This window comes from Geodermatophilus sp. SYSU D00779, from assembly GCF_054050595.1.
In genome coordinates this window covers 1-55,492 of record NZ_JBJGZQ010000023.1, presented here as the reverse complement: position 1 = coordinate 55,492, position 55,492 = coordinate 1, and the positions used below count along the sequence as shown (strand labels likewise).

General features: G+C 75.8%; 55 protein-coding genes, 1 tRNA gene and 1 pseudogene. 24 read left to right on the top strand and 33 right to left on the bottom strand.

What is annotated here, in order from left to right:
• Window positions 1-49: 49 nt before the first annotated feature.
• Entirely contained in the window at window positions 50-586 is a 537-nt protein-coding gene (locus tag ACI79G_RS18035) for a hypothetical protein (protein ID WP_456882479.1), read from the bottom strand.
• 84 nt (window positions 587-670) lie between these two features.
• Here ACI79G_RS18035 and ACI79G_RS18030 point away from each other — a divergent pair, with 84 nt between their 5' ends.
• The gene (locus ACI79G_RS18030) at window positions 671-1,006 is read left to right on the top strand and encodes a DUF3817 domain-containing protein (RefSeq protein ID WP_456882478.1); all 336 of its coding nucleotides are present in this window, start codon (window positions 671-673) and stop codon (window positions 1,004-1,006) included.
• Between the two features lie 26 nt (window positions 1,007-1,032).
• The gene (locus ACI79G_RS18025) at window positions 1,033-2,358 is read left to right on the top strand and encodes a serine hydrolase domain-containing protein (protein ID WP_456882477.1); all 1,326 of its coding nucleotides are present in this window, start codon (window positions 1,033-1,035) and stop codon (window positions 2,356-2,358) included.
• Between the two features lie 106 nt (window positions 2,359-2,464).
• Here the strand turns inward: ACI79G_RS18025 and ACI79G_RS18020 are convergent, their stop codons facing one another.
• The 3 genes and pseudogenes from ACI79G_RS18020 to ACI79G_RS18010 all read right to left on the bottom strand — a co-directional run bounded on the left by ACI79G_RS18020 (window position 2,465) and on the right by ACI79G_RS18010 (window position 4,333).
• Entirely contained in the window at window positions 2,465-2,983 is a 519-nt protein-coding gene (locus ACI79G_RS18020) for a hypothetical protein (RefSeq protein WP_456882476.1), read from the bottom strand.
• A 121-nt stretch (window positions 2,984-3,104) separates the two neighbouring features.
• A pseudogene (locus ACI79G_RS18015) lies at window positions 3,105-3,758 on the bottom strand (hypothetical protein); the annotation flags it as partial.
• Between the two features lie 32 nt (window positions 3,759-3,790).
• Window positions 3,791-4,333: a hypothetical protein gene (locus ACI79G_RS18010; RefSeq protein ID WP_456882475.1), complete on the bottom strand. Its 543-nt coding sequence runs from the start codon at window positions 4,331-4,333 to the stop codon at window positions 3,791-3,793.
• Between the two features lie 240 nt (window positions 4,334-4,573).
• On the opposite strand from ACI79G_RS18010, the gene ACI79G_RS18005 reads away from it, so the two are divergent.
• Window positions 4,574-4,900, top strand: a complete 327-nt coding sequence (locus tag ACI79G_RS18005; RefSeq protein WP_456882474.1) for a DUF3253 domain-containing protein — start codon at window positions 4,574-4,576, stop codon at window positions 4,898-4,900.
• On the opposite strand, the gene ACI79G_RS18000 is transcribed toward ACI79G_RS18005, so the two are convergent.
• Entirely contained in the window at window positions 4,882-5,364 is a 483-nt protein-coding gene (locus ACI79G_RS18000) for an Lrp/AsnC family transcriptional regulator (RefSeq protein WP_456882473.1), read from the bottom strand. The two genes, ACI79G_RS18005 and ACI79G_RS18000, sit on opposite strands and share 19 nt — an antisense overlap.
• A 218-nt stretch (window positions 5,365-5,582) precedes the next feature.
• Between ACI79G_RS18000 and pdhA the strand changes: the two genes are divergently transcribed.
• From pdhA to ACI79G_RS17970, 6 genes are all read left to right on the top strand, one after another.
• Window positions 5,583-6,719, top strand: coding sequence for a pyruvate dehydrogenase (acetyl-transferring) E1 component subunit alpha (pdhA, locus tag ACI79G_RS17995; RefSeq protein WP_456882472.1), 1,137 nt, complete (start codon window positions 5,583-5,585; stop codon window positions 6,717-6,719).
• Window positions 6,719-7,696 (top strand): alpha-ketoacid dehydrogenase subunit beta, encoded by a 978-nt coding sequence (locus ACI79G_RS17990; protein ID WP_456882471.1) that lies wholly within the window; start codon window positions 6,719-6,721, stop codon window positions 7,694-7,696. The genes pdhA and ACI79G_RS17990 overlap by 1 nt, the downstream gene beginning before the upstream one ends.
• A gap of 19 nt (window positions 7,697-7,715) precedes the next feature.
• Window positions 7,716-9,191 (top strand): dihydrolipoamide acetyltransferase family protein, encoded by a 1,476-nt coding sequence (locus ACI79G_RS17985; RefSeq protein ID WP_456882470.1) that lies wholly within the window; start codon window positions 7,716-7,718, stop codon window positions 9,189-9,191.
• A 170-nt stretch (window positions 9,192-9,361) separates the two neighbouring features.
• Window positions 9,362-10,198: an alpha/beta hydrolase gene (locus tag ACI79G_RS17980; protein WP_456882469.1), complete on the top strand. Its 837-nt coding sequence runs from the start codon at window positions 9,362-9,364 to the stop codon at window positions 10,196-10,198.
• Between the two features lie 40 nt (window positions 10,199-10,238).
• A complete protein-coding gene (locus ACI79G_RS17975) occupies window positions 10,239-11,408 on the top strand; it encodes an AGE family epimerase/isomerase (protein WP_456882468.1) in 1,170 nt (389 codons plus the stop codon).
• Window positions 11,409-11,488: 80 nt separating this feature from the next.
• Window positions 11,489-11,956 carry an SRPBCC family protein gene (locus tag ACI79G_RS17970; protein ID WP_456882467.1) on the top strand — a complete coding sequence of 156 codons (468 nt, stop codon included), beginning with the start codon at window positions 11,489-11,491 and terminating at the stop codon, window positions 11,954-11,956.
• A 238-nt stretch (window positions 11,957-12,194) separates the two neighbouring features.
• Here ACI79G_RS17970 and ACI79G_RS17965 read toward each other — a convergent pair whose 3' ends face one another.
• From ACI79G_RS17965 to ACI79G_RS17950, 4 genes are read right to left on the bottom strand one after another with little or no spacing between them, the layout of a single operon-like run.
• On the bottom strand, window positions 12,195-12,455 hold the full coding sequence (locus ACI79G_RS17965) for an HPr family phosphocarrier protein (RefSeq protein ID WP_091221737.1): 261 nt from the start codon (window positions 12,453-12,455) through the stop codon (window positions 12,195-12,197).
• Window positions 12,456-12,504: 49 nt separating this feature from the next.
• Window positions 12,505-14,640, bottom strand: a complete 2,136-nt coding sequence (locus tag ACI79G_RS17960; protein WP_456882466.1) for a PTS fructose transporter subunit IIABC — start codon at window positions 14,638-14,640, stop codon at window positions 12,505-12,507.
• A gap of 21 nt (window positions 14,641-14,661) precedes the next feature.
• Window positions 14,662-15,705, bottom strand: a complete 1,044-nt coding sequence (locus ACI79G_RS17955; RefSeq protein WP_456882465.1) for a 1-phosphofructokinase family hexose kinase — start codon at window positions 15,703-15,705, stop codon at window positions 14,662-14,664.
• Window positions 15,702-16,469 (bottom strand): DeoR/GlpR family DNA-binding transcription regulator, encoded by a 768-nt coding sequence (locus ACI79G_RS17950; protein WP_456882464.1) that lies wholly within the window; start codon window positions 16,467-16,469, stop codon window positions 15,702-15,704. Before ACI79G_RS17950 ends, ACI79G_RS17955 begins: the two co-directional genes overlap by 4 nt.
• A gap of 159 nt (window positions 16,470-16,628) precedes the next feature.
• Here ACI79G_RS17950 and ACI79G_RS17945 point away from each other — a divergent pair, with 159 nt between their 5' ends.
• From ACI79G_RS17945 to ACI79G_RS17935, 3 genes are all read left to right on the top strand, one after another.
• Window positions 16,629-18,338, top strand: a complete 1,710-nt coding sequence (locus tag ACI79G_RS17945) for a phosphoenolpyruvate--protein phosphotransferase (protein ID WP_456882463.1) — start codon at window positions 16,629-16,631, stop codon at window positions 18,336-18,338.
• Between the two features lie 194 nt (window positions 18,339-18,532).
• On the top strand, window positions 18,533-18,679 hold the full coding sequence (locus tag ACI79G_RS17940; protein WP_175479625.1) for a hypothetical protein: 147 nt from the start codon (window positions 18,533-18,535) through the stop codon (window positions 18,677-18,679).
• A gap of 300 nt (window positions 18,680-18,979) precedes the next feature.
• On the top strand, window positions 18,980-21,070 hold the full coding sequence (locus ACI79G_RS17935; protein WP_456882462.1) for a diguanylate cyclase domain-containing protein: 2,091 nt from the start codon (window positions 18,980-18,982) through the stop codon (window positions 21,068-21,070).
• 9 nt (window positions 21,071-21,079) lie between these two features.
• Here ACI79G_RS17935 and ACI79G_RS17930 read toward each other — a convergent pair whose 3' ends face one another.
• Window positions 21,080-21,925: a tyrosine-protein phosphatase gene (locus ACI79G_RS17930; protein ID WP_456882461.1), complete on the bottom strand. Its 846-nt coding sequence runs from the start codon at window positions 21,923-21,925 to the stop codon at window positions 21,080-21,082.
• A 180-nt stretch (window positions 21,926-22,105) separates the two neighbouring features.
• On the opposite strand from ACI79G_RS17930, the gene ACI79G_RS17925 reads away from it, so the two are divergent.
• Entirely contained in the window at window positions 22,106-23,764 is a 1,659-nt protein-coding gene (locus ACI79G_RS17925; protein WP_456882460.1) for a tannase/feruloyl esterase family alpha/beta hydrolase, read from the top strand.
• A 100-nt stretch (window positions 23,765-23,864) separates the two neighbouring features.
• On the opposite strand, the gene ACI79G_RS17920 is transcribed toward ACI79G_RS17925, so the two are convergent.
• The 3 genes from ACI79G_RS17920 to ACI79G_RS17910 form a co-directional block, all read right to left on the bottom strand.
• Complete coding sequence (locus ACI79G_RS17920; RefSeq protein WP_456882459.1) at window positions 23,865-24,743, bottom strand: 3-methyladenine DNA glycosylase; 879 nt, start codon at window positions 24,741-24,743, stop codon at window positions 23,865-23,867.
• Between the two features lie 109 nt (window positions 24,744-24,852).
• A complete protein-coding gene (locus ACI79G_RS17915) occupies window positions 24,853-26,751 on the bottom strand; it encodes a helix-turn-helix domain-containing protein (protein WP_456882458.1) in 1,899 nt (632 codons plus the stop codon).
• Between the two features lie 47 nt (window positions 26,752-26,798).
• Window positions 26,799-27,554, bottom strand: coding sequence for a 3-hydroxybutyrate dehydrogenase (locus ACI79G_RS17910; RefSeq protein WP_456882457.1), 756 nt, complete (start codon window positions 27,552-27,554; stop codon window positions 26,799-26,801).
• A gap of 566 nt (window positions 27,555-28,120) precedes the next feature.
• On the opposite strand from ACI79G_RS17910, the gene ACI79G_RS17905 reads away from it, so the two are divergent.
• From ACI79G_RS17905 to ACI79G_RS17890, 4 genes are read left to right on the top strand one after another with little or no spacing between them, the layout of a single operon-like run.
• On the top strand, window positions 28,121-29,059 hold the full coding sequence (locus tag ACI79G_RS17905) for an ABC transporter ATP-binding protein (protein WP_456882456.1): 939 nt from the start codon (window positions 28,121-28,123) through the stop codon (window positions 29,057-29,059).
• A gap of 24 nt (window positions 29,060-29,083) precedes the next feature.
• Window positions 29,084-29,884, top strand: a complete 801-nt coding sequence (locus ACI79G_RS17900; protein ID WP_456882455.1) for an ABC transporter permease — start codon at window positions 29,084-29,086, stop codon at window positions 29,882-29,884.
• A gap of 41 nt (window positions 29,885-29,925) precedes the next feature.
• Entirely contained in the window at window positions 29,926-31,119 is a 1,194-nt protein-coding gene (locus tag ACI79G_RS17895) for a sensor histidine kinase (RefSeq protein ID WP_456882454.1), read from the top strand.
• A complete protein-coding gene (locus ACI79G_RS17890) occupies window positions 31,116-31,721 on the top strand; it encodes a response regulator (protein WP_456882453.1) in 606 nt (201 codons plus the stop codon). Before ACI79G_RS17895 ends, ACI79G_RS17890 begins: the two co-directional genes overlap by 4 nt.
• 76 nt (window positions 31,722-31,797) lie before the next feature.
• Here ACI79G_RS17890 and ACI79G_RS17885 read toward each other — a convergent pair whose 3' ends face one another.
• From ACI79G_RS17885 to ACI79G_RS17875, 3 genes are all read right to left on the bottom strand, one after another.
• Window positions 31,798-31,992 (bottom strand): hypothetical protein, encoded by a 195-nt coding sequence (locus ACI79G_RS17885; protein WP_091221768.1) that lies wholly within the window; start codon window positions 31,990-31,992, stop codon window positions 31,798-31,800.
• Window positions 31,992-32,243 carry a hypothetical protein gene (locus ACI79G_RS17880; protein ID WP_456882452.1) on the bottom strand — a complete coding sequence of 84 codons (252 nt, stop codon included), beginning with the start codon at window positions 32,241-32,243 and terminating at the stop codon, window positions 31,992-31,994. The genes ACI79G_RS17885 and ACI79G_RS17880 overlap by 1 nt, the downstream gene beginning before the upstream one ends.
• Window positions 32,244-32,402: 159 nt before the next feature.
• Entirely contained in the window at window positions 32,403-34,247 is a 1,845-nt protein-coding gene (locus ACI79G_RS17875; protein ID WP_456882451.1) for an acyl-CoA dehydrogenase, read from the bottom strand.
• Between the two features lie 193 nt (window positions 34,248-34,440).
• Between ACI79G_RS17875 and ACI79G_RS17870 the strand changes: the two genes are divergently transcribed.
• On the top strand, window positions 34,441-34,875 hold the full coding sequence (locus ACI79G_RS17870; RefSeq protein WP_456882450.1) for an EAL domain-containing protein: 435 nt from the start codon (window positions 34,441-34,443) through the stop codon (window positions 34,873-34,875).
• Here ACI79G_RS17870 and ACI79G_RS17865 read toward each other — a convergent pair.
• The 8 genes from ACI79G_RS17865 to ACI79G_RS17830 all read right to left on the bottom strand — a co-directional run bounded on the left by ACI79G_RS17865 (window position 34,763) and on the right by ACI79G_RS17830 (window position 38,875).
• Window positions 34,763-35,122, bottom strand: coding sequence for a lipopolysaccharide assembly protein LapA domain-containing protein (locus ACI79G_RS17865; protein WP_456882449.1), 360 nt, complete (start codon window positions 35,120-35,122; stop codon window positions 34,763-34,765). The two genes, ACI79G_RS17870 and ACI79G_RS17865, sit on opposite strands and share 113 nt — an antisense overlap.
• A gap of 37 nt (window positions 35,123-35,159) precedes the next feature.
• Entirely contained in the window at window positions 35,160-35,324 is a 165-nt protein-coding gene (locus ACI79G_RS17860; RefSeq protein WP_456882448.1) for a hypothetical protein, read from the bottom strand.
• A gap of 81 nt (window positions 35,325-35,405) precedes the next feature.
• Window positions 35,406-35,831, bottom strand: coding sequence for a hypothetical protein (locus ACI79G_RS17855; protein WP_456882447.1), 426 nt, complete (start codon window positions 35,829-35,831; stop codon window positions 35,406-35,408).
• Between the two features lie 316 nt (window positions 35,832-36,147).
• Window positions 36,148-36,771: a TetR/AcrR family transcriptional regulator gene (locus tag ACI79G_RS17850; protein WP_456882446.1), complete on the bottom strand. Its 624-nt coding sequence runs from the start codon at window positions 36,769-36,771 to the stop codon at window positions 36,148-36,150.
• A 198-nt stretch (window positions 36,772-36,969) separates the two neighbouring features.
• Window positions 36,970-37,110, bottom strand: a complete 141-nt coding sequence (locus ACI79G_RS17845) for a hypothetical protein (RefSeq protein ID WP_175479627.1) — start codon at window positions 37,108-37,110, stop codon at window positions 36,970-36,972.
• Between the two features lie 107 nt (window positions 37,111-37,217).
• Entirely contained in the window at window positions 37,218-37,364 is a 147-nt protein-coding gene (locus ACI79G_RS17840) for a hypothetical protein (protein ID WP_456882445.1), read from the bottom strand.
• Window positions 37,365-37,419: 55 nt separating this feature from the next.
• The gene (locus tag ACI79G_RS17835; RefSeq protein WP_456882444.1) at window positions 37,420-38,355 is read right to left on the bottom strand and encodes a ribokinase; all 936 of its coding nucleotides are present in this window, start codon (window positions 38,353-38,355) and stop codon (window positions 37,420-37,422) included.
• A gap of 22 nt (window positions 38,356-38,377) precedes the next feature.
• Entirely contained in the window at window positions 38,378-38,875 is a 498-nt protein-coding gene (locus tag ACI79G_RS17830; protein ID WP_456882443.1) for a DUF6328 family protein, read from the bottom strand.
• Window positions 38,876-38,933: 58 nt separating this feature from the next.
• Between ACI79G_RS17830 and ACI79G_RS17825 the strand changes: the two genes are divergently transcribed.
• The 4 genes from ACI79G_RS17825 to ACI79G_RS17810 all read left to right on the top strand — a co-directional run bounded on the left by ACI79G_RS17825 (window position 38,934) and on the right by ACI79G_RS17810 (window position 41,820).
• A complete protein-coding gene (locus tag ACI79G_RS17825) occupies window positions 38,934-39,287 on the top strand; it encodes a DUF3140 domain-containing protein (protein ID WP_456882442.1) in 354 nt (117 codons plus the stop codon).
• A 3-nt stretch (window positions 39,288-39,290) separates the two neighbouring features.
• Window positions 39,291-40,046: a methyltransferase domain-containing protein gene (locus ACI79G_RS17820; protein ID WP_456882441.1), complete on the top strand. Its 756-nt coding sequence runs from the start codon at window positions 39,291-39,293 to the stop codon at window positions 40,044-40,046.
• 19 nt (window positions 40,047-40,065) lie between these two features.
• A complete protein-coding gene (locus ACI79G_RS17815; RefSeq protein WP_456882440.1) occupies window positions 40,066-41,088 on the top strand; it encodes a type III polyketide synthase in 1,023 nt (340 codons plus the stop codon).
• A gap of 75 nt (window positions 41,089-41,163) precedes the next feature.
• A complete protein-coding gene (locus ACI79G_RS17810) occupies window positions 41,164-41,820 on the top strand; it encodes a response regulator (protein WP_456882439.1) in 657 nt (218 codons plus the stop codon).
• A gap of 98 nt (window positions 41,821-41,918) precedes the next feature.
• On the opposite strand, the gene ACI79G_RS17805 is transcribed toward ACI79G_RS17810, so the two are convergent.
• The 3 genes from ACI79G_RS17805 to ACI79G_RS17795 all read right to left on the bottom strand — a co-directional run bounded on the left by ACI79G_RS17805 (window position 41,919) and on the right by ACI79G_RS17795 (window position 45,107).
• Window positions 41,919-43,637, bottom strand: a complete 1,719-nt coding sequence (locus ACI79G_RS17805; RefSeq protein WP_456882438.1) for a GAF domain-containing protein — start codon at window positions 43,635-43,637, stop codon at window positions 41,919-41,921.
• Window positions 43,634-44,164 (bottom strand): universal stress protein, encoded by a 531-nt coding sequence (locus tag ACI79G_RS17800; RefSeq protein ID WP_456882437.1) that lies wholly within the window; start codon window positions 44,162-44,164, stop codon window positions 43,634-43,636. The genes ACI79G_RS17805 and ACI79G_RS17800 overlap by 4 nt, the downstream gene beginning before the upstream one ends.
• 103 nt (window positions 44,165-44,267) lie before the next feature.
• Window positions 44,268-45,107 carry a putative protein N(5)-glutamine methyltransferase gene (locus tag ACI79G_RS17795; protein WP_456882436.1) on the bottom strand — a complete coding sequence of 280 codons (840 nt, stop codon included), beginning with the start codon at window positions 45,105-45,107 and terminating at the stop codon, window positions 44,268-44,270.
• A 128-nt stretch (window positions 45,108-45,235) separates the two neighbouring features.
• Here ACI79G_RS17795 and ACI79G_RS17790 point away from each other — a divergent pair, with 128 nt between their 5' ends.
• Window positions 45,236-45,472, top strand: coding sequence for a hypothetical protein (locus ACI79G_RS17790; protein ID WP_456882435.1), 237 nt, complete (start codon window positions 45,236-45,238; stop codon window positions 45,470-45,472).
• Between the two features lie 67 nt (window positions 45,473-45,539).
• Here the strand turns inward: ACI79G_RS17790 and ACI79G_RS17785 are convergent, their stop codons facing one another.
• From ACI79G_RS17785 to ACI79G_RS17770, 4 genes are all read right to left on the bottom strand, one after another.
• Window positions 45,540-46,181, bottom strand: a complete 642-nt coding sequence (locus ACI79G_RS17785) for a hypothetical protein (protein ID WP_456882434.1) — start codon at window positions 46,179-46,181, stop codon at window positions 45,540-45,542.
• 302 nt (window positions 46,182-46,483) lie between these two features.
• Window positions 46,484-46,554 (bottom strand) — tRNA-Gly (locus ACI79G_RS17780).
• A gap of 16 nt (window positions 46,555-46,570) precedes the next feature.
• Window positions 46,571-49,324 carry an ATP-binding protein gene (locus ACI79G_RS17775; RefSeq protein WP_456882433.1) on the bottom strand — a complete coding sequence of 918 codons (2,754 nt, stop codon included), beginning with the start codon at window positions 49,322-49,324 and terminating at the stop codon, window positions 46,571-46,573.
• Between the two features lie 556 nt (window positions 49,325-49,880).
• Window positions 49,881-52,559, bottom strand: a complete 2,679-nt coding sequence (locus ACI79G_RS17770) for a S8 family serine peptidase (protein WP_456882432.1) — start codon at window positions 52,557-52,559, stop codon at window positions 49,881-49,883.
• A gap of 194 nt (window positions 52,560-52,753) precedes the next feature.
• Between ACI79G_RS17770 and dcd the strand changes: the two genes are divergently transcribed.
• Window positions 52,754-53,344 carry a dCTP deaminase gene (dcd, locus tag ACI79G_RS17765; RefSeq protein ID WP_456882431.1) on the top strand — a complete coding sequence of 197 codons (591 nt, stop codon included), beginning with the start codon at window positions 52,754-52,756 and terminating at the stop codon, window positions 53,342-53,344.
• Here dcd and ACI79G_RS17760 read toward each other — a convergent pair.
• Window positions 53,310-54,566 (bottom strand): MFS transporter, encoded by a 1,257-nt coding sequence (locus tag ACI79G_RS17760; protein ID WP_456882430.1) that lies wholly within the window; start codon window positions 54,564-54,566, stop codon window positions 53,310-53,312. The genes dcd and ACI79G_RS17760 overlap by 35 nt on opposite strands.
• Before the next feature lie 66 nt (window positions 54,567-54,632).
• Window positions 54,633-55,067, bottom strand: coding sequence for a DUF389 domain-containing protein (locus ACI79G_RS17755; protein WP_456882429.1), 435 nt, complete (start codon window positions 55,065-55,067; stop codon window positions 54,633-54,635).
• Window positions 55,068-55,492 lie beyond the last annotated feature (425 nt).

The window sequence follows — 55,492 nt, the reverse complement described above, 5'->3', positions numbered from 1 at the left end:
CGCCACTCGCGAGCTCGCGGCGGGCCCCTGCAGGGGGCCGGCCGGGGCGTCACGGCCGCTCGACCTGTTGCAGGAGGCCCCAGACGAAGCGGGCGCGGACGCCGCCGGGCAGGTGCACCTCCCAGCGGGTGACCACGCCGGGGTCGACGCTCGTCGCCTCGCGCAGGCCGACCACGTCGTCCAGCGTGTGCTCCCACACCCGCAGGCGGGCCGGCGTGGCCCGCGGCACGGGTGAGCCCGGCGCACGCACCAGGTGCTCCTGCAGCACGCTGCCGCCCGGGCCGGTGAGCACCTCCCAGTACAGGTGCGGCCACAGCGGCAGCGGCCAGCGGCGCACCTCCAGGTCGAGGTCGCCGAAGCGGCGGTCCTCGGTCTCCTCGGGCGGGCCGAGGACGGCCGTGCGCAGCGCCAGCCCGCGCGGCGCCCGCGGCGAGTGCTGCAGCGCCTGCCAGCGGGTGTGCGCCGCGTGCGCCTCCGCCCGGGTGGCGCCCAGCCGGGGGAGTGCCTCGGCGACCAGGTCCGGCCGCAGGTCGGCCATCCGGCGCAGCAGCACCAGGCAGAACTCGCGCCGCGCCAGACCCCGCACGGGCCCCGACCCTGCCACGGGGGGACGACGGGTGGCGCGGGTCACCCCGACCGACGCGGCCGGCCCGTCTCGGCGTCGGGGACCATGGGGCGCGTGACCCCGCGCGCCGTCGCCCTCGCCTTCCGTGCCGTCGCCCTCGCCGAGGCGTGCTCCTGGGTGGGCCTGCTGTTCGGGATGTTCGTCAAGTACGTGCTGGCGACCTCCGAGCGCGGCGTGCAGATCTTCGGCCCGATCCACGGCGGCATCTTCATCGCCTACGTCGTCGTCGCGGTCGTGGCCGCCCGGGTGCTGCGCTGGAACGCCGGCACCACGCTGCTCGCCCTCGCCGCGTCGGTGCCCCCGTTGGTCACCCTCTGGTTCGACCGCTGGGCCACCCGCACCGGCCGGCTGCCCGTGCCCGAGGCCGCGCCGACCTCCTGACCCCGCCGCTCGCTAGCGTCCGGTCCGTGCCCGACGCCGTCCTGCCGTCCACCGCTCGCCTGCTGCTCGCCCGCACCGCCCGTGGGCAGCGCGACGGACGGGCGCCGAGCCTCGTCGCGGGCGTCGTCCGGGACGGCGGGCTGGCCTGGTCCACCGGGCGCGGGGCCGTCCCCGAGCCGCACACCGACGTCCAGTACCGGCTGGGGTCGATCAGCAAGACCGTCACCGCGGTCGCCGTCCTGCGGCTGCGCGACGAGGGCCGGGTGCACCTCGACGACCCGCTCGACCGGCACGTGCCCGGTACCCCGCTCGGCGACCGCACCGTCGGCCAGCTGCTCGCCCACGTCGCCGGCGCGGCCGCGGAGAGCCCGGGCGCGTGGTGGGAGCGGACCCCCGGCGGCTCGCTGGCGGACCTGCGGCTGGCCCCCGAGCACGTCGTCCTCGGGGCCGCGCGCCGCTTCCACTACTCCAACCTCGGCTTCGGACTGCTCGGTGAGCTGGTGGCGCGGCTGCGCGGCCGGTCCTGGGCGGACGTCGTCGGCGCCGAGGTGCTCGGCCCCCTCGGCATGACCCGGACGACGCCCCGGCCGGTCGCGCCCGCGGCGGAGGGTCGCGCGGTGCACCCGTGGGCCGACGTCGTCCTGCCCGAGCCGGAGCACGACGCGGGCGTGATGGCCGCCGCCGGGCAGCTCTGGGCGACGCTGGCCGACCTCGGGCGCTTCGCCGCCTTCCTGCTCGGCGACACCGGCGACGTGCTCGACCCCGCGACGCTGGAGGAGATGACCGTGCCCGCGGGCGTGGACCCCTCCGCGCCGGGCTGGGCGGCGTACGGGCTGGGCCTGCAGGTGCTGCGGGTCGACGGGTGCACGCTGGTCGGCCACGGCGGCTCGATGCCGGGCTTCCTCGCCGGCGTCTTCGTCGACCGCGACGAGCAGACCGGCGCCGTCTCGCTGGCCAACACCACCGCCGGCCTGGACCCGCTCGTCCCCGGCCTGCTCGCCGACCTGCGCGCCGCCGAGCCGCGGGTCGTCGACGCGTGGGTGCCCTCGCCGCCGCCGGTCCCCCTGGAGTCCCTCGGCATCTGGTACTGGGGGCCCGGGCCGCACGCGCTGCGGGCGCTGCCCGGCGGCCTGCTGCACCTCGGTCCGCTGCCGGGCCGCGCCGGGCGGGCCAGCCGCTTCGCCCGCCGGGACGACGGCACGTGGGTGGGCCTGGACGGCTACTACGCCGGAGAGCCGCTGCGCCTCGCCGAGGACCACCTGGACGTGGGCACCTTCGTCTTCACCCGGCAGCCCTACGACCCCGACGCCCCGGTGCCCGGAGGGGTGGACGAGGGCGGCTGGCGGGCCTGACGCGGGTCCGGCCGGCGAGAACGGCGGGCGGCTGCCCGGCGGCGAGTGCGACGCACTCGCGGTGATCGACCGCTGATCACCACGAGTGCGTCGCACTCGCGGGAGTTCAGAGCCGGTCGAAGGCGTCCATCGTCGTCTTCACGACCGCGCCGTAGGCCAGGTGCGGGACGATGTCGCTGGCCCAGTCGGTCGCCGACCAGGTGCGCGGGTCGGTGATGCCGAGGACGGTCATCGGGCCGTTGGCGGCGACCAGCACCCCGAGCGTGGTCAGCAACGTGCCGACCAGCGGCTGCGACCGGTAGCCGGCCGCCCGCACCAGCCCGACGACGACGCCGACCCCCACGCCGGCCACCAGCCCGGTGATCGGGCCCAGCCCCTGGATGCGGTTCTGCCGCGTGTCGCCCTCGCCCGGGATCGGCACGTGCGCCTTCTCGGCCAGCTTCTCCACGGTCCGCTCGGGGGTCGAGCTCGTCGGGCGGCCGCGCACGGTCATGTCGAGGTACGTGACGGCGTTGAGCGCGGTGCTGCCCGCTGCCCCGGCCGCCGCGCCGCGCAGGGCCCAGCCCGCCACGCTGATGCCGCGCCGTCCTTTGCCGATCGTCCCCAGCGGGGTGCGCTTCGCCATCCGCCCGGTCTACCCCCGTCCAGCGGCGGGGTACACCCAGCTCAGCGCGGCACCGGGCGGCACAGGAACTCGGCAACGAGCCGTGCGCAGCGATCCACGGTCTCCCGGTGCTGCAGACCAGGTAGGCGTCGGCGGGCGGACGGTGGCCGCCCTCGCGCAGCCGGCGCGCGGCCGAGACCAGCGCGGTGAGCGCGGCACGGTCGTCGAGGAAGTAGCAGCCGACGAAGTCGGCGAACTCGACCAGGGACCGGCGGCTGCGGTGCACGCAGACCCGGGTGCCGGGGTGCACGCCGGCGGCGGCGAGCTCCTCGGTGGTACGGCCGGTGAAGGCGTACACGTCGTCCCACTGCATCGCGCGGTCCCCGGCGTCGGGCTTGGTCTGCCAGACCTGCGGGGTCTCCTGCGTGGTGTGCTCGGAGCCGAGCAGCAGGACGGCGGTGAGCTCCTCCACGTCGCCGAGCACGCTCAGCGGGCCGAGGCCGAAGTTGCCCGGGTACATGGTGCCCAGCTGGGAGAGCCGCAGCGTGCCGTCGGGCTGCACCCGCTTGACGATCATCGACAGCTCGTCCATGTGGGCCATCACCCGCACGACCGGCGCCTCCGCCGTGCCCGTGCCGCGCGGCAGTCCGACGAGGTTGCCCGCCGGGTCGACGGTCAGCTCGTCGACCAGCGGCTCCAGCTCCCGGCGGCAGATCGCCCGGACGTCGTCCTCCTGGCCGCCCGGGCCGTAGGCGGAGAGCAGTTCCTGCAGCAGGTCGTGGTCGGCGGGGCTCACGACCGGCCCCCCTACCCCTCACCGTCCCCGGTCTACCCGGCCGCCCGCCGCCGCAGGACCAGCCCGCCCGCGAACGCCGCCACGACCAGGGCGGCGACGACCGCCTCCAGGACCGTGTCGGACGGGCCCCGGGGCAGCTCGGTCCCGGCCGACCCGGACTCGGGAGCGCTCACGCCGGTCAGCATCTGCACCTCCGCCGCGGCCTGGGGGGTCCAGGCCGTCGTCCCGCCGCACAGGTCGGCCACGAGCCGGTCGTCCTCGCGGACGGCGAAGACGAGGAAGGGGCCCTCACCGGCGACCTCGAGGCCGCACGACGCACTGGACGCGGGCGACAGCACGCCCTGCCGGGCGGCGACCCGTCCCGCGTACACCGCGTCGACGGCGAAGACGTGCAGGGCGGTCCCGCCGACCACCTCACGGTCGGCCAGCCGGCCGGAGAACACCGCGTCGGCGCTGAGGGCGTGGTCGGCCGTCGTTCCCCCGGTGCAACTGCACGCCGAGGCCGCCGGGGCCAGCACCCAGCCGACGAGCACGAGCAGCAGGGCGGCGAGCAGCCCGGTCGTCCAGCGGCGCACGGGCACAGCATCCCCCGGCCGGCGTCCCCGCACCCGTGACGGCAGCCGCCGACCCCCGGGCACCACCCACCCACGGACGCTCTGCCGCTGCCCACCGTGCGGGGCAGGGGCAGAGCACCGGTGCAGCCCCACCACCTCCGGCGGGGACGGGGCGGGGCGTCCTCGCGCCGCAGCCACCGGAGCGGTGACCAGGAGACGGGTGCCGTGGCGCGGCGGCGTCCCGCGCCGCAGGCTGAGGGCGTGGCGGACGTCGACGTGCGGCTGGAGCAGGCCATCGACGCGCTGCTCGACGACCGGCGGGCCGGCGCGACGATCTGCCCCTCGGAGGCCGCCCGCGCCGTCGACCCCGAGGGCTGGCGGGAGCTCATGCCCGCGGCCCGCGCGGCGGCCGGACGGCTGGCCGCGGCGGGGCAGGTGGAGGTCACCCAGCGCGGCGAGGTCGTCGACGTCGCCACCGCGCGCGGCCCGGTACGGGTGCGCCGGCGTCGTCGAGGCCCTCCTGCAGGGGCCCGCCGCGAGCCTGCGAGTGGTGGGGAGCCGGGGGGTCCCTACTCGGCGGGGTCCTGACCGGCGGCCCGGGACAGCAGCGGGCCCATGCGGTGGTCGACCAGCCGGCGCAGCGCCAGCGCGGTGTCGGTGCGCTGGACGCCGGGGATGGCCAGCACCCGATCGGTGATCCGCCAGAGGTCGTCGGCGTCGACCGCGACCACCCGCACCAGCAGGTCGGCGACGCCCGACAGCGCCGTCACCTCCAGCACCTCGGGGATGTCCGCCAGCGCCTCGCCGACGTCGGCCAGGCTGCGCTGCACCACCTGCACGGTCATGTACGCGCCCAGCCGGTAGCCCAGCGCCTCGGGGCGGACGCGGTGGTCGAAGGGCGCCAGGGCGCCGCCGGACTCCAGCCGCGCCAGCCGCGCCTGCACGGTGTTGCGCGCCAGACCGAGCCGCTGCGACAGCGCCATGACCGTCGCGCGCGGGTCCTCGGCCAGGGCCTGCAGCAGGCGGGCGTCGGTGGCGTCGAGAGCCGGCACGTCACTCAGTCTGACAGGCCGGTCGGCCCCAGGACCGGTCATCGTGCGCAATCCGATCGGGGGACCTTGCGCAGATCGCTGGGTGGGTGTCTCCTCCATCGCAGGCCGGGTCGTGCCACGATGTGTGAGTGGCGCCACACCCGGGTGCCACGAGGCGTCCACACCGCCCGCGTGGCCCGGCGACCCCGGCAGCGGCGGACGACGGCGAGGAGGAGCACGTGAGCGTGTCCAGTGCCACCGAGGTGGTCGACCCGGTACCGGGTGCGGAGGCGCCGCACCTGCCCCGGCAACCCGACCTGGTGCAGCTGCTGACCCCCGAGGGCGAGCGGGTCGAGCACCCGGAGTACGCGATCGACCTCGACGACCAGCAGCTGCGCGACCTCTACCGCGACCTGGTGCTGGTCCGCCGGTGGGACGTCGAGGCCACCGCCCTGCAGCGTCAGGGCGAGCTGGGCATCTGGGCCTCGCTGCTGGGCCAGGAGGCGGCCCAGGTCGGCGCCGGCCGCGCCCTCGAGCCCGGGGACCACGCCTTCCCCACCTACCGCGAGCACGGCGTGGCCTGGACCCGCGGGGTCGACCCGCTGCACGTCATGAGCCTGTTCCGCGGCGTCGACAACGGCGGCTGGGACCCGGTCGCCACCCACTTCAACCTCTACACCGTCGTCATCGGCGCGCAGTGCCTGCACGCCACCGGCTACGCGATGGGCGTCCAGCGGGACGGCGCCGAGACCGCCGTGCTGGCCTTCCTCGGCGACGGCGCGACCAGCCAGGGCGAGGTCAACGAGGCGATGATCTGGGCGGCCAGCTTCTCCGCGCCCGTCGTCTTCTTCTGCCAGAACAACCAGTACGCGATCAGCGTCCCGCTGGAGCGCCAGTCCCGGGTGCCGCTCTACCAGCGCGCCGCGGGCTTCGGCTTCCCCGGCGTCCGGGTCGACGGCAACGACGTCCTCGCCGTCCTGGCGGTGACGCGGGCGGCGCTGGCCGCCGCCCGGGAGGGCCAGGGCCCGACGTTCATCGAGGCGTTCACCTACCGGATGGGCGCACACACCACCTCCGACGACCCCACCCGGTACCGGCTGGCCAGCGAGCTGGAGGAGTGGAAGCTGCGCGACCCGATCGCCCGGGTCAAGGCACACCTGTCCCGCAGCGGTGTCGCCGACGCCGACTTCCTCGCCGCCGTCGAGGCCGAGGCCGACGAGCTGGCGGCGCGGATCCGCCGCGGCACCACCGAGATGCCCGACCCGCCCGGGACGGCGATGTTCGACCAGGTCTACGCCGAGCAGACGCCGCACCTGGCCGCGCAGCAGGCCGAGTTCGAGGCGTACCAGGCGAGCTTCGAGGGGGGCGGGCACTGATGGCCGAGACGCTCACCATCGGCAAGGCGCTCAACCTCGGCCTGCGCCGGGCGATGGAGGACGACGCCAAGGTCGTGCTCATGGGTGAGGACATCGGCCGGCTCGGCGGGGTCTTCCGGATCACCGACGGCCTGCAGAAGGACTTCGGCGAGGACCGCGTGGTCGACACCCCGCTGGCCGAGGCCGGCATCCTCGGGACCGCGGTCGGCCTGGCCATGCGCGGCTACCGGCCGGTGTGCGAGATCCAGTTCGACGGGTTCGTCTTCCCGGCCTACAACCAGATCGTCACCCAGGTGGCCAAGATCCACGCCCGTTCCCGCGGGAAGCTGACCATGCCGGTCGTCATCCGGATCCCCTTCGGCGGCGGCATCGGCGCGGTGGAGCACCACAGCGAGAGCCCCGAGGCCTACTTCGCGCACACCCCCGGGCTCAAGGTGGTCGCGGTCAGCAACCCGGTCGACGCCTACTGGGGCATCCAGCAGGCGATCGCGCACCCCGACCCGGTCGTCTTCCTCGAGCCCAAGCGCCGGTACTGGGACAAGGCCGAGGTGGACACCGCGGCCACGCCGGACCCGCTGTTTGCCTCCCGCGTGGTCCGCGGCGGGGACGACGTCACCGTGCTGGCCTACGGCCCCATGGTGAAGACGGCGCTGCAGGCGGCCGAGGCGGCCGCGGAGGAGGGGCGCTCGCTGGAGGTCGTCGACCTGCGCACGCTCTCCCCGCTGGACCTCGACCCGGTGGTCGAGTCGGTGCGGCGCACCGGGCGCTGCGTCGTCGTCCACGAGGCGCCGGTGACCCTCGGGCTCGGCGCGGAGATCGCCGCGCGGGTGACCGAGGAGTGCTTCCACTCCCTGGAGGCGCCGGTGCTGCGGGTGGGCGGCTACGACACGCCCTACCCGCCGTCGAAGCTCGAGGAGGAGTACCTCCCCGACCTCGACCGGGTGCTGGACGCCGTCGACCGTGCGCTGCAGTTCTGAGGACAGGGGCTTCTGAGGGATGGGGACGCTCAAGCAGTTCAAGCTGCCCGACGTCGGCGAGGGGCTGACCGAGGGCGAGATCCTGCAGTGGCTGGTGGCCGTCGGCGACACGGTCACGGTCAACCAGCCGCTGTGCGAGGTGGAGACGGCGAAGGCCGCCGTCGAGCTGCCCTCGCCGTTCGCGGGCACGGTCACCGCGCTGCTGCACGAGGCCGGGACCACCGTGGACGTCGGGACGCCGATCATCACCATCGACGTCGGCGGGGAGGGCGGGGGAGACGTCGGCGGGGAGGGCGGGGGAGCCCCAGCCGCCGCGGACGACGCCGCGGCCGAGCCGGCTGCGGGTCTGATCGGTGGCGCGGCGCCCGGCGGGCGGACGGCGGTGCTCGTCGGCTACGGGCCCCGGACGACGGAGGCCCGCCGGCGGCCGCGCCGTGCCGTCGTCCCCGCGGACGCCGACTACGGCTCAGGAGGCCAGGAGCGCCCACCGCTGCTGGCCACCGCGCCGGACATGACCACCAAGCCGGTGCGGCACGGCGGCCTGGAGGTGGGCCGCCAGGCCGAGGCGCACGCGGCCTCGGTCGACGCGGCGCCGTCCCGCGCGGCCGAGCACGGGCGGCGCCGGCCCCGGCCGCTGGCCAAGCCGCCGGTGCGCAAGCTGGCCAAGGACCTCGGGGTCGACCTCACCGCGCTGACCGGCAGCGGCGCCGGCGGGGTGGTCACCCGCGCCGACGTCGAGGCGGCCGCGGCCGGCCCGGCACCGGTGGCCGAGCTGCGGCCGGTCGCCGCACCGACGGCGGGGGAGCAGCGGATCCCGGTCAAGGGGGTCCGCAAGCACACCGCGGCGGCGATGGTGGCCAGCGCCTTCACCGCGCCGCACGTCACCGAGTTCCTCACCGTCGACGTCACGCGGATGGTCAAGCTGCGGTCGCGCATCGCCGCGCGGCCGGAGTTCGCCGGGGTCAAGGTCAGCCCGCTGCTGTTCGTGGCCAAGGCGCTGCTGCTGGCCGCCGCGAAGCACCCGGTGGTCAACAGCTCCTGGGACGAGGCGGCGCAGGAGATCGTCGTCCACGGGCAGGTCAACCTCGGCATCGCCGCGGCCACGCCCCGCGGGCTCGTCGTCCCGAACGTCAAGGACGCCGGGCGGCTGTCGCTGGTCGAGCTGGCCGGCGCGCTCACCGAGCTGACCGAGACGGCGCGGGCCGGCCGCACCGCCCCCGAGGACATGACCGGCGGCACGATCACCATCACCAACGTCGGCGTCTTCGGGGTCGACACGGGGACGCCGATCCTCAACCCCGGTGAGTCGGCGATCCTCGCCTTCGGCGCGATCCGCGAGATGCCGTGGGTGCACAAGGGGAAGGTGCGCCCGCGGCAGGTCACGCAGCTGGCGCTGTCGTTCGACCACCGGGTCATCGACGGGGAGCTGGGCAGCCGGTTCCTCGCCGACGTCGGGGCCCTGCTGTCCGACCCGGGGACGGCCCTGGCGTTCTGACGGCGTGGAGCCGGCCGGCGCACCGGCCGGCTCCACGCCGTGACCGACGCGCAGCAGCGGTGCCGTCGGCCCTGGGGGCGGCCGCCGCGGGGCCACTAGCGTCCGCCGCGCCAGCGCGGGCCGGTCCGCGCACCGTGCCCGGCTCGCCCCGAACCGGCGAGAGGCGTGCCATGAGCGACGTACCGACCGCGGCGCCCGACACCGTCGTCCTGGTCCACGGACTGTGGATGACCCCGCGCAGCTGGGAACACTGGGTGCCGTACTACGAGGACCGCGGCTACCGCGTGCTGACCCCCGCCTATCCCGGCTTCGAGATCGAGGTCGAGGCGCTGCGGGCGGATCCGCGGGTCATCGCGGAGGCCTCGATCACCGGCACCGTCGAGCACCTCGCCGCCGTGGTGACCGCCCTCGACCGGCCGCCGATCCTCATCGGCCACTCGTTCGGCGGCACGTTCACCCAGCTGCTCCTGGCCCGGGGCCTCGGCGCGGCCGGCGTGGCGATCGACTCGGCGCCGACCGAGGGCGTGCGGGTCACCCCGCCGACGCAGCTCCGGTCGCTGTTCCCCTTCCTCCGCAACCCGGCGAACCGGCACCGCGCGGTCGGCTTCACGCCGGAGCAGTTCCACGCCTCGTTCGCCAACACCCTGTCCCGCGAGGACTCCGACCGGGCGTACGAGCGCTACCACGTGCCCGCCCCGGGCCGGTGGGTGTGGGACGGGGTGATCGCGAACCTCAAGCCCGGCCACCAGCAGACCTGGGTGGACTACGACCGGGACGACCGGGCGCCGCTGCTGTTCGTCACCGGCGGTGCGGACCACGTCATGCCGCCGTCGGTGAACCACTCCAACGCCCGCCACTACCGGCACTCCGCGGCGCTCACCGAGGTCCGCGACCTGCCCGGCCGGTCGCACTGGACCTGCGCCGAGCCGGGCTGGGAGGCGGTGGCCGACCTCGCGCTGGACTGGGCGGTCGAGAACGCCGGCCGTCGACCGGTGCCGCGGGCCTGACCTCGCCGCGGGCCGCGCGGGCTGACTAGCGTCGCCGTCCGTGACCGACCTCGACCGGCTGCTGGACTTCGCGGCCCGATCCCGGCTGCCCGAGGGCGGCTTCGGCTACCTCGGCGACGACGGCCGCGTGCGGCCCGAGCGCGGCCAGGAGACCTGGATCGTCGCCCGCATGACGCACGTCTTCGGGCTCGCCGGGCTGACCGGCCGCAGCGGGTGGGACGAACTGGTCCGGCACGGGGTCGAGGCGCTGGCCGCCGGACCGCTGCACGACGGCGGCCGCGGCGGCTGGTACGCCTCGACCACCGACGACACCAAGGCCGCGTACGTGCACGCCTTCGCCGTCCTGGCCGGGGCCACGGCCACCGCCGCGGGTGCCCCCGGCGGCCGGGAGCTGCTGGACGAGGCGCTCGGCGTCTGGCAGACGCGGTTCTGGGACGACGCCGCGGGCCTGGCGGTCGAGGAGTGGGACGCCGGCTGGTTGCGGCTGTCGGACTACCGCGGCGTCAACGCGAACATGCACGGCGTGGAGGCCTCCCTGGCCGCCGCCGACGCCCTGGGGGACGCCGACCCGCGGTCCGCGCAGCTGCGCCGGCAGGCGCTGCGCACCCTGGAGCGGGTGGTGCACGGCTGGGCGCGGGAGGGGGACTGGCGGCTGCCCGAGCACTTCACCGCGGAGTGGCAGCCGCTGCCCGGGTACAACCGCGACGAGCCGGCGCACCCGTTCCGCCCCTACGGCGTCACGGTCGGGCACCAGTTCGAGTGGTCGCGGCTGGCGCTGCACGCCCGCGCCGTCACGCCGGACGCGCCGTCCTGGCTGCTCGACGACGCCACGGGGCTCTTCACCGCGGCCGCCTCGCGCGGCTGGGCCGCCGACGGGCACGACGGTTTCCCGTACACGCTGGACTGGGACGACCGGCCGGTGGTGACCGCGCGCATGCACTGGGTGCTCTGCGAGGCGGTGGCCGCGGCGGAGACGCTGGCGGCCGTCACCGGCGATGCCTCCTACCGGCGCCTGGCCGGGCACTGGTGGGCGCACGGCGAGGCCCGCTTCGCCGACCCGGCGACCGGCAGCTGGCACCACGAGCTCACGCCGGAGGGCGCGGTCGCCACGGGCACCTGGGAGGGGCAGCCCGACGCCTACCACCTCGCGCAGGTGCTCCTGCTGCGCGGCCGCCCGGTGCGGGGGAGCGTGGCAGCCGCGCTGCTGTGACCGGGGTCCGGGCAGGTGTCCTGCGCGGAGACGCCGGGTAGAGCGAGTCCATCCGAGGACCCCGAGCAGAGGAGGCCAACGTGGCCAGCGTGCAGGAATCCGTCGACGTCGACGTCCCCATCCGGGTCGCCTACGACCAGTGGACGCAGTTCGAGTCCTTCCCCCAGTTCATGGGCGGGGTCGAGCGGATCACGCAGCTCGACGAGACGCGCACCCACTGGGTGACCAACATCGACGGCGTCAAGCGGGAGTTCGACGCGGAGATCACCGAGCAGCACCCCGAGGAGCGGGTGGCCTGGACCAGCACCGGCGGCGAGGCCAAGCACGCCGGCGTGGTCACCTTCCACCGCCTCGACGACAACAAGACCCGCGTGATGATCCAGATCGACTGGGAGCCGACGGGCATCGTGGAGAAGGCCGGCGCGGCGCTGGGCTTCGACGACCGGCAGGTCAAGGCCGACGCCAAGCGGTTCAAGGAGTTCATCGAGAGCCGCGGCACCGAGACCGGCGCCTGGCGCGGCGACGTCCCCCGCCCCGACCAGACCTGACGCCCGCCCTCTCCGGTCATGATCATCGGCAGGTGGCCGCCCGACACGCCGACGGGGGCCGCCAGTCGCCGATGATCACGGCGGGGGAGAACGGAACGACGGACACAGGACAGCGCCCGCCCCCTTCTGCAGGGGACGGGCGCCGTCGTCTGTGGCGGCCCGGTAGCGGCCGTGGTGGCCCCGCTGCAGGGCCCCACCCCGGGCCTGCGAGCGGTGGGGGGGCAGCGGGGTCCTCCTGCTATTCGGCGTCGAGGTCCTGGGCGACCAGGCCCGCGATCTGCTCGAGGACGGCGGGGTCCTCGCTGCTCACGACGACCTCCGTCCCCTGCTTCGCGCCGAGCGTCATGATCATCAGCGGCGACCCGGCGTCCACCGGGTTGCCCCCCGGCGTGGCCAGCGTGACCGGTGTCCCGGCCTTGCCGACGGCCTCGGCGATGAGGGCGGCAGGCCGGGCGTGCAGCCCGACGCGGGAGCCGACGGTGACGGTCTGACTGGGCATGGGGTACTCCCTCGCTTCGGAGACGGACGGTGGGCTACAGCCTGCTGGTTCAGGCCCGAGCCGGCTGGGTGACGGGGGCGGCGTTGTGGGCGTGGGCCATGTCGACGGCGTCCTCCGGCACGGCCTCGGCCTTCGGCCGGCCGATGCTCTTCGCGATGGTGACGGCGATCGCACCCACCACCGTGCCCGCCAGGATCCCGACGACGAACCACAGGAGACCGGTGATCGCGAAGAAGACGAAGATGCCGCCGTGCGGGGCCCGCAGCTCGACACCGGCCGCGGCCACGATGGCGCCGGTGGTCGCACCGCCCAGCATCATCGAGGGGATGACCCGCAGCGGGTCGGCCGCGGCGAACGGGATCGCGCCCTCGGAGATGAACGAGGCACCCAGCAGCCAGGCGGCCTTGCCGTTGTCCCGCTCGGCGGGCGTGTACAGCTTCGGGCGGATCGCGGTGCTGAGCGCCATCGCCAGCGGGGGCACCATGCCGGCCGCCATGACGGTGGCCATGATGACCAGCGGAGCACCGGTGGCAGCCGCGGTCAGCCCGGTGGTGGCGAAGACGTAGGCCGCCTTGTTCACCGGACCACCCAGGTCGAAGCACATCATCAGGCCGAGGATGATCCCGAGCACGGCCGCGGAGGTGCCGGTCAGGCCGCTGAGCCAGTTGCCCAGGCCGGTGAGGGCGGCGGCCAGCGGACGGCCGAGGACGACGGCCATCAGACCGCTGGAGATCAGCGTCGCGAGCAGCGGGATGATGACGACCGGCTGCAGGCCCCGGACGCCGACCGGCAGCTTCCAGCCGCTGATCCAGCGGGCGGCGAAGCCGGCGATGATGCCGCCGACGAGGCCGCCGATGAAGCCGGCGCCCACGCTCACCGAGACCGCACCCACGACGAAGCCGGGGACGATGCCCGGGCGGTCGGCGATCGCGTACGCGATGTAGCCGGCCAGGGCGGGGACCAGGAAGCCGAAGGCCGCCTGGCCCAGCACGGTGCAGACCGCGCCGAGGTAGCCCCAGAAGCCGTCGTTGAGGCCCTCGGTCGGTGCGACGTCCGGCAGGTTGAAGAACGTGTTGTTCAGGACCCAGCTCAGCGCGTAGCTGTTGCCGTCGGCCGACGCCGGGTCGGTGCTGACGATCTGATAGCCGCCGAACAGGAAGCCCAGGGCGATGAGCAGGCCGCCCGCAGCGACGAACGGGATCATGTAGCTGACGCCGGTGAGCAGCCACCGGCGGATCTCCGTGCCGGCGCCCGGCTTGCCGGCCGCGGCGGCGGGCTCGTCGGCACCGCCGGCGCCGCCCGGCACCCGGCGGGCGTTGGGGTCGTCCGCGGCGGCCAGCGCCTCGCGGACCATGACGTCGGGCTCGTTGATCGCCCGCTTGGTGCCGGACTGGACGAGCGGCTTGCCGGCGAAGCGGTCCCGGTCCCGGACGCCCACGTCGACGGCGAAGATGACCGCGTCCGCGGCGCGGATCACGGCCGGGTCCAGCGGGGTGGAGCCCGAGGAGCCCTGGGTCTCCACGTGCACGTCGACCCCGGCGGCCTCCCCGGCGGCGGTGAGCTTGTCGGCGGCCATGTAGGTGTGCGCGATGCCGGTCGGGCAGGCGCTCACGACGACCAGGCTGCGGCGGGCGCCGGTGGTGGAGGTGTCGGCGGTCGGCGCGGCGGCGGGGGTGGCGGCGGTCGCGGCACTCGAGGAGCCGGCCGCGGCAGGCGCGCCGGCGGGCGCCGGCTCGGGGGAGACGACCTCCTGCACCAGCCGGACGACCTCGTCGGCGGAGCCGGCCGCGCGCAGGGAGGCCACGAACTCCGGCCGCACCAGCGCCCGGGCCAGGGCGGTCAGCAGCGTGAGGTGGTCGGCGTCGCCGTGCGCCGGCGCGGCGATGAGGAAGACCAGGTCGGCCGGGCCGTCGGGGGCGCCGAAGTCGACCCCGGGGTCCAGCCGGGCGAAGGCCAGCGAGGCCTCGGTGACCGCGGCCGAGCGGCAGTGCGGGATCGCGATGCCGCCGGGCAGGCCGGTGGCCGCCTGCGCCTCGCGCGCCAGGGCGTCGTCGGCCAGGGCGTCGGCCCCGGTGGCCCGCCCGGCGCCGGCGACGAGGCCGGCGAGCCGGCGGACGACCGTGGTCTTGTCGGAACCCAGGTCGGCGTCGAGCGCCACCAGGTCAGGGGTGATGAGGTCGGGCATGGCTCACCTACTCGAGAGGCGTCAGACGTCGCGGCCGGCGGCCGGGACGGTGGTGCGCTGTGCAGTGGGCGGTGCGGGGGTGGTGCTGGGCAGACCCTCGGTCCGGACGGTGGCGACCTCGACGTCGAGGGCGGCCACCTGCTCGGGCGTGGGGACGGCGGAACCGGGCAGCGAGGCGCTGGCGGCGCCGTACGCCACGGCGCTGCGGAGCCGTTCGGCCGGCCCGGCGCCGGCCAGGTCGGCCAGCACGTGGCCGGCCAGGCTGCAGTCGCCGGCGCCGACGGTGCTGCGGACGGCGATCCGCGGCGGGGTGGCCGCCCAGACGCCCTCGGCGCAGGACAGCAGCGCACCGTCGGCCCCGAGGGTCAGCAGCACCTCGGCCACGCCGCGCGCGTGCAGCGTGTCGACGGCGGCCAGCGCGGTGGCGCGGTTGGCGGTGAGGTGGGCCTCGGGGACGCCGGAGAGCTGGGCGAGCTCCTCGGAGTTGGGCTTGAGCAGGTCGGGCGCGGCGTCCGGGCCGGCGTCCAGCAGGGCCAGCAGCGGCGCCTCGGACGTGTCGACGGCGATCTTCGCGCTGGTGTCGCGCAGCGAGCGGACCAGGTCGGCGTACCAGTCCAGCGGCGTGCCCGGCGGCAGCGAGCCGGACAGCACCACCCAGCGGGCGCCCTCGGCGTGCTGGTGCATCGCGATCGTCAGCGCTCCCCGGGCCTCGTCGTCCAGCGGGGCGCCCGGCTCGTTGAGCTTGGTGGTGGTGCCGTCGGGCTCGGCCAGCGTGTAGTTGGTCCGCACCGGCGTGGCGATGGGGACGGTGGCCATCGGCAGGTCCAGCCCGTGCAGCGCGCGCACGATCGGGTCGTCGTCGGCCGCGGGCAGCACGGTGACGACGTCCCCGCCGGCGGCGGCGATCGCGCGGGCGACGTTCACGCCCTTGCCGCCGGGCTCGGTGGAGCTCGGCGCCAGCCGGGCCACGCCGCCGCGCACCAGCGGGCCGGGCAGCGAGAGCGTCCGGTCCAGGCTGGGGTTGGCGGTCAGGGTGACGACGCGATGCCTCGTGTGCTCGGTCACGCGACCACGACCTCGATCCCGGCGTCGTCGAGACGGGCGAGGTCGGCCGGTGCGGCCTCGGCGTCGGTGACCAGGACGTCGACGTCGGCCGGCGTCGCGAAGCGGACCAGGTGCTCGCGGCCGAGCTTGCTGCTGTCGGCCAGCACGACGACCTTCCGCCCGGCGCGGATCATCGCGCGCTTCACCGAGGCCTCCGCCTCGTCGGGCGTGGTGAACCCGTGCTCGGCGGTGATGCCGTTGCTGCCGAGGAAGACCACGTCGACCCGCAGGTCGGCGAGGGTGGCGACGGTCCGCTCGCCGACGGCGCACTGGGTGATCCCGCGGACCCGGCCGCCGAGCACGTGCAGGTCGACGCCGGGGGCGGCGGCCAGCCGGGCGGCGATGGGCACCGAGTGCGTGGCGACCAGCAGCCGCCGATCGCTGGGGAGGACCTCGGCCAGCGCGGCCGTGGAGCTGCCGCCGTCGAGCAGCAGGCTGCCGTCGGACCCGGGCAGCAGGTCCAGCGCGGCGGCGGCGATCTTGCGCTTGTGCTCGCTGCGGGTGGCGTGCCGCTCGCCGAGCGCGGTCTCCACGTAGGTGAGCGCGCCGGCCGGGACGGCGCCGCCGTGCACGCGGCGCAGCATGCCCCCGCGCTCGAGGACGGCGAGGTCACGGCGCACGGTCTCGGTGGTGACCCCGAACTCCTCGGCGAGCGCGGTCACCGAGACCCGGCCGCGGTCGGCGACCAGCCCGGCGATCGTCTGCTGACGCTCTTCGGCGTACATGCCCACCTCCCTGCCCCTAGCACACAACGGTTGCCCGTTTGTGTTGGCTTGGTGTTGTGTTGGTGTTGTTCTACGTCCGATCCGTTGACAAGTCAACACCCGTTCGTGACTCTGGTCATAGCCGGATCCGCGTCCCCCACCGACTCGTGCGAGGTAGCCATGACCACCCACGCTCCCGGAACCGCCGCCCTGTCGACCACCGGTCCGGTGGTGCTGCCCGGCACGCCCGTCGTCCCAGGGGTGGCCTGGGGCCCGGTCGTCCGCCCCTCGGGCGCGGTCCTGCTCCCGTCCGACGACGGCGTCGTGGTCGCCGAGGAGGAGCGCGCGGGGGAGAAGGAGCGCTTCGCCGCGGCCGCGGGCGTGGTGGCCGACCGGCTCGCCGAGCGGGCACGCGGGGCGACCGGGGTGAGCGCGGAGGTGCTCGCCACCACCGCCGGCCTGGCCCGCGACCGCGGCCTGCTCTCGGCGGTCGAGCAGCGGATCGACGCCGGCACCCCCGCCGCCGTCGCCACCGTGCAGGCCGCGCAGCAGTTCGTCGACCTGTTCACCAGCCTGGGCGGGCTCATGGCCGAGCGGGTGACCGACGTCCGGGACGTCCGGGACCGGATCGTCGCCCAGCTGACCGGGCAGGGGGAGCCCGGTGTCCCGAGCCCGGAGCAGCCCTCGGTGCTGCTGGCCGAGGACCTCGCGCCGGCCGACACCGCGGGGCTGGACCCGACCCGCATCACCGGCCTGGCCACCCGGCTCGGCGGCACGACCAGCCACACCGCGATCATCGCCCGCCAGCTCGGGCTGCCCTGCGTGGTCGCGGTCGGCGGCCTGGACGACGTCCCGGAGGGCGCCACCGTGCTGCTCGACGGGGAGCGCGGCACCGTCACCGTCGACCCGGACCCCGAGGAGGCCCGTGCCCGCGTGGCGGCCGCGCAGAGCGCCGCCGCGGCGCTGGCCGGGTACCGCGGCCCCGGCCGCACCCGCGACGGCCTCGAGGTCAAGGTGCTGGCCAACGTGCAGGACGGCGCCGGGGCGCGGGCTGCGGCGGGCAAGCACGCCGAGGGCGTCGGGCTGCTGCGCACCGAGCTGGCCTTCCTCAGCCGGGCCGAGGAGCCCTCGGTGGAGGAGCAGGCGGCGGGTTACGCCGAGGTGTTCGAGGCCTTCCCCGGCCAGCGGGTCGTCGTCCGCACGCTGGACGCCGGGTCGGACAAGCCGTTGGCCTTCGCCACGATGCCCGACGAGGAGAACCCGGCGCTCGGCGTCCGCGGGCTGCGCGTCGCCCGCCGCGACCCCGGCCTCCTGGAGCGGCAGCTGGACGCGATCGCCGAGGGGGCCCGCCGGGCCGGTGCCTCGCCGTGGGTGATGGCGCCGATGGTGGCCACCGTCGGCGAGGCCGCGGACTTCGCCGCACGCGTCCGCGCCCGCGGCCTCACCCCCGGCGTGATGATCGAGGTGCCGTCGGCGGCCCTGATGGCCGAGCGGCTGCTGCGGCACGTCGACTTCCTGTCGATCGGCACCAACGACCTCTCGCAGTACACGCTGGCCGCCGACCGGCTCTCCGCCGACCTCGCCGACCTCACCGACCCGTGGCAGCCGGCGCTGCTGGCCCTGGTGCAGCTCACCGCGGAGGCCGGCCGCCGTACCGGCAAGTCGGTCGGCGTCTGCGGGGAGGCCGCCGCCGACCCGCTGCTGGCCTGCGTCCTGGTCGGCCTCGGCGTCACCTCGCTGTCGTGTGCGGCCTCGTCGATCGCCGGTGTCGGTGCCCGGCTGGCCGTCGTAGACACCGACGCGTGCCGGCGGGCCGCGGAGGCGGCGCTGCTGACCGACGACCCGCAGGCCGCCCGGGCGGCGGCGCGCCGGGAGCTCGGCGTCGACTGAGGGAGGACCCCGGGTCGCCGCGAGCGGTGAGTGGGACGGGGCCTCCCGCTGCAGGGGGTAGAGGATCCCTCACCCTCCGGGTGAGGGATCCTCGCTGCGTCAACGAGTTCGCCTGGCTTTCTTCGGAATGGTCGGGGCCGTGCCTGCATTGATCAGGGTGCAGACCTCACGAGACCGGAAGAAGGCAACGAGTCATGAACAGCGTGACCTCCAGCTGGCGGCGGCGTCGGCAGGCGGCGCGGACGCGTCGGGCGCTCGACCGCGCCCTCGCGCGCACCAGCAGCCCGGCGATGCGCGACGAGCTGCTGACGATGGCGAACAGCAGCGGGTCCACCCGCTGAGCCGTTCCCGACGACGCGCGACCCCGGCCTCCTCGTGGAGACCGGGGTCGCTTGCTGTCCGGCACCGTCGCGGGCCTGTGAGGTGCTGGAGCGGCCACACCCTGCAGGGGTCCTCCCCTTCGTCAGGGAGTCGCCTCCGCGGGTCGGCCGGCGGGGGCGGGCGTCCTCGACGGCACACCCCGTACCCCTCGGGGTACGTGGTGGGGAGCAGGCTGCGTCGTCCCCCCATGGTGTGCATCCGTTCAACCCCGGGCTCCGTCCTGCCGATGGGACGGGCGTGAGCAGAACGGGTGGCCCCAGGTGAGCGGCCCTGCGGTGTCCGAGGCCCGGGAGACGTCCGGCGCCACCACGGGGCTGCTGCTGAGCTACGTGCGCCGGCAGGGCGGGGACGACGCGGTCGCGGAGGTGCTGCGCCGTGCCGGCGTGCCGTTCACCGCCCCCGAGCTCGAGCTGCCGTCGCACTGGACCAGTTACGACACCCGGATCAAGCTGTTCGCCGCCGCCACCGAGGTGCTGGGCGACCCGCAGACCATGTTCCGCGTCGGCCGCGAGGCCCTCGGGCTCGGCCTGACCCCGGCCCTGGTGCTGCTCGTCCGCGCGATGGGCTCGCCGCGCCAGGTGTACCGCCAGCTACCGCGGGCCGTGGCCAAGTTCACCACGACCTCGACCATGCGGGTCGTCGAGTCCGGCGCCACGCACGCGACGCTCAGCTACCGGTTGCACGAGGGCTACCCGCACTCCCGACTGGACTGCGAGTACGCCCAGGGCCTCATCGGCATGGTGCCGACGATCTTCGGTCTGCCCCCGGCCCAGCTGCTGCACTCCGAGTGCGAGTCCGACGGTCACTCCGTCTGCACCTACCACCTGACGTGGGAGCGACGCCGCAGGTTCGGCGGACGCCGTCGCACCGACGAGGACGTCCCCGAGCTGCTCGCCCTGCGCGACCAGCTGCGCATCCTGCAGTCGGCGGCCGCGGACCTGGTCGCCAGCGAGGACGTCGAGACCGTCCTGCAGCGCATCATCGAGAAGGCCGCCGAGGCGGTGCTCGCCCCGGGCTGGGTGCTCGCCGTGACCGACCCCGCGGGCGGTCCCGCCCTCGTGCGCAGCGCAGGCCTGGCGCAGCACCAGGTCGACGCCCTCGCGGCCACGCTGCTCGACGGCGCCGACCCGGGCCCGAACGTCGTCGCGGTCGACGTCGCCTCGGCTCGCCGGGTGCACGGCCGGCTGGCCACGGTCTACCGGCCCGGCGACAGCGGCCTCGTGCACGAGCGCCAGATGCTCGCCGCCTACGCCGGCTACGCCGCGGCCGCCCTCGACCTGCTCATGGCGCTGGAGAGCTCCCGGCAGGAGGCCGACCGCGCCGGGACGCTGCTCACCCTGGCGCACGAGCTCGCCGGGGCCACCGAGGCCGACGACGTGTGCACGGTGGTCGCCGAGGCGCTGCCCCGCGTCGTCGGCTGTGACAGCGCCGCGGTGATGCTCTGGGACCCCGCGGAGGGCTGCCTGCGCACGGCCGCCCACGTGGATCCCGTGGAGGAGAACCAGCAGCTGATGTACGGGACGCCCCTCCGCGCCGAGGACGTCCCCGAGCTGGTCGGGATGCTGACGGACCGGGAGCCGCGCTTCCTGCGGCCCGAGTCGAGCAGTCCGGTGCTGCAGCAGCTGCTCACGGCCCTGCAGCTCACCGACGTCGTCGCCGTCCCCGTCGTGGCCGGGCGCACCTTCCTCGGTGTCGCCACCGCGAGCTGGCCTGCCGGGCGGGCCCCCGAGGTGCTCGCCGGCGACGTCCTGCACCGCCTGCGCGGTGTCGGCGACCAGGCCGCGACCGCCCTCCAGCGGGCTCGCCTGCTCGAGACCGTGCGGCACCAGGCCACGCACGACGCGCTCACCGGGCTGCCCAACCGGGTGCTCTTCCTCGAACGGCTCGGCGAGGCGCTGGCCACCACGCCCGCCGACCAGCACGTCGGCGTGCTGTTCTGCGACCTCGACCGCTTCAAGGGGGTCAACGACTCCCTCGGCCACGCCGCCGGTGACGAGCTGCTGCGCCAGGTGTCCGCCCGGCTGCGGGCCGCGATCCGCCCCGGCGACGTGGTGGGCCGGCTCAGCGGTGACGAGTTCGCCGTCCTGCTGCCCGTCCTCACCCGGCCCGAGGACGCCGACCGCGTCGTCGCCCGGGTACTGGGCTGCTTCGACGAGCCCTTCCGCCTCGAGGGTGCCGGCGTCGCCGTCGGCACCAGCGTGGGCGTCGCCGTCCACGGCGGCGGATCGGGCAGTGCCGACGCGCTGCTGCGCGCCTCCGACGCCGACATGTACCGGCACAAGAAGAGGACCCCCTTCCCCCCACGGCTCGCGAGCTCGCCGCGGGACCCTGAGGGGGGCCGCGAGTCGTAGCCGCAGGTGCTAGCGGCGCAGACGGGCGTGCAGGGCGGCCTGCTCCTCGGGGCCGAAGCCGTGCTCGGTGAGCCAGCCCTGCGGGCCGCCGTGCCGCTCGTCGAGCAGTTCGAGCACCCGGCGCATGGTCTCCGCCTGCGGCGTGTGGCTGGCGACGTCGCGGCGCACCATGTCCTCGGCGTAGGTCGGTGACGCGGCCAGCTTGGCGACCAGGTCGTCGATGACCTCGGCGGTCAGCGCGTAGTCGGCCACGATCTCCTCGTGCGGGACGCCGGCCACGGCGAGCGCGAAGGCCACCACGACCCCGGTGCGGTCCTTGCCCGCGGCGCAGTGCACGACCGTGGCACCGTCCGTGGGCGCGGCCAGGGCGCGCAGCGCGGCGACCACGTTCTCCGGCCGGTGCGCGAGGTAACCCAGGTAGGAGCGCACCGCCGGCGGCTCGCCCTGGTCGCCCTCGGCCACCTGCCGCGGCAGGATCGACTCGGCCCAGTCCGCCGGGAGCTCCGGCACGTCGGCCTCCTCGACGGCGAACACGTCGGTGTGGTGACCGCGCTCGGGCAGCAGCGTGAAGTGCCGGTGCGTCACCTCGGGCACCGTCCGCAGCGGGCCGCGGCCCTCCAGCAGCACCTCCGCGGTGGTGCGCAGGTCGACCACCTCGCGCAGCCGCACGTCGTCCACCAGCCGGCGGACGTCGTCCTCGCTGAGCGTCTGCAGGTTGTCGCTGCGCAGCACCCGCCCCGGGACCGTCGTCCCGCCGTCGACGGTGGGCAGCCCGCCCAGGTCGCGGGTGTTCGTCGTCCCGTCGAGGCGCAGCCAGCGGTCGGTCCGCAGGCGGTCGGAGGCTCCGGAGGTCACGCGCACGACGGTACGACCCACGGGACGCCCGCTCGGTGTGGGCCCGGACCCCACCCCCGGTGTCGCGTCTGTGGAGTCCGCTCACGTGGAGACCGTGCGTGCCACTCCCTACTGTGTGACCCGCCTCACCCGGCGTCCACGGCCCCGCCCGCGCCTCCACCGTCGAACGACAGGAGTCCCATGGACCTGACCAGAGCCAGGACGGTCGTGGCGGGGGTGGCCCTCGCCGTCGTCGCCTCACTCGGCTGGACGACGCCGGCCGGCGCAGCGGACGCCGCCGCCCGGTGCGCGGCGCTCGCGGGGGTCGACATCCCCGCCCGCGTCATCGGACTCCCGACGACCGGCGGCGCGGTGACCGAAGCCGCCCTCGTGGCACCGTCCGGGAGCGGCACCACCGCGATCGGGGAGTACTGCAGGGTCACCGCGGCGCTGCACCCCGTGGACCCCGCCGCCCCGGACATCCGCATGCAGGTGGCGCTGCCCACCACGTGGAACCAGAAGGCGCTGATGTTCGGCGGGGGCGGCTACAACGGGACGATCCCGGCGCTCGACGGGAACGTCCCCTTCGGTCCGGGTGACGCGCCCAGACCGCTCGGCCGCGGGTACGCGACCTTCGCCAGCGACTCCGGGCACCAGGCACCCGCCGGGTTCCTGCCGACCCCCTCGCTCTACGGCGAGTTCCTCGCCAACGACGAGGCGCTGCGCAACTTCGCCGGCGACGCCCTGAAGAAGACCCGGGACGCCGCCGTGTTCGTCATCGGCCGGTACTACGACCGGGACACCCCGCAGCAGACCTACTTCGCCGGGGGCTCGACCGGCGGCCGGGAGGCGCTCGCCGTCGCCCAGCGCTGGGAGCGCGACTTCGACGGGGTCATCAGCGTCTACCCCGCGTTCAACGCCGCCACCCTCGACCTGTACTTCGGCCACATGACCCGTCAGCTCGCCGCGCCGGGCGCCTTCCCCCGTCCCGCGCAGCAGGTGCTGCTCTACAACGCGGTCGTCACGGCCTGCGACGGCCTCGACGGGTTGACCGACGGCGTCATCAGCGACGAGCCGGCCTGCGACTTCGACCCTGCCGTCCTGCGCTGCCCCGAGGGGCAGGACACCGGTGACACCTGCCTGTCCGACCCGCAGATCACCGCGATCCGCGCCGTCTCCAGCCCGATCACGTTCCCCCACCCCCTGGCCAGCGGTGAGACCGGCTACCCGGGCTTCCCGTTCCTCTCGGGCGCGGACATGTCGACACCGCTGCTCGGCCTGGGGACGACCGCGCCGGCCACCCCCATGCCGAAGACCGCCGGCTACGGCATGCAGTTCTGGGACGCCTGGGTCAAGTACGCCGTGACCCGGGACCCCGCCTTCGACTCGCTGTCCCTGGACCCGCTGGCGCCGGGCCCCTGGCAGGACCGCATCTCGGAGCTCACCGCGCTGCAGGACGTCAACGACACCGACCTGCGGCCCTTCGCGAGGAGGGGCGGGAAGCTGCTGCTGCTGCACGGGACGGCGGACGAGCTGGTCAGCCACCGGGCCACGGTGGAGTACTACGAGGGGCTGGTGCAGACCATGGGGCAGCGCCGGGTCGACGCGTTCGCCCGCTTCTACCTGGTCCCCGGTGCCAACCACGCCAACCTCGCCGCCGCCTTCGCCGCCGGCTGGGACTCCCTCACCGCCCTGGACCACTGGGTCACGACCGGCGCGGCGCCGGCCGACCCCGTCGTCCGGGACACCAACCCCGGCGCCACCCGCACGCGGCCGCTGTGCGAGTACCCGACCCACCCCCGGTACAGCGGCTCGGGGAGCCCCGACGAGGCGAGCAGCTTCGACTGCGTGACCGGATAGCCGGGGTCGGGACGGGGCCCGGCACCGCCGGTGCCCACGTGGTCGGCGCACCGCGTGGGCACCGGCGGACGGCGGCGTCGCGGCGCCCGTCCGCGGTCGGTCAGCCCTCGAGGAGCCGGTCGCACACCGCACGCAGTCGCGACCGCAGTCCCGCACCGCGGCGGGCGAACTCCCGCTGCGCGGCGACGTACTCCGCCTTGCCCTCCGGCGTCTCGATCGCGACCGGGTCGTAGCCGGCGGCGCGCAGGTCGTACGGCGAGGCGCGCATGTCCAGCTCCCGGACCTCGGCCGCCAGCACGAAGCAGTCCAGCAGCAGGTCGCCGGGGACGGCGGGACCGAGCTTGTAGGCCCACTTGTAGAGGTCCATGGTCGCGTGCAGGCAGCCCGGCTGCTCCATCTCGACCTGGGTGGCGCGGGTGGGCCGCAGCCGGTTGCGGCCGACGGCGGCGGGCGTGAAGAACCGGAACGCGTCGAAGTGCGAGCAGCGCACCGGGTGGGACTCGACGACGGCATCGGTACCGGCCCGGCCCAGCCGCAGGGGCAGCGGGTGCCGGTGCTCGTCGGCCCGGTAGACCATCGCCCACTCGTGCAGCCCGAAGCAGCCGGTGTGCGCCGGCCGGGACGCGGTCGCGGCCAGCAGCCGGGCGACGAACGCGACGGTGTCCCCGCGGTCGGCCCGGAAGGCGTCGAGGTCGAGGGTGACCGCGCCGTCGTCGTCGGTGGCGTACCAGCGCCAGGCGGCGTGCGGCGGGGGTCCGTCGGCGCCGGGCTCGAGGACCACCCCGGGGCCCGGGTGCCAGCGGCGCAGCTGCGCAGGGCGGGCGCTGTAGTACTCGTAGAGGAAGTCCTCGACCGGGTGGCGGGTGCCGGTCGCCCGGCGGGCCCGGTGTCCCGCGGTCAGCGCGTCGGCCCGCTCCGCGTGCGCCCGCGCCAGCGCCGTCCACCCGGCCGCCGGCAGGCGAGTGGGGACGGCGTGCACTCGTTCAGGGTAGGGGGGCCGCGGCCCACCATGGTGCGCTGATGGTGGTCTCCGGCCGCCGCGAGACCACCATCAGCGCACACTCACGCGGCCAGCGCCATGCGCCCGATCAGCCGGCGGCGGAACAGGTGAGCCGGTGCAGCCGCAGCGCCAGGTGCACCTCCAGGGCCCGTTCCGGCGTCGACCACCCGCGGCCCAGCAGCCGGCCCACCCGCTCCAGGCGCTGGGTGACGGTGTTGACGTGCACCTGCAGGGTCTCGGCCGCCCGCGCCGGGGACCCGCCGGCGTCGAACCAGGCCCGCAGCGTCCCGACCAGGTCCGTGCCGCGCCGCTCGTCGTAGTCCAGCACCGGGCCGAGCGTGGCGGTCACGAAACCGTGCACGTCCCGCCCCTCGCCGACCAGCAGCCCGACGAAGCCGAGCTCGTCGGCGCTGGCCGCCTGACCGGCCCGGCCCAGGGCGACCAGCGTCGAGGCGCAGCGCTGGGCCTCGACGTGCGCGGGGGCGACCGCGGCCGGCCCCTGCACCGGCCCGGCACCACCGACGGTCACCGGCCGCCCCACGGCCGCGGTGAGCTCCCGGCGGACCTGCGCCGCCGCGGCGCCGGGCTCCCCACCCGGCAGGCAGAGCACCACCCGCCCGTCGTTCAGGCCGGCCAGCCCGCCGCGGACGGAGGCCAGGTGGGTGGCGGCGGCCAGCGCCCGGCCCCGGCCGCGCTCCTCCACCAGGACGACGACGACGGCGTGCGGCCGGTCGAGGTCGGCACCCAGCCGGCGGGCGCGCTCCCGCAGCCCGTCGGGGTCGCGCAGCGCCGGCCCGAGCAGCTCCTCCAGCAGCTCGCCGCGCACCCGGCCCTCGGCCTCGCTGGCGGTGCGCCGGATGAGCAGCAACAGGGAGGTCACCAGTGCGGCGCGCTCGAGGATGCGCTGGTCGGAGTCGGAGAGCTCGTCGTCCCGGTGCAGCACCAGGCCGCCGAGCAGCTCGGCGCCCACGGTCACCGCAGCGGTCCACCAGCTGCCGTCGCGGACCGTCCGGCCGGTCGAGCGGGCCAGCGTGAGGGCGGCCGCGGGGTCGGGCGGCAGGTCGCCGTCCGACCCGGGGGACGGCGTGCCGCGGCCCTGCTCGTCGAGGATGGTGATCCGCCCGCCGAGCGCCTCGGTGACCGCGGCCGCGACGTCCTCCACCCCGCCGCCGCGCAGCACGATGTCGATGAAACGGTCGTGCGCGCCGGCGGCCCGCTCCACCGAGGCGGAGTGGGCACGGAGCTCCCGGGTGGCCGCCGACAGCTCCTCCAGTGCCGACCGGGTCTCCTCCAGCAGCCGGGCGTTGTCCAGCGCGATCGCCGCGTGCGCGGCCAGCGAGCCCAGCAGCGAGACCTCGGAGCGGTCGTAGAGCCGCTCGTCGCGGTCGGCGGCGAAGAGCACCCCGATCACCCGCGACCCGCGCACCAGCGGGACGCCGAGGATGGCGACCAGGCCCTCCTCGGCGACGCCCCCGTTGATCTCGTCGGTGTGCTGGAAGCGCGGGTCGGCGAAGTAGCGGGCGGTGGCGTACGGCGCGGCGGTCTGCGCGACCAGCCCGCCGAGGCCGGCGCCCATCGGCAGCCGCAGCGCCTGGAACCGGGCCGAGACGGAGCCGTCCGTCACCCGCATGTAGGTGTCGCCGCGGGCGTCGTCGTGCAGGGTCAGGTAGGAGACGTCGGTGCCGAGCAGCTGCCGCGCCCGCCGGACGATCGCGGTGAGCACGTCGTCGACGCTGCGCAGCGAGGCGAGGTCGCCGGCGGTGTCGAACAGCGCGGCGAGCTCGGACTCCCGGCGGCGCCGCGCGGCGAACGCGTCGCGCACGTGCAGGGCCAGCCACTTGACCCGCTCCAGCCCGGCGAGCGTCGCACCGTCGGCGCCGGCGGCCCGGGCGCGCACCACCGGCCCCTCGAACTCGATCGCCGCCGCCTCCTCGAGCAGCAGCGCGAAGTACTCCGCGGCACCGTCCAGCTCGCCTGACGCCGGCACCGCCCCCCTGCGGGGTCCTCCCACGGGGGGTCGCAGGGGGTCCTCCATCAGTGGGCGGTCCACCCGCCGTCCATGACCAGGGAGCTGCCGGTGATCGACGCGGCGACGGGGGAGCAGAGGTAGGCGACGGCCTCGGCGACCTCCTCGGGCTCGATCAGCCGCTTGACGGCCGCGGGGGCGAGCATGACCTGCTCGATGACCTCGTCCTCGGACAGGCCGTGGGCCCTGGCCTGGTCGGCGATCTGGTTCTCCACCAGCGGCGTGCGCACGTAGGCGGGGTTGACGCAGTTGGAGGTGACCCCGTGCGGGGCGCCCTCCAGCGCGATCACCTTCGACAGCCCCTCGAGACCGTGCTTGGCGGTGACGTAGGCGCTCTTGTACGCCGAGGCCCGCAGCCCGTGGACCGAGCTGACGTTGACGATCCGGCCCCAGCCGCGCTCGTACATGTGCGGCAGCGCGCCACGGACCAGCCGGAACGGCGTCTCCAGCATCAGCCGCAGGATCAGCGAGAAGCGGTCGACCGGGAACTCGTGCACCGGGGCCACGTGCTGCAGCCCGGCGTTGTTCACCAGCACGTCCACGTCGAGGTCCAGCGTGCCGACCGCGTCGAGGTCGGAGAGGTCGACGGCGACCGCCGTCCCCCCGACCGCCGTCGCCACCGCCTTCGCCGCCTCGGCGTCACGGTCGACGACGACCACGTCCGCGCCCGCCTGGGCCAGTCGCACGGCGCACGCGCGGCCGATGCCCGAGGCGCCGCCGGTGATGAGGGCCCGCCGCCCGCTGAGGGTTCCTGAGTCCGCCATGTCGCGGAAGGCTAGAGGCTCCTGGCGCCCGGCCGCACGGTCTGGGCCCACACACCTCGTCGAGCCGGGATGGGTGGAGCCCACATCGCGCCACGAGCCGTCCCCCGAGGAGGCGCCACACCAGGACGCCGGACGGCGCCGTCCCGCATGGTCGGCGGACACGTGACCGCGGTCACGACTGCGGCGCCGCGGCACAGGTCGCCTCCCCGCTGTCGGGCCGCACTCCGCATGCTCCACGACGAGACCCCGTGACCGCGCCCGCCCGATCCGGCGCGGTCGGCGTCGCCGGCTGCGCGGTCGTCGCGCGGGTCGCCGTCCTCTCCTGCGGGGGACCCGCGACCTGGCCGCGGACCGGGCGGTCGTCGTCCGGGAGGGCCGGTCGCGCACGTCGGTGCGAGGCCGGCTCACGGGCCCTCCCATGACATCCGTCACGGGGGGCCCGTGGCGTTGCCGTGAGGAGTCGTGAGGGACGGCACCTGTGCCGCTGCCGGGACGACGGCAGCGTCAGGGGTGCGCCCGGGAGGAGCGGCCGGACCCCGGCCGGCGGGCGCACCGAGGAGGTCGCCGTGCACCCGTCCGTCGCACCCGCCCCGCCGCCCACGGTGGCGCCCGACCCGCCCGCCGTCGAGGTGGTCGACCTGCACCGCCGGTACGGCGACTTCGAGGCGGTCCGGGGGGTGTCCTTCGAGGTCCGGCCCGGTGAGGTGTTCGCGCTGCTCGGCGTCAACGGCGCCGGCAAGACCTCCGCCCTGGAGGTGCTCGAGGGCCTGGCCCCGGCGTCGGGCGGGTCGGTGCGGGTCCTCGGCGCCGACCCGCGGCGCGAGCGGGCCGCCGTCCGCCCGCACCTGGGTGTGCTGCTGCAGGCCAGCGGCCTGCCCGGCGACCTGACCGTCGCCGAGACCGTGCGGACCTGGGCCGGCACCCTCACCGCTCCTCGCCCGGTCGACGAGGCGCTGGCCCAGGTGGACCTCACCGGGCGGGCCGACGTCCGGGTGCGCAGCCTCTCCGGCGGGGAGCGCCGCCGGCTGGACCTCGCGCTGGCCCTGCTCGGCCACCCCCGGGTGCTGGTCCTCGACGAGCCGACCACCGGCCTGGACCCGGAGAGCCGGCGCACCGTGTGGCGGCTGGTCCGCGGCCTGGTGGACGACGGCGCCGCGGTGGTGCTCACCACGCACCACCTGGAGGAGGCCGAGGAGCTGGCCGACCGCATCGCGGTCATGCGCGCCGGGCAGATCGTGCTCGCCGGCACCCGCGAGGAGATCGCCGAGACCCAGCCGGCCACCGTCCGCTTCACCCTCGACGACGGCGTCCCGCAGCCGCCGGTCCCCGCGGGCGTCCAGGTGGTCAGCGCCGGCCCGCGGGTCGAGTGGCACACCCGCGCGCTGCAGCCGGCGCTCGCCCAGCTGCTCGCCTGGGCCGCCGCGAACGGCGTCGTGCTCCGCGGCCTCCAGGCCCGCGCCGCCTCCCTGGAGCAGGCCTTCCTCGCCGTCGCCGACGCCGAGTGACCCCGACCCGAGAGGAACGCCACGATGACCACGCTCGCCGCTCCTGCCGGCCCCTCCCGGCTCCGCCGTGTCGGGGCCCTCGCCGCCGCTGAGACCCGGCTGCTGCTGCGCAACCGCACCGCCGTCGTCAACTCCGTGCTCATGCCGCTGCTGCTGGTGGCCCTCGTCCCCGGGATCGGCCTCGACGACCGGGCCACCGGGCCCGGCCTGCTGACCGCGGCCGCCGGCTTCACGCTGGTCTTCCTGACCTACTACAACCTGGTCACCACCTACGTCGCCCGGCGCGAGGACCTGGTGCTGCAGCGGATGCGCACCGGCGAGCTGGGTGACGGCGAGGTGCTCGCCGCCACCGCCGTCCCCACCCTGCTGGTCACGGTCGGCCAGCTCGTCCTGGTCGCCGTGGGCGTGGTCGTGCTCGGCCTGTGGACCGCGCCGGTGGACGCCGTCCTGCCGGTCCTGGCGGTCCTGCTCGGCGCGGCGCTGATGGTCGTGCTGGCCACCGCGAGCACGCTGTTCACCCGGACGCCGGAGTCGGCGCAGATCACCACGCTGCCCGTCGTCCTCGGGACGACCGCGCTCTCCGGGCTGTTCTTCCCGCTCAGCGTGCTGCCCGACGCGCTCGGCACAGTCGCCCGGTTGCTGCCGGTCACGCCGGTCGTGGAGCTCGTGCAGCTGGGCCTGACGGGCCGTACCTGGGACGGCGAGGTCGTCGCCGGCGCGGAGCTGTGGTGGGCCGCGCTCGGCCCGCTGGGCACGCTCCTGGCCTGGACCGTGCTGGCCGGCCTGGCGACCGCGCGGTGGTTCCGCTGGGCTCCGCGGCGCTGACCCGCCCGGCGCGCGACGGGCGGTACGGCAGCATGGGGGCCGTGCCGACCGTCGCGCGCTGGTGGAGCAGCCGCACCGACTCGCAGCGCATCGACCTCTACACCCGCTCGTCGTACTACACGACGCTGGTGTTCGTCCCGGTCATGCTGTTCTTCGCGGCGGCGTCGGACTGGGTGACGGCCTCCGCGTGGCACCCGGTGGTGCTGCTCGGCTCCTCGGTGGTGACGACGGCGGCCTGCCTCGTGCTCACCCGGCGCGGGTTCCACGACCGCGCCACCGGCCCCGACCGGCCTGCCCTGCTGGTCGCCCTCGTCGCCGGCCTGATCACCGTCCTGGCGGCGCTGGCCGCCACGGGAGAGGGGCCGGCGCCCGCCGCCCCGTGGGTGGCCGGCCTCGTGGGCGCCGCGGTGCTGCTGGCCCTGTCGGTCACCGTCCCGACCCGGCCGCTGGTCACCGGGGCCGCGGCCACCGGCGTGCTGGCCGGCGCGGTGGCGCTCGCCGAGGGCAACCCACCGGCCGCCGCCGTCGCCATCGGCGCCTCGATCGGTCTGGCGGTCGGGTTCTTCGTCACGGCCTTCCGGTTCAGCGTCTGGATCCTCGACGTCGTCCTGGAGATGGAGCGCACCCGCGGCGTGCAGGCGCAGCTCGCGGTCGCCGAGGAGCGGCTGCGCTTCGCCCGCGACCTGCACGACGTCATGGGCCGCAACCTCTCGGCGATCGCGGTGAAGAGCCAGCTGGCCGCCGAGCTGGTCCGGCGGGGGAGGGACGGCGCGGCCGAGGAGCTCGCCGACATCAGCCGGGTCGCCGAGGAGTCGCTGCGCGAGGTCCGCGACGTCGTCCGCGGCTACCGGCGCACCGACCTGCCCGGCGAGCTGGCCGGCGCCCGGTCGGTGCTGCGCGCGGCCGGGGTGGGCGTCACGGTGACCGGTGAGGAGGAGGCGGTGACGCTGCCCGAGCCGGTGCAGACCGCGCTGGGCTGGGTGGTGCGGGAGGCGGTGACCAACGTGCTGCGGCACAGCCGGGCGACCTGGTGCACCGTCGAGCTGCGGGCGCTCGGTGGGGAGGCGGAGCTGCAGGTGGCCAACGACGGTGCCCTCGGGGCGGGGACGACCTGGGGCAACGGCCTCACCGGCCTGGCCGAGCGGCTGGCGGCCACCGGTGGCCGGCTCTCGGCCGGTCCGGACGGCGACCGGTTCGTCCTCGCCGCGACCGTGCCCGTGAGGGTGCCCGCGTGATCCGGGTGCTGCTGGCCGACGACGAGAACCTGATCCGTTCGGCACTGGCCGCCCTGCTGGCCCTGGAGGAGGACCTCGAGGTGGTGGCCCAGGCCGCCTCCGGTGCCGAGGCGCTGGCGATGGCCCGCGCGCACACGCCCGATGTCGCCGTCCTGGACCTGCAGATGCCCGACCGGGACGGCATCTCCGTGGCCGGGGAGCTGTCCACCGTGCTGCCGGGCTGTGCGGTGGTGATCGTCACCGGGCACGGCCGGGCAGGGCACCTCAAGCGGGCGCTGGAGGCCGGCGTGCGCGGGTTCCTGCCCAAGACGGTGAGCGCGCCGGTGCTCACCGACGTCGTCCGCACGGTGCACCGGGGCGGGCGGTACGTGGACCCGGAGCTGGCCGCGGAGGCGATCAGCGCGGGGGACAGCCCGCTGACGCCGCGCGAGGCCGACGTCCTCGAGCTGGCGGCCGGGGGCGCCCCGGTCGAGGAGATCGCCGCCCGCGCGCACCTGTCACCCGGGACCGTGCGCAACCACCTGTCGGCCGCGGCGGCCAAGCTGGGCGCGCCGAACCGGCACGCCGCGGTGGAGGCGGCGCGCCGGCACGGCTGGATCTGAACGGGCTCCCTGCACGGTCCGGTCCGGCCCCGTCCCGGGTCCCGCGCCGAGCCCGCGAGGTGTGGGGTGTCCCTGCTCAGTCCGGGACGTTGCCCGGACGCACCGTCCCGTCGTCGCGCTGGGCGTCCTCGTCGGTGGTGAGGGTGACCTCGTCGCGCTCGCCGCCGTCGGACCGGTCCTCGCCGGGGACGCCGTCGACGAGGTTGCTCGCGCTGGGGCCGTCGGTGGTGTCCGGGGACTCCCGGTAGCCGGTGTCGTCGGACTCGCTCATCAGATGTCCCTTCCTCCGGAGCGGGGGGTGGGCCCCGAGACCTCGCCGGACGGTCCGTCCGTCCGGGCGCGGGCGACGTCGGAGTCGGCGCGGGCGGGGAGGTCGTCGCCCGCCGCGGCGTCGCGCTCGATCGCCTCGTCGCGGGTGAGGGGGACGTCCTCGAACCCCGATCCGGTGTCGCTGTTGTCCCCGCTGCCCGACGCGGTCGGGATGTCCTGCTGGATCCGGTCGCTGCCCTGGGGGTCGCTCACGGGGGCCTCCTGTCCGACGGCGCTGTCGCAGGGGCCATGCCCGCCGTCGTCCCCCTGAAACGACCGCGGCCGCCGTCCCCCCGGGGGAGACGACGGCCGCCGGCCCCGTCCAGGGCACCGCCGCGAGCCTGCGAGCGGTGGGGAGGACGGGGTCCTCTCTCAGAAGGCGGCCTCGTCGACCTCCATGAGGGTGTTGTCGGTGTGCTCGACGACGGTCCGCTCCGCCGTCAGTCTCGGCAGGACCTGGGTGGTGAAGAACCGGGCGGCGGCGAGCTTGCCCTCGTAGAAGTGCCGGTCCCTCTCGGTGACCTCGCCGGCCAGGGCGCCGAGCGCCACCTCGGCCTGGCGCACGAGCAGCCAGGCCGTGACCAGGTCGCCGGTGGCCAGCAGCAGCCGGCTGGTGTTCTGGCCGACCTCGTAGAGGGCGGTGAGGTCCTCCTGCGCCCGGGCGAGGCGGCCGAACATCGCCGCCAGCATGCCCTGCACGTCGGCGAGGGCGGTGGCGAGCAGCGCCCGCTCCTCCTTGAGCCGGCCGTTGCCGGCCTCCGCGTCGATCGTGGCCTGGATCTGCTCGGCGACCCAGGTCAGGGCGACGCCGCCGTCCTTGACGATCTTGCGGAAGAAGAAGTCCTGGCCCTGGATCGCCGTGGTGCCCTCGTAGAGGGTGTCGATCTTGGAGTCCCGGATGTACTGCTCGATCGGGTAGTCCTGCAGGTAGCCCGAGCCGCCGAGGGTCTGCAGCGACTCCTGGGTGAGCAGCTGGGTGGCCCGCTCGGAGCCGAAGCCCTTGACCACCGGCAGCAGCAGGTCGTTGACGCGGGCGGCGAGCGTCGCCTCCTCGCTGTCGGCGGTGCCGGCGGCCTCGGCCTCCGTGACCTGGTCGCGGAAGGTGGCGGCGTAGAGGTACAGCGCCCGCATGCCCTCGGCGTAGGACTTCTGCAGCATGAGCGAGCGGCGGACGTCGGGGTGGCGGGTGATGGGGACCCGCGGGGCGTCCTTGCTGGTCGCGGTCAGGTCGGCGCCCTGCACGCGGTTCCTCGCGTAGTCCAGGGCCACCTGGTAACCGGCCGACAGCGTGGCGATGGCCTTGGCGCCCACGAACATCCGGGCGTGCTCGATGACCCGGAACATCTGCGCGATGCCGTCGTGCACCTCGCCGACCAGCCAGCCCCTCGCCGGCACCGGCCCGTCGCCGAAGGTCAGCTCGCAGGTCGTGGAGACCTTCAGGCCCATCTTCTCCTCGACGTTGGTGACGTACACGCCGTTGCGCTCGCCCAGCGCGCCGGTCTCGAGGTCGACGTGGAACTTCGGGACGACGAACAGCGAGAGGCCCTTGGTGCCCGGCCCCGCGCCCTCGGGGCGGGCCAGCACCAGGTGGACGATGTTGTCCGACAGGTCGTGCTCGGCCGAGGTGATGAACCGCTTCACGCCGGTGAGGTGCCACGAGCCGTCGTCCTGCCGGACCGCCCTGGTGCGGCCGGCGCCGACGTCGGAGCCGGCGTCGGGCTCGGTGAGCACCATGGTGGCGCCCCACTTGTGCTCGAGCATGAGCCGGGCGAGCCGCTTCTGGTCGGGGGTGCCGAGCTCGTCCAGGATCGCGGCGAAGGCGGCCCAGGAGCCGTACATGAAGACGGCGGGGTTGGCGCCGAGCACCATCTCGAAGGCCGCCCAGGTCAGGGCGTGCGGAGCGCCGGAGCCGCCGAGGTGCTCGGGCAGGTCGAGGGAGAACCAGTCGCCGTCCTCGATGGCGCGCACCGACCGCTTGAAGCTCTCGGGCAGGGTCACCGAGCACGTGGCCGGGTCGAACACCGGCGGGTTGCGGTCGGCGTCGGCGAAGGAGTCGGCGATCGGGCCCTCGGCCAGCCGGCGGATCTCGGCCAGCACGCCGCGCGCGGTCTCGACGTCCACCTGGGCGAACGGCCCGGTGCCGAACCGGTCCTTGGTGTCGAGGAACTCGAAGAGGTTGAACTCGAGGTCCCGCAGGTTCGCGGTGTAGTGGCCCATGCCTGTGGCTCCCGGTGCTCCGTGCTGGAACCCGCGACTCAGTACTCGCGGGTAACAAACGGTATTACCGGCCGGTAACCGGGAGCAAGCACCGCCGCAGGACCGCGACCTCGGGAGGCGTGGCTCTCCCTCGTGGGGGTGAGCCGGGCGTCCAACCACGGTCGCGGTCGGCGGTGGACGACTCCGGCACCGGGTGCTCGTCGCCGGACCACCTGCGGCGGCTGCCCGTCGACGTCCTCGAGATCGACCGGTCGTCCCTGGAGGACCTCGCCACGACCCGCAGGCCGACGCCGTCGTCCGCGCCGTCGTGGAGCTGTCGCACACGACGGGCCTGACGGTGGTCGCGGAGGGCGTGGAGACCGCCGAGCAGCTGGCGACGCTGGCCGGCATCGGCTGCGACGCCTGGCAGGGCTTCCTCATCGCCCGTCCCATGCCGGCCGGGTCGGTCCCCGGCCACCTGGGTCGGGCCGCCGACCTGCCCGCGCCCGCCTACGCGGGAGCGGGCGGCGGACCGCTCAGCCGGAGCGGCGGCGGGCGCGCAGCACCAGGCCGGCCAGCCACACCAGCAGGCCGCCGAGCGCCGCGGCGACGACCAGCGCCAGCACCAGCGGCGCCTGGACGTCGGTGAAGACCAGGCTGATCTGGACGGTCTGGTTGTTGAAGACGACGAACAGCACCAGCACCACGGTGACGAACAGCAGCAGCGCCAGGGCGAGCGTGCGGCCGGCGGTGCGGCCGGCGTTGCGGACGGGATGGCGCTCGGGCGTCGTCCCGCGGGTCGGAGCGGGGCCGGGGGTGGCCGGACCAGTGGTCGTCCCAGGGGTGCCGGTCGGGCCGGTCGAGGTTCGGAGGGGGTCGGAGCCGGGAGCGGTCACGGGTCGAGTCTGGTGCCCGCCGCCGTCCCGCGCACGGTCAGCCGTGCGCGTCGGGCTCGGTCTCGGCCGGGGGCCAGCTCGGACCCGCGACACCGTCGGCGGGGCCGGGTGTGCCGCCCTGGGACTCCGGGTCCCCGGGCGGGGCCACCTCGCTGCCGAAGGGCTGGGCGTCGCGTGGTTCGTCGGGCTCCGGCATCGTCATGGAGCCAGTCTGCGGCGGCCGTTCCCCCGCGGCGACCGCACGTGGCCTGCGGTCCGGCCCGGAGGGCCGGGGTGTCCCCGCTCACTCGTCCAGGACGGGGCCGGCCTCGTGGTGGGGGTGGCCCTTGGTCCGCTCGCGCTGCTTCATCCGCGCCTCGAAGACGTGCCGGTCGCCGTCGGACAGCTCGTCGCGGGCGCGCTGGTCGAAGGCGCGGAAGACCGACCAGTAGTTGGCGTCGTAGTCCTCGACGATCTGGAAGGTCCAGCGGTCGGCGATGACGTTGCGTCCGACGAGGTCGCGGTCGAGGTCGTCGGCGAGCTGGGTGTGGCCGGCCTTGCGGAGGAGCTCGACGGCGTCCTGGAGCAGCAGGTCGGCCTTGCCGGAGTGCTGGTGGAAGCCGTAGAGCTGGCCGCGTGCCTGCTCGATGGTCTCGAGGGCCTCGGAGAGCTTGCCCAGGCCCTCCACGGTGGTGTCGTCGAGGTCGGGCCGGCTGCGGTCGGTGCTCACCGGCCCATCCTGCGATCCCTCGTGGGTCTCCGCTGGACGACCGCGGAGGAGGGGGGCCCGGAGGGTCTCGCGACGAGTGGCCGGGTGGGCTCAGCGGTGCCGGGGACGGCACGTGGCCGCGGTGGTCGGGAGGAGTGGGGCCCGGAGGGTCTCGCGACGAGTGGCCGGGTGGGCTCAGCGGTGCCGGGGACGGCACGTGGCCGCGGTGGTCGGGAGGAGTGGGGCCCGGAGGGTCTCGCGACGAGTGGCCGGGTGGGCTCAGCGGTGCCGGGGACGGTACGTGGCCGCGGTGTCGGCCGGTAGGCCGACGAGGGACTCAGCGGGCGACGGCGATGTCGACGAGCCGCTCGGCCAGCTCGCGACCGTGCGAGGCGGGGCCGTCGGGGCCCAGCAGCCCCCCGGAGAGGTACATCCCGTCGATGATGAGGTGCACCTGCGCGGCGAGGTCCTCGCCCGAGCCCGGCGCGACCTGCTCGGCGAGGCGCTCGAGCCGGGCGTGCAGCTCGAACTTGTAGTCGGCGGCGGCGCTGCGCGCGGGGTGCTCCGGGTCGTCGTACTCGCTGCTGACGTTGGTGAACGGGCAGCCGCGGAAGCCGGCCCGGGTGACGTCGGCCTCGACGGTGTCGACGACCGAGAGCAGCGCCGCCCGCGGGTCGTCGGCGAGGCGCTCGAGCTCGGCGTCGACGCGGGCGAGCACGGTGGCCGCCTTGCGCGCGAGGTAGGCGCCGACCAGGTCGTCCTTGCTCTTGAACAACCGGTACACGGTCATCTTGCCCAGCCCGGTCTCGCGGACCAGCTCGTCCATCCCCACGCTGCGCGAGCTGCGGGTCGCGAACAACCGCTCGGCGGTGTCCAGGACGATGGCCTGCCGCTCCGCCCGACTCCGGCGGACGGGAACCGAGACGTCGTCGGCGGCGAGGGGGATGGCGGCTGCGGTCACGCCGGCGATGCTGCCGCAGGGCGTGACGGAGCAGTTCGCGGCACGCCGGGACCGGTCGACAGGTGGTTGCTGTGAGTGACGAGGTGCGCCCGGGCTGACCGGGACGCCAGAGGTCGGTGGGACGGGTGTGACGTTCCGTGACCTCTCCGAGGCCCCCTCCGGGGCATCCCCGAGAGGATGCCGGAGGGGGTCCTCGCCTCAGGCCCTGCGGATGCGGCGGGGGTTGGCCAGCAGGCGGGACAGGGGCGCGGTCGAGGCCTGTCGGGCCTGCGACTCGTCGGCCGGGCGCTCCTCAGAGGCCTCGGTACCTACTCGGGGCTGGTTCTGGGTGTCCTCCATGGGCCCAGCGTCCCCCGCGCAGCCGGTGGCAAAACAGACCCGCAACGGTGAGTTGAGTCGATGTCACGGAGAGATGCGTCACTCTCGGTGGCCGTCGGGCCCCCGGGTCAGGGCGTGTCGGCTCCGCCCGTGGGCGCGTCGCCGCCCTCGGCGGGCTGGTCCGGGTGCGGCGTCTGGCCACCCGGCTCCTCGCCGGGTGGGTCCCCGCCCTCGGCTGGTTCGGTGGTGTGCGCGGGCTGGTCGGGTTCGCTCACGGGACTGCCTCCTCGTTCGTCGGCTGGCCGAGCCTGTGCCCGGCCGGCCGCCCGGTCAACCGCCTGCCTCGTCCACCGGGACGGCGGCCGGCAGCCCGGGCCGTGCGGCGGCCAGCGCGGCGGCGTCGGGCAGGGCGCCCCGCGCACCCGGGCCGGTCGTCGACAGCGCCGCCGCCGTGGCCGCGGTCGCCACCGCCTCGGCCGCGGTCGAGCCCGCCGCCAGCGCGACGGCCAGCGCCCCGCAGAAGGCGTCACCGGCGCCGGTGGTGTCCACGGGCCGCACCGGCAGCGGCGGCTGCAGCAGCGCCGGGCCGTCGTCCGGCACGAGCAGTGCCCCGCGCCCGCCCAGGGTGACCACCACCGTGCCCGCCGTGAGAGCGCGGGCCAGCCGCGCCAGCTCGCCCGGCGTCCGGTCGCCGGCCGGTGCGCCGGCCAGCTGCCGCAGCTCGTGCTCGTTCGGCACCAGGACGTCGACGCGCGCCAGCAGTCCGGCCGGCAGCGGCTCCGGAGGCGCCGGGGTGAGGACGACGGTGCCCGTGGCGGCCGTCGCCGCGGCCTGCACGGTCTCCACCGGGATCTCGAGCTGGAGCAGCACCACCCGCGCCTCGCGCACCGCCGCGACGTCGACGTCCGCGGGTCGCAGCTGCGCGTTGGCCCCCGGGACGACGACGATCAGGTTCTCGCCGCTGCCGTCCTCGACCGGGATCGTCGCGCTGCCGGTGGGGACCTCCGGCGTCCGCACCACGGCCGTGACGTCGACCCCGGTGCCGGCGAGCGCGGCCAGCTGCCGGTCGGCGGCCGGGTCGTCGCCGACCCGGCCGACCACGGCCACCGCGCCGCCGAGCCGGCCGGCCGCCGCGGCCTGGTTGGCGCCCTTCCCGCCCGGCGCCAGGACGGTCTCCCGCCCGACGACGGTCTCGCCGCGGCCGGGCAGCCGGGGGACGCGGACCAGCACGTCCTCGTTGAGGCTGCCGACCACGGTGACGCTCACCCGCGCAGCATCTCCCAGGGCCTCAGCCGTCGCGCGGCCGCCGGTGGCGCAGCGGCACCAGGTACCAGGCCACCACGCCCAGCACGACGACGAAGGCGCAGCAGGCGAGGGCCGGCCACCGGCCCAGGACGACGTCGAGCACGAGCAGCACCGCCGCCGCGATGCCGAGCAGGAGCAGCGCCAGGCCCACCAGCAGCGCGCCGTCGGCGAAGGCGACCAGCTCCTGCTTGCGCCGCTGCCGGAACAGCGTGCGGTGGAAGGAGACCGGCGCGATCAGCACCAGCATCGCGGTCGCGGTGCTCAGGAGGGTGACCGCGTAGACCGTCGTCCCGAAGGCACCGAGCTCGTCGAAGCGGGCGCTGAACGGCAGGGTGAGCAGGAACGCGAAGAGGATCTGCACGCCGGTGATCGCCACCCGCATCTCCTGCAGCAGCTCGGCGAGGTTGCGGTCGAGCACCTCCTCGGGCGTCTGGCCGCGGGCGATGGCCGCCCCGGCCACGTCGGTCCGTTTCCGCACCACCCACCTGCGGTACCGCGACCAGCAGGACCCGACACGCCCAGGACCCGCGGAGGCAGGCATGGCGCAGGACGAGGACCCGGACACCGTCCGCCGGGAGTTCCAGGAGGCGGTCAACATGTCCCCCGCCGAGCTGGAGCGCTGGCTGGAGACCGAGGAGTCGCAGTCGGTCGGGCAGAAGAAGGACGGCTCGGGGGAGTCCACCGGTCACGCCGAGGGACGCCGGATCGTCGAGCTGCTGCGCACGGAGAAGTCGGACCTCACCGACGACGACCTCGCCCACATGCGCAAGGTGCACGGCTACGTCGCCCGCCACCTGGCCCAGGAACCGGGCAAGGAGGACGTCGAGACCTCCAAGTGGCGCTACTCGCTGATGAACTGGGGCCACGACCCCCTGAAGAAGGGCACGAGCTAGCGCATGGGCCGACTTCCCCGGAACGACCCCGCCCAGTACGACGAGCTGGCCGACCAGTGGTGGGAGGCGTCCGGGGGGTTCGCCGCGCTGCACTGGCTGGCCGCGTCGCGGGCCGAGCACATCCCGCCGGCGCCCGGCCCCGACGCGGTGCTGGTCGACCTGGCCTGCGGCGGCGGGCTCATGGCGCCGCACGTCGCCCGGCTCGGTTACCGGCACGTCGGCGTCGACCTCGGCGCGCGGGGCCTCCGGGTGGCCCGCGAGCACGGCGTCCTGGCGGTGCGCGGGTCGGTGCTCGCCGTCCCGCTGGCCGACGGGTGCGCCGACGTCGTGGTGGCCGGGGAGATCCTCGAGCACGTCGAGGACGACGTGGGCGTGCTCGCCGAGTGCGCCCGTCTGCTGCGCCCCGGCGGCACGCTGGTCGTCGACGCGCTCGCGGCCACCCGGATCGGGCGCTTCCTCATGGTCACCGTGGCCGAGCGGCTGCCCGGCGGCCCGCCGCCCGGCATCCACGACCCCGCGCTGTTCGTCGACCGCGCCCGCCTGCTCGCCGCCGCCGACGCGCTGGGCCTGGACCTACGGCTCGTGGGGCTGCGGCCCTCCTTCCGCGAGGCGCTGGCCTGGAAGCTGGGCCGGCGGGACACGGTGCGCATGAAGCCGGTCCGGTCCACCGCCGTCGTCTTCGCTGGTTACGGCAGGCGCCGGGAGGAGGACGGACGGAGCGGCGCAGCGGACCCGACGCCCGTACGGTCGGGTCCATGAGCGCCTCCGAGCTGCGCCGATGAGCGCCGTCCTGACCGGTGCCGGTCGCGCCCTGCCCACGACGATCGACCAGGCCGCGGCCTGGGACGGCTTCTTCGCCGACCACTACGCCGGCGTCCGCGCGGCGCGGCGGGTCTTCACCGCCTCCGGCGTGCGCCGGCGGCACGCGGTGGCCAACCCGCTGGACGAGGACATCAGCGGGTGGAGCACCGGCGCGCGGATGCAGCGCTACGTGCAGGAGGCCCTGCCGCTGGGGAAGCAGGCGGTGGCCGCCGCCCTCGACGACGCCGGCCTGGCGCCGGGGGACGTCGGCCTGTTCACCGTCGCCACCTGCACCGGCTACGCCACGCCGGGCCTGGACATCCGGCTGGCCAGCGACCTCGGCATGCCTCCGGGGCTGCAGCGGCTGCTGGTCGGGCACATGGGCTGCTACGCCGCCATCCCGGGCCTGGCCGCCGTCGGCGACTACGTGACCGCCCGGTCCCGCCCGGCCGTCCTGCTGTGCTGCGAGCTGACCAGCCTGCACGTGCAGCCTCCGGTGCGCGAGCTCGACCAGGTCGTCGCGCACGCGCTGTTCTCCGACGCGGCCGCCGCCGTCGTCCTGCAGCCGGGGGGCCGCGGACGGCGGCTGGCCGGGGTGGTCGCCCGCACCGACCCCTCGACGTCTGACCACATGACCTGGGACGTCACCGACCTGGGCTTCCGCATGGGGCTCTCCCCGCGGGTGCCCGACGTGCTCTCGCGGCACGTCGGCGACGTCGTCGAGGAGCTGCTCACCGGCGCGGGGCTGCGGATCGAGGACGTCGCCGGCTGGGCGGTGCACCCCGGCGGTCCGCGGATCCTCGACGTCGTCCGCGACCACCTCGGGTTGACCGAGGAGCAGCTGGCCGCCTCCCGTTCCGTGCTGGCCGAGCACGGCAACTGCTCGTCGGCGACGGTGCTGCTCGTGCTCGAGGAGCTCGCCGACGTCGACGGCCCGGTCGTGGCCATGGCGTTCGGCCCCGGGCTCACGCTCTACGCGGCTCTCCTGCTGCCCTCGTGACCGGGGCCAGGCTGGTGACCCCTCACTGTAGTCGCTACGCTGTGTGAACAAGGTCACTCTCCGGAGGGGGCGCCCGTGGAGTCGAGCGACGGTGCCGTGCGGGTGTTCCTGGTCGACGACCACGAGGTCGTGCGGCGCGGGGTGGCCGAGGTCCTGGAGGAGGACCCGGTCATCACCGTCGTCGGGGAGGCCGGCTCGGTCGCCGAGGCCCTCGCCCGGGTGCCGGCCGTGCGGCCGGACGTCACCGTCGTCGACATGCGCCTGCCCGACGGGGACGGCGCGGAGGTCTGCCGCAAGCTGCGCGAGCGGGTGCCCGGCCTGCGCTGCCTGGTGCTGACGAGCTTCCCCGACGAGGACGCCGTGGCCGCCGCCGTCGCCGCCGGGGCCTCGGGCTACGTGCTCAAGCAGGTGCGCGGCTCGGCGCTGGTCACCGCCGTCCGGACCGTCGCCGACGGCGGCACGCTCTTCGACCGGGACGCCGGGGTCTCGGCGTCCGCCGCGCGCCGCCGTCCGGCCGAGCGGGACCGCCGGCTGGCCGTGCTCACCGAGCAGGAGCGCACGGTGCTGCGGCTGATCGGCGAGGGTCTGACCAACCGTCAGATCGGCGCCCGCATGGGCCTGGCCGAGAAGACGGTGAAGAACTACACCAGCCACCTGCTGGCCAAGCTGGGCCTCGAGCGGCGCACGCAGGCCGCGATCCTCGCCACCGAGCTGCGCGACCGCCCCGACTGAAGAAGGACCCGCCTGCCCCACCACTCGCGAGTTCGCGTCAGGCCGCGTCCAGAGGCTCGGCGCGAGCTTGCGAGCGGTGAGGAGGACGGGGTCCTTCTTCAGTCCCGGCGCGGCATCGGCACCGACCAGCGGATCTGGGTGCCCTTCGGTCCGGTCGAGGTGGTCAGCCGGCCGCCGTGCCGCTCGGCGCGGTCGGCCAGGTTGGTCAGCCCGCTGCGCACGGAGACCGCGGGCAGCCCGATCCCGTTGTCGGTGACCACGACGCGCACCTCGGTGTCGACGGTCACCGTGACCGTCACCCGGGTGGCCTGCGCGTGCCGCACGACGTTGGTCACCAGCTCGCGGACGACGGCGACGACGTCGGGCAGCAGCGCGGGTGGCAGGTCCTCGTCGCCGCGCAGCCGCACGTCCGGGCGCAGCCCCTGCCCGCCGGTGATCGAGCGGACGACGTCGACGATGCGGGTGCGGACGGCGTCGGGCGAGGCGTCGTCGGCCTCGTGCAGCTCGAAGATCGCCGAGCGGATGCGGGCGATGGTGCCGTCGAGCTCGTCGACCCGCTCGGCCAACGCCGCCGCCGTCTCGGGCAGCTCCTCCTCCAGCGAACGGCTCACCCGGTCCAGGGCCAGACCGGTGGCGAAGATGCGCTGGACGACGTGGTCGTGCAGGTCCCGGGCGATCCGGTCCCGGTCGGCCTGCACCTGCAGGCGCCGTTCGCGTTGCTGGCTGCGGGCCAGTTCCAGGGCGACCGAGGCCTGCGCGGCGAAGACCGACGCCAGCTCGAGGGTGTCCGGCTCGAAGGGCTCCCGCCCGCGCCGCCGCATGGCGACGACGGTCCCCAGCGCCGGACGACCGCCCAGCGGGATCATCAGCGTGGGGCCGAAGCGCTCGGTCAGCTCGCCGAGCACCGGGGCGCGCTGGCCGCCCACCGCGGCGGCGCTGACGTCGGGGATGAGCACCGGCGTGCCGGTGCGGTGCGCCGTCCCCAGCTGCGTGTCGGTCAGCGGGAGGCGCACGCCCTCGGCGTACTCGTAGTAGTGCGCGCCGACGGCCACCACCACGGTGAGCACGTTCTCGTCGTCCGGGCTCGGCACCAGCACGCCGGCGGCGTCGGCCGAGGCGAGGTCGGCGACCTGCTCGCCGATGGAGCGCAGCACCGTGTCGGGGTCGGCGCCGGACAGCAGCGCGGTCGCGATGTCCGTGCCGGCCTGGGCCCACGCGCGGCGGTGCTCGGCCCGCTCGACCAGCTCGGCGTTGCCGATCGCCAGGCCGGCGGCCGCGGCCAGCCCGACCGCCGCGGCCTGGTCGGCGTCGGTGAACGCGTCGACGCGCTCGACGGTCACGAAGAGGTGACCGAACACCTCGCCCCGCACCCGGACCGGGACCCCGAGGAACGAGCGCATCGGCGGGTGGCCGGGTGGGAAGCCGACGGCCTCCGGGTGGGTGGTCAGGTCGGCCAGGCGCAGCGGCTCGGACCGCCCCAGCAGCAGGCCGACGACGCCGGCCCCGACCGGCGACCGGCCGATCCGCTCGCGCGTGGCGGCGTCCATGCCGACGACGACGAAGCGCTCGTAGGCCGCGCCGGTGTCGTCGAGGACACCGAGCGCGCCGTACGTCGCTCCGGTGGTCTCGACGGCGGCCTGGACGATCCCGTGCAGCGTGCCGTCGACCTGGGCGCTGTGCGCCGTGGGCTGGCTGCCCGGGACGGGCACCTCGGCCGAGGACAGGTCGACCGCCCCGGCACCGGGCGGGGTCAGGGCCCGGCGGTCGGGGTGCTCCCGGGGGAGCGGCGGGGACGTGGTGATGCCGGCCTCCGTCACGCGCCGCGGGCGAGGCGGCGGGTCGGCTGCCGGGGGACGGCGGGGCGCAACAGGGTCTTGCCCCGGCTGCTGACCACCACCAGGTCGGCGCCGCGGGTGGCGCTGCTGAGCGCCTCGAACACCGGCCGCTCGAGGACGGCGGTGCGGACGCGGCCGGTGACGCCGGTCTCGGCGATGGCCCGCAACACCTGGGCCTCCAGCCGCTCCAGCGCGACGGCGCCCGTGCGCCGTCCCGGGCGGGAGACGCCGGGGAGCGTGTCGTCGCCGTCGTCGTCGACCACCCAGACGGCGACCACGGTGGCCTCCCGGCGGGCGGCCTCCCGCAGCGCCCACACCAGGGCGCCGTGCGCGGCGTGCGAGCCGTCGACGTCGACGAGCAGCCAGGGGTTCTGCCGTCGCGGCAGCAGCGGGGTGAGCCGCATCGGCTCCACCCGGCGATCGCCGCGCGCGTCCTCCACGGCGCGGTCCGCGGGGCTGCCCGGCCGATCCTGTTCCGGCTCGTCCCTGAACCGGTGCGCGTCGTCCATGCGGCGATCGTGTACCGCCCCGTTGCGGGGCGGCAGGGACCAAGGGCCCGCGGCGGTCGAGGTCACGGCGTGACTGATCCATCCCGGTGGGTGACTGGGTGTGTCACAGCGGACCGTGACGATCCGGATACAGGGTCCCCGGGGACGTCCCGAGCACGACCGTTGCGTCGCGCTCCTCGTCCCGGACCACGGCCGCCTGCAGTCCACCGGTCCGCACCGCCGCGGCGGTGCGCGGCGCCTGGCGGGCGCTGGTCTCGACGAGCAGGGTCCCGCCGGGCGCCAGCCAGCACCGCGCCTCCGCGGCCACCCGCCGCTGCAGGACGGTGCCGTCGGGGCCGCCGTCCAGTGCGGTGCGCGGCTCGGCGTCGCGCGCCTCGGGCGGCATGAGCGCCACCGCCGCACTGGGCACGTAGGGGGCGTTGACCGCCAGCAGGTCGACCCGGCCGCGGAGCGCAGCCGGCAGCGCGGCGTAGAGGTCACCCTGGTGCACCCGGCCGCCGACCGGCTCGAGGTTGCGCCGGGCGCAGCGGACGGCGACCGGGTCGACGTCGGCCGCGTGCAGCTCGACCGGGCCCAGGCCGGCGGCCACGGCGAGCGCGACCGCGCCGGAGCCGCAGCACAGGTCGACGACCACCGGGGTGCCGGGAGCAGAGCGCAGCAGCGCCACCGCCTGCTCGACCAGCAGCGCGGTCCGCTGCCGCGGCACGAAGACGCCGGGCTCGACCGCGACGCGCAGGCCGCAGAACCGCGCCCAGCCGAGGACCGTCTCCAGCGGCTCGCCGGCCACCCGACGGTCCACCATCGCGGCGAGGTCCGCCGGGCCGGCGGCCGCGGCGAGCAGCTCGGCGGCCTCCTCCTCGGCGAACACGCAGCCGGCCGCGCGCAGCCGCGCGACGAGGGGCGACGGGTGCTCCGGGAGGACGTCGTCCCGCGACGGTGGCACGGGCCTCCGCCTCCTCCCGACTCCGGCTGCTGGCGAGGGTACGGGCGGGTGGCGGCGTGCATGGGTGGCGCACCCGCGGGGCAGGGAGGTCGTGCGCGAGCCAGGTCCGACCGGCGACAGGAGCCACCATGCCGACACCCGACCCACGACCTCCCGGCGAGGACCGCTCCGGCGAGGACCGGCCGAGCTCCCGGGGCCGCCGGGGGAGGGCCGTCGTCGCCAGCACGTTCCTCGCCGGACTGGCGATCATCCTGGCCGTCCTGCTCCTCGTCCCGCGGTGCAGCCAGGCGGTCCAGGACAACGGGTCGGCCGTCGACGCGCCGTCGGTCGTCGAGCAGACCGTCCCGCAGGCCGACCGGCCCTAGTCCGGCACACCGGAGCCTCGGCGGCCGTCGAGGACGGGCGCCGGGGCCCTGTCGCGTGCTCGTCCGGTCAGACGGTGAAGCCGACGCGGTCGATCTTGCGGTGGTAGCGGGTGCCGAGCCCGCCCCCGAGCAGCGCACCGAGCAGCGAGACCAGCGCGGCGGCGACGCCGGCGACGACGCCGGCGGTGGTGGCGGTGCTGCCGCTGACCGGGATGCTCGGCAGGTTCAGCTGGGCGAGCACGTTGTACTGCGCACCCAGCACCACGCCGAGGACGCCGAGCACGACGACGACCAGCAGGCCGATGAGCCACACGGCCAGGCCCTGCCGGGCCCCGTCGAAGCGGGCCATCCGGCCGGCCACGTAGCCGCCGGCGAGATAGGCGAGGAAGAGCACGACCAACAGGGCGATGCCGCCGGTGAGACCGATGGTGGTGGCTTGCTGAGCGGCCGCGTCCGCGGTGTCCACCTGGCTGAGGCCGAAGGCGACACCGGCCGCCGAGAGGACGGCCAGCAGCAGCACGGCCAGCCCGTTGGCCGACAGCCAGCCGAAGAACGCCGCGCCCCACTTGATCCCCCCGAAGCGGGCGTGCTGCGCGTCGACGGCGTCCCGGGCGGCCCCGCGGGTGGCGTGCGCGCCCTCCGGTGCGGCCGGGGCGGCCGCCGCGGTGGGGGCGTCGAGGTGGGTGCGGGTGCGATCGGGCTCGGTCATCACGTCTCCTCGTGGACGACACAGGCCCGGGATCGGTGCCCGGCCGCCCCCGCGGCAAACGGGGCGTTACCGAATCGTGTGACGCGCTGACCAGGGAGGACATGCCCGGTCGCGCACCGTCACCCGAGAGGGGGCGAGGTGCTCCCGTCCACCGTCCTGGTCGATCGACGGTGGGGGGAGCCGCCCGAGGAGGCGACGCGGATGGGCCTGCCGCACCGAGCAGGGGTCCAGGGGGCCGAGCGGGGACGTCAGCCCGTCGGGGACGCTGACCGGTCGACCGGTCAGCGCAGCCGGAGGCGGAGAGCGGGTGACGAGAATCGAACTCGCACTGTCAGCTTGGGAAGCTGATGTTCTGCCATTGAACTACACCCGCGGAGTGCGCTCCGAGCTTACCGGAGCGCCCCGTCGGAGGGGAGCGGGGGGCCGCCGGTGCGGATGACGACGGTGGTGCCGGCCGGGCTGGGCGTCGCGGTGATCTGGCCGACGGCGCTCATCAGCATCGAGCCCCGGCCGCGGTCCATGCTCGGCACCCGCTCGCGCCACCGGCCGTAGTCGCGGACCGCGACCTCCACCCGGCCCCCCACGACCTCGGCGCCGACGTCGATGACCGGCTCGGCGGGGTCCTGGGCGTGCTCGATGGCGTTCGTGGCCGCCTCGCAGGCCGCCAGGACCAGGTCGTAGGCGAGGTCCTCGTCCAGGCCCGCCTCGGCGAACAGCGCCCGCAGCCGCCGGCGCAGCGCCGCGACCGACCGGGTGTCGGACGGGAAGCGCCAGTGCCGGCGGACGGCGGTGTCCACGGGGGCGACGGGAGCCGGCGGCGCCTGACCCCCGGCGGACGGCGCGGTCGCGGGTGGGGCCGCCGGCGGGTGCGGGCGGGGCGGCACCGCGGGGGCGGCGTCCCCGTCGGCCGCGGCGGTCGCGGAGGGCGCGGCGGTCGCGGAGGGCGCGGCGGGGGGCGCGGGACGGGTGACCCCGGCCGCGCGCCCGGCGGCGCGCTCCAGGACCGCGCGCAGCCGCCCGAGCAGCTCGGCGGACTCGAACGGCTTGGCCAGGTAGTCGTCCACGCCGGCGTCGAAGCCCTCGACCGCGGCCTCCTGGCCGGCCCGGGCGGTGAGCATGACGACCGGCACGTCGCGCACGGCGGGGTCGGCCCGCAGGGCGCGCAGCAGGTCGAAGCCGTCGAGTCCGGGCATCATCACGTCGGTCACGACGACGTCGGGCCGTGCGGCCGCGATGCTCTCCAGCGCCTCCTGGCCGTTGGTCGCCGTCCGCACCGTCCAGACCGGGGACAGCAGCCGGGTCAGGTAGGCGCGCATGTCGGCGTTGTCGTCGACGACCAGCACGCTGGTGCCGGGGGTGGTGGCCGGCGTCCGCGGGCCCGCGGCGTCGGGGACGTCGTCCCACGGCGTGACCACCCCGCCGCGCGAGGACGCCGACGGGACGGCGGGGGCGCCGGCCGGGGCGTCGGGCGCGCCGAACGGCGCCCGCACCGTGAAGGTGCTGCCGGCGCCGGGCTCGCTGGTGGCGCTGACCTCGCCGCCGTGCAGGGCGACCAGTTCGCGTACGAGGGCCAGGCCCAGCCCGCTGCCCTCGCGGCTGCGCGCCGCGGTGCCCACACCGCGGTGGAACCGCTCGAACAGGTGCGGCAGCTCCGCGGCGGGGATGCCCACGCCCGTGTCGGCCACCGTCAGCACCAGGTCGTGGCCGTCGGCCCGCAGCGTGACGTCGATGCCGCCGACGAAGGTGTACTTCACCGCGTTGGCGACCAGGTTGAGGACGATCTTCTCCCACATCCGCGGGTCGACGTAGGTGGGCCGGTCCAGCGGCGGGCAGTCGACGGTGAGCCGCAGGCCCGCGCGCTCGGCGGCGGCCCGCAGCACCCCTGCCAGCTCGGCGGTGAAGGCGGCGACGTCGGTCTCCACCCGCACCGCGGACGCCCGGCCGGCCTCGATGCTGACGAACTCCAGCAGGTCGTTGACCAGCCGCTGCAGCCGCTGGCCGTTGCGCAGCGCCAGGGTCAGCGACTCGCGGACGCCGGCGGGCAGCGCGGGCCCGTGCTCGGCGAGGGTGTCGGCGATCGGGCCCAGCAGGAGGGTGAGCGGGGTGCGCAGCTCGTGGCTGACGTTGGCGAAGAACGCCGTCTTGGCCTGGTCCAGCTCGGCCAGGGCCTCGGCCCGGGCACGCTCCTCGGCGTAGGCGCGGGCGTTGCGGACGGCGGCGGCGAACTGACCGGCGAGCAGCTCGTGGAAGGAGCGGTACTCCTCGTCCAGCGCGCGGTTGGGGTTCACGCCGGCCACCAGGGCGCCCACGCCGTCGCCGTCCGGGCCGCCGAGAGGGAGGACGACGGCGCCGCTGACGGCGTCGCCGAAGGGCCCGCCGGTCACGCCCAGGTCGGCGACGGGCAGGGGGAGCAGCTCGTCCGGGGAGGCGGCGACCTCGGGCAGCTGTCCGGTCGCGCAGCCGACCACCGCGGCGCGGCGGAGGCCCGGCGCGCCGGGAGCGGCGAGGTAGACGGCGGCGAACGGCACGTCGAGCGGGTCGCCGGCCAGCGCGGCGGTCATCGCCGCCACCGTGGCGGTCTCGTCGACCAGCTCACCGGTCGACGTCGCCACGTCGTGCAGCAGCCGCTGCCGGCGCTCGGCCAGCACCTGCCGGGTCACCTCGGTGCAGACCGCGTGCATGCCCGCGACGCGGCCGTCGTCGCCGTAGGCGGGCGCGTGGGAGACGGTGAAGTAGGTCTCCTCGCGGTAGCCGGCGCGCTCGAGGAGCAGGAGCAGCTGCGGGATCCAGGACGCCTCGCGGGCGGCCATGGCGTGCTCCACCGGCTCCTTCAGCGCCGCCCAGCCCTCGGCGAGGGTCACCCGCAGGTCGTCACCGATGGCGCCGGGGTGCTTGGTGCCGATGAGCGTCGCGTAGGCGTCGTTGTAGAACTGCGTGTAGCGCGGTCCCCAGGTCAGGATCATCGGGAACCGCGAGACCAGCACCGTGCGGACGGCGTGCCGGAGGCTGGCCGGCCAGGCCTCGACCGGGCCCACCGGGGTGGTGGACCAGTCCATGGCGGCCATGAGCCGGCCGTTCTCGCCACCGTCACCGAAGAGCTCGTCGTCCCCGGGGGCCGGGGACGGGCGGGCGCCTGTGCTCACGTACCGGCGCACCTCCCCGTGCTGGTCCTCCGCCCCTCCCGACGTGGTGCGGACACACGTCGGTCCCGGTGCCCGGCCTGGGCCGGGCACCGGGAGGGAACGGTACCCCGGGGTCAGCGGCGCACCGCCCCGAGGAAGCCGGTCGCCTCCGGGCGCAGCCGCGCGCCAGCTGGGACAGCCCGGTGACGTCCTGGCCGCCGGGACCCAGGGACGCCGAGCTGTCGACCGCGGCGGCGATGCCGTCCACCACGCCGTTCATCTCGGTGACCGTCGTCCCGACCCGGGTCATGACCGCGGCGACCTCCTCGCAGGCGGCCCGGATCTGCTCGACCTGGGCGGTCACCCGTTCGGTGGCCCGGCCGGTCTGGTCGGCGAGGTCCTCGCGCCCCCCGCCGGTCGGTGTGACGCCCGGGCCGGCCTCCGCGAGGCCGGTCGTTCGTGGATGTCGGGCAAGGGGTCCTCCGGTCCTGCGGGACGGTGTCGCCCCCTCCTCCATCGGCAGGGCGGCCGCCGATCGGGTGGCGCGGCACGGATCCCGCGGTCGGGTCGGCAGGTGTCAGACCACGACACCGGTGCAGGACACCGAGCAGTCGGTGGACCAGATCCCGCGGAGCCCGCTGAACGTGGCACTGCGCACCAGCCGTTGACCGGCCGGCCCGGTCCCGATGCCCGGCTGCACGGAGCCGCCGGTGTCGGGCCGGCTCGGGGTCGTGCCGTCAGGGGTCGTGCCGCCGGAGCTGCCCGGGGTGGTGCCGCCGGAGCTGCCCGGGGTGGTGCCGGTCGGCGCGCTGCCACCGGTGCCCGACCCACCGGTGCCGGCGGCGACGTAGGTCAGCGCTGCGGTCAGCACCGAGTGCCGGCCGTCCGGGGCGAAGACGTGCACGTCGTACACGCCCGCCACCCGGGCGGGCACCCGGACGACGACCCCGGTGGCCGACGACCGGACCACCGTCGCCGCCGCCGTGTCGCCGATGCGCACCCGCGGGTCCGCCGGCAGGGCGGCGCCGGTGATGGTCACCAGCGTGCCGCCGGCGGTGCCGACCCGGGACGGGCTCAGCGAGGTGATCGCGAACGGGCCGACCGACGGGTAGAGGTTCTCGCCGCCGGGAGTCGGGCCGCCCGAGCCGCTGGGGGGCTCGGGGGACGTCGGCGTCCGGGTGCCCGAGGGGACGTCCGGGACGGTCGGCGTGGTGCGGCCGGACGGCGCGTCGGGGCTGCTGCCGCCGGAGCCTGAGCCGCTCGGGTCCGGGCCGGAGCCCGCCGGGGCGGAGCCCGCAGAACCGGAGCCCGCCGGGCCGGAGCCCGCAGAACCGGAGCCCGCCGGGCCGGAGCCGGCCGAGCCGGAGCCGGCCGAGCCCGAGTCGGAGCCGCTGCCGCTGGAGCCGCTGGCCGGCGTGCTGGTGCCGGGACGGGCGCCACCGGTGCCGGACCCGCCGGCGCTCGGCGAGCCGGGCGTGCTGGCGCCGCCCGAGGTCCCGCTGCCGGGCGTGGTGCTGCCCGTGCCGGTGCCGGGTTGCGTACCGCCGGTGCCGGAGCCACCCGTGCCCGAGCCGCCGGACCCGGTGGACGGGGCGACCGCCGCCGAGCCGACGAGCAGGGGCGCGGCCACCGTGCGCCCGAGGGCGGCACCGTCCTTCTCCAGCTGGACCGTGAGCACGTAGCGGCCGTCGCCGAGCTCCATCGAGGGAGACAGGGCGAGGGCGGCCGGGCCGGCTGCCCGGCCCAGCGGGAAACGCGCCGTCCCGGTGTCGTCGGTCGCCAGCGTGGTACCGCCGACGGTGAGCTCGGCGCCGGAGACGGCCCAGACCTCGCCGTCGTGCTCCATGCCCAGGCCGAGGGTGACGGCGTAGTCGCCGCTGCCCGTTGGGCCCGCCGCGGTGACGCGTGGGCTGACCACGCCTGCGGGCGCGGTCATCGAGGTGAACCGGTAGTCGACCGCGCCGGCTCCGGCCTCGGCCAGGGCCGCGATGGACAGGCGGCCGCCGGTCACGGACCTCCCCGCGAAGGCGGCCACCGGCTCGACGTCGCCGAGGAGGGCGGCCTTGACCTCGGCCGCGGTGGCGGCGGGCATCTGGGCGCGGTACAGCGCGACGGCCGCGGCCACGTGCGGGGCGGCGATCGAGGTCCCGCTGATCATCCGGTAGGAGCCGTCGTTCCACGTGGTCGCCACCGACTTGCCGGGGGCGAACAGGTCGACCGAGGTCGCCCCGTAGGCGGAGCTGTCACTGATCCCGTCGGAGGCGTTCGAGTTGCCGACCGTCACGATGTTCGCGTCGGGGAGGCTCGCCGGGTAGGACGGCGAGCGGTCCCGGTCGAGCGCGTCGTTCCCGGCCGCCGCGATGATCAGGACGTCGTGCGCGGCGGCGTAGGCCACGGCCGACTGCAACGCGGTCAGGGCGCCTCCGGTGAACGCTCCGCCCCACGAGGCGTTGATGACGTCCGCACCGTGGTCGACGGCGTACCGGATGGCCTTGGCGGCGAGGTAGACGTCGACCCTGTCGCCGCTGCCGATGACCAGCGGCATGATCTGCACGTCCGGGGCGACGCCGGCCGATCCGTGCCCGTTGTCCGCGCGCGCGCCGACCACGCCGGAGACGCCCGTGCCGTGAGCGCCGCTGGTCCCGTTGTCGACGTCCGCGGAGTTGGTGGCGAAGTTCCAGCCGTGGCAGTCGCCGGGCAGTCCGTTGCCGTCCCGGTCGACCGGCCCGCAGGTCTCGGCGGGGTTGGTCCACAGGGAGCCGGCCAGGTCGGGGTGGTCGGAGTCGAAGCCGGTGTCGGTGACGGCGACGATCCGGCCGTGTCCGGTGCCGCCGTCCCAGCCGGCGAACGCATCCACGTCCGCGTCGGCGACCCCGGCCTGCAGGTAGGAGTTCGCGCCCGTGTTCTCCAGGTTCCACCCGTACGGCGCGACGTACGGGTCGGTGACCTGGCCCATCACCGGGACCGACGTCGAGAACTCGGCGTCGGCCACCCCCGGCAGGGCCTCCAGGTGCTGCGGCGGCAGTCCCTCGGTCGCGACGAGCGCGCGGCCGTCGCCCACGTCCTGGGCGTTGACCACCCCGTCCGCCGTGCCCACCGCCTGCACGAGCTCGTCCACCGTGACCCCGGGGTCGGCGGTGAGCACGTACCGGGTCAGCCCGTCCCCGGGGCCGTAGTAGCTCGCCTCCTTCAACGGTGGTCCGGCCAGCGCCGTCACGGCCGCGGCCCCGCTGTACCCGGCCACTGCGGCGGCCACGAGGACGACCGGTAGACCCGGCCTCCTGATCACACTCCGCACGTCCACTCCACTCCCTGCCGGGAACGACCCGGTGACGACCGGCCCGAGGGAGCCGGTGGGACGCCAACGGCGTCCTCCGCCGCGGGGTTGAGGGCCGGTGGACCGGGTTCGCCCGGAGTGGTGAGGGAGAGGGGGTCCCTAGACTCCGCCGCATGCTGCTGTCCGACCGCGACATCACGGCCGCCATCGCCGAGGGCCGCCTGGGCATCGAGCCCTACGACAAGGCGCTGGTGCAGCCCTCGAGCATCGACGTCCGGCTGGACCGCTTCTTCCGGGTCTTCAACAACGCGCGCTACACCCACATCGACCCCGCGCAGCAGCAGGACGACCTGACCACGCTGGTCGAACCCGACGGCGACGAGCCGTTCGTGCTGCACCCGGGTGAGTTCGTCCTCGGCTCGACGCTCGAGGTCGTCACCATCCCCGACGACGTGGCAGCGAGGCTCGAGGGGAAGAGCTCGCTGGGGAGGCTGGGGCTGCTCACCCACTCGACGGCGGGCTTCGTCGACCCGGGTTTCTCCGGGCACATCACGCTCGAGCTGTCCAACGTGGCGAACCTGCCGATCACGCTGTGGCCCGGCATGAAGATCGGCCAGCTGTGCCTGTTCCGCCTGACCACCCCGGCCGAGCACCCGTACGGCTCGGCGGTCTACGGCTCCCGCTACCAGGACCAGCGCGGCCCGACGCCCTCGCGGTCGTTCCGCAACTTCACCCGCGCGGAGACGCGGCGTCCGGCTCCCTGACCGCCCCGGCCGCGTCCCGGGCGGCCACCTCGTCGTCCACGAAGCGCTCCCGGGTGGCCAGCCAGCCGGTGACCGTCAGCGCCGCGACGCCGGTGAGCGCGAGGGCGAACATGCCGGCGTAGCTGCCGGTGGCGCCGAGCAGGACGCCGACCAGCAGCGGCCCGGCCCCGGCGAGCACGTACCCCCAGCCCTGGACGACGGTGGACAGGGCCGCGGTCGTCTCCGGGGTGCGGGCGCGCAGGCCGATGAGCGCGAGCACCATCGCGAAGGTGCTCATGCCGACCGCGGGCAGGCTCATCCACAGCCACGGCACCGTCCGCGGGGCCAGCATCAGCCCCAGCCAGCCGGCGACGTAGCAGGCGGCGAAGAGGACCAGCAGCGGCCGCTGCAGGCGCGCGCGCACCGACAGCGGGGGGACGATGGCGTTGAGCGGCACGACGACCACGGTGTTCACCCCGAGCAGCAGCCCGGCGGTCGCGGCGTCCAGCCCGGAGTCGCGCAGGTACTGCGCCGTCCAGCCGAGGATGACGTAGGCCTGCATCGCCTGGAGACCGAAGAAGGCCGCCAGCGCGACCGCCGTGGGGCTGCGCACCAGTGCCCGCATCGGCAGCGCCACGTGCGCGGCGCGCGAGCTGCCCGCCCGGGGCCGCACGGCCAGCCACGGCAGCGCCGCCAGCAGCGCGGGAACCGCCCAGATCGCGAGGGTCCAGCGCCAGCCGGCGTCCCCGGCGGCCCGGGCGATCGGCGCGGCCGACACCGAGGCCACCGCCCCACCCGCGGACATCGCGGTGCCGTAGGCGCCCACGAGCAGCCCGGTGCGCGTCGGGAAGTACCGCTTCACCAGGCTGGGGAGCAGCACGTTGCCCAGGGCGCCGCCGACCATCGCCAGCACGGTGCCGGCGACGAAGAGCCAGAACGCCCCGGCCACCGCCCGGAGGACCAGGCCCGCGGCCATCGCGAGCAGCGCACCGGCCAGCACGTGCCCGTCGCGGAACCGCGCGGTCAGCAGGGGCCCGGAGAAGCCGATGACGGCGAAGCAGATCACCGGCAGGCTCGTCACCAGCCCGGTGAGGCCGCTGGAGATGTCCAGCCCGGACTGGATCTCCTGCAGCACCGGGCCGACGCTGTTGACCGCCGTCCGCAGGTTCAGCCCGGTCAGGACGATCGCCGTCCCGACGAGCAGCAGGCCCCGGCGGTGGTCGGGGACGTCGCTGCTGGTCACCCGACGATGGTCCTCCCCGGCGCGAGCCGGCTGGGAGCCGGGTTCAGCGCGGCGCGTGCCCGACGGTCACCACCCGCGGGACGACCCGGGGCACGTGCCGCCAGACCGCCCGCTGCACGGCCGGGGTCGCCAGTGCCGCCGCGAGGACCCCAGGGCGGTCACGCCGATGGCGACGGCGAAGCCGACCGTGAGGGTCACCGGCGCCCGGCGGGCGATCGAGCGGCGGCCGTGCACCACCGCGACGACCAGCGCGGCCAGCGTCGCGAACTCCGGGCCGAGCACCATCGTGCCGATCGTCAGGATCGCCGAGTCGTTGATGATCGCCACGCCGGCCAGCAGCGTCGCGATGGTCAGGAAGGCCAGGTAGGAGGCCGACAGCGCGGAGTCGGCGTCCGTCGTCCGCACCACCTGCTCCCACACGACGGCGTCGGCACCGTCCCCCGGGGCGCGGGTCTCGGCCCGCTCGGCCGCGGTGGACACGGCGGCGTCGACGGCCTCCATGGCGATCCGCCGTCACGGGCGACGCCCAGCCGGCGCAGCTCGGCGACGAGGTCGTCGGCGGACTCGCGGGCGACGTCGGCCATCACCAGGTCCCCGCGCGGTGAGAGGGACGCGTCCGGCAGGACGGCGAGGTGCGCGGTGCCGGCGGAGCCGGAGAAGAGGTCGAGGACCTCGGGGGTCCGGTCCCGTGGCACGGTGACCCGCAGGTGGAGCAGCACCGGGGGGTCGTCCCACCCGGCGGGCCGCGGACCCGCCCGGGGACGACGACGGCGCGTGCCCCCGGGTGGGGACACGCGCCGTCGTCGCGGTGGTCCGGGGGGGGGGGGGGGGGGGGGGGGGGGGGGGGGGGGGGGGGGGGGGGGGGCGGGGGGGGCGCGCGCGCCCCCCACCCCCGGCCCGCCGCGGGCCCCGCCCGCACCCCCCAC

What these genes read in the sequence shown, in the direction of transcription:
- ACI79G_RS18030 (WP_456882478.1), top strand. Translation starts at nt 671, where the DNA reads ATGGGGCGCGTGACCCCGCGCGCCGTCGCCCTCGCCTTCCGTGCCGTC.
- ACI79G_RS18020 (WP_456882476.1), bottom strand. Translation starts at nt 2,983, where the DNA reads ATGGCGAAGCGCACCCCGCTGGGGACGATCGGCAAAGGACGGCGCGGC.
- ACI79G_RS17990 (WP_456882471.1), top strand. Translation starts at nt 6,719, where the DNA reads ATGGCCGAGACGCTCACCATCGGCAAGGCGCTCAACCTCGGCCTGCGC.
- ACI79G_RS17985 (WP_456882470.1), top strand. Translation starts at nt 7,716, where the DNA reads ATGGGGACGCTCAAGCAGTTCAAGCTGCCCGACGTCGGCGAGGGGCTG.
- ACI79G_RS17980 (WP_456882469.1), top strand. Translation starts at nt 9,362, where the DNA reads ATGAGCGACGTACCGACCGCGGCGCCCGACACCGTCGTCCTGGTCCAC.
- ACI79G_RS17965 (WP_091221737.1), bottom strand. Translation starts at nt 12,455, where the DNA reads ATGCCCAGTCAGACCGTCACCGTCGGCTCCCGCGTCGGGCTGCACGCC.
- ACI79G_RS17960 (WP_456882466.1), bottom strand. Translation starts at nt 14,640, where the DNA reads ATGCCCGACCTCATCACCCCTGACCTGGTGGCGCTCGACGCCGACCTG.
- ACI79G_RS17950 (WP_456882464.1), bottom strand. Translation starts at nt 16,469, where the DNA reads ATGTACGCCGAAGAGCGTCAGCAGACGATCGCCGGGCTGGTCGCCGAC.
- ACI79G_RS17945 (WP_456882463.1), top strand. Translation starts at nt 16,629, where the DNA reads ATGACCACCCACGCTCCCGGAACCGCCGCCCTGTCGACCACCGGTCCG.
- ACI79G_RS17940 (WP_175479625.1), top strand. Translation starts at nt 18,533, where the DNA reads ATGAACAGCGTGACCTCCAGCTGGCGGCGGCGTCGGCAGGCGGCGCGG.
- ACI79G_RS17925 (WP_456882460.1), top strand. Translation starts at nt 22,106, where the DNA reads ATGGACCTGACCAGAGCCAGGACGGTCGTGGCGGGGGTGGCCCTCGCC.
- ACI79G_RS17910 (WP_456882457.1), bottom strand. Translation starts at nt 27,554, where the DNA reads ATGGCGGACTCAGGAACCCTCAGCGGGCGGCGGGCCCTCATCACCGGC.
- ACI79G_RS17900 (WP_456882455.1), top strand. Translation starts at nt 29,084, where the DNA reads ATGACCACGCTCGCCGCTCCTGCCGGCCCCTCCCGGCTCCGCCGTGTC.
- ACI79G_RS17885 (WP_091221768.1), bottom strand. Translation starts at nt 31,992, where the DNA reads ATGAGCGAGTCCGACGACACCGGCTACCGGGAGTCCCCGGACACCACC.
- ACI79G_RS17875 (WP_456882451.1), bottom strand. Translation starts at nt 34,247, where the DNA reads ATGGGCCACTACACCGCGAACCTGCGGGACCTCGAGTTCAACCTCTTC.
- ACI79G_RS17860 (WP_456882448.1), bottom strand. Translation starts at nt 35,324, where the DNA reads ATGACGATGCCGGAGCCCGACGAACCACGCGACGCCCAGCCCTTCGGC.
- ACI79G_RS17845 (WP_175479627.1), bottom strand. Translation starts at nt 37,110, where the DNA reads ATGGAGGACACCCAGAACCAGCCCCGAGTAGGTACCGAGGCCTCTGAG.
- ACI79G_RS17825 (WP_456882442.1), top strand. Translation starts at nt 38,934, where the DNA reads ATGGCGCAGGACGAGGACCCGGACACCGTCCGCCGGGAGTTCCAGGAG.
- ACI79G_RS17820 (WP_456882441.1), top strand. Translation starts at nt 39,291, where the DNA reads ATGGGCCGACTTCCCCGGAACGACCCCGCCCAGTACGACGAGCTGGCC.
- ACI79G_RS17815 (WP_456882440.1), top strand. Translation starts at nt 40,066, where the DNA reads ATGAGCGCCGTCCTGACCGGTGCCGGTCGCGCCCTGCCCACGACGATC.
- ACI79G_RS17800 (WP_456882437.1), bottom strand. Translation starts at nt 44,164, where the DNA reads ATGGACGACGCGCACCGGTTCAGGGACGAGCCGGAACAGGATCGGCCG.
- ACI79G_RS17790 (WP_456882435.1), top strand. Translation starts at nt 45,236, where the DNA reads ATGCCGACACCCGACCCACGACCTCCCGGCGAGGACCGCTCCGGCGAG.
- ACI79G_RS17785 (WP_456882434.1), bottom strand. Translation starts at nt 46,181, where the DNA reads ATGACCGAGCCCGATCGCACCCGCACCCACCTCGACGCCCCCACCGCG.
- dcd (WP_456882431.1), top strand. Translation starts at nt 52,754, where the DNA reads ATGCTGCTGTCCGACCGCGACATCACGGCCGCCATCGCCGAGGGCCGC.
- ACI79G_RS17755 (WP_456882429.1), bottom strand. Translation starts at nt 55,067, where the DNA reads ATGGAGGCCGTCGACGCCGCCGTGTCCACCGCGGCCGAGCGGGCCGAG.